38 protein-coding genes (1 of these 38 only partly in view) are annotated in these 57,671 nt (G+C 70.0%); 15 read left to right on the top strand and 23 right to left on the bottom strand.

The annotated features are described in order from the left end of the window. The first annotated feature begins 126 nt into the window (after positions 1–126). Both ACIBFB_RS11140 and ACIBFB_RS11145 read left to right on the top strand, forming a co-directional pair. Positions 127–2,475, top strand: a complete 2,349-nt coding sequence (locus tag ACIBFB_RS11140) for a HelD family protein (RefSeq protein ID WP_397228771.1) — start codon at positions 127–129, stop codon at positions 2,473–2,475. 226 nt (positions 2,476–2,701) lie between these two features. Next, entirely contained in the window at positions 2,702–3,532 is an 831-nt protein-coding gene (locus tag ACIBFB_RS11145; RefSeq protein ID WP_397228773.1) for a hypothetical protein, read from the top strand. A gap of 14 nt (positions 3,533–3,546) precedes the next feature. Here the strand turns inward: ACIBFB_RS11145 and ACIBFB_RS11150 are convergent, their stop codons facing one another. The 10 genes from ACIBFB_RS11150 to ACIBFB_RS11195 form a co-directional block, all read right to left on the bottom strand. After that, positions 3,547–5,052, bottom strand: coding sequence for a DUF4241 domain-containing protein (locus ACIBFB_RS11150; RefSeq protein ID WP_397228775.1), 1,506 nt, complete (start codon positions 5,050–5,052; stop codon positions 3,547–3,549). 149 nt (positions 5,053–5,201) lie between these two features. Beyond that, positions 5,202–6,428 carry an McrC family protein gene (locus tag ACIBFB_RS11155; RefSeq protein ID WP_397228777.1) on the bottom strand — a complete coding sequence of 409 codons (1,227 nt, stop codon included), beginning with the start codon at positions 6,426–6,428 and terminating at the stop codon, positions 5,202–5,204. Beyond that, the gene (locus ACIBFB_RS11160; RefSeq protein ID WP_397228779.1) at positions 6,425–8,677 is read right to left on the bottom strand and encodes an McrB family protein; all 2,253 of its coding nucleotides are present in this window, start codon (positions 8,675–8,677) and stop codon (positions 6,425–6,427) included. The genes ACIBFB_RS11155 and ACIBFB_RS11160 overlap by 4 nt, the downstream gene beginning before the upstream one ends. Before the next feature lie 252 nt (positions 8,678–8,929). Continuing rightward, positions 8,930–11,092 carry a DEAD/DEAH box helicase gene (locus tag ACIBFB_RS11165; RefSeq protein WP_397228781.1) on the bottom strand — a complete coding sequence of 721 codons (2,163 nt, stop codon included), beginning with the start codon at positions 11,090–11,092 and terminating at the stop codon, positions 8,930–8,932. After that, the gene (gene brxD / locus ACIBFB_RS11170) at positions 11,089–12,414 is read right to left on the bottom strand and encodes a BREX system ATP-binding protein BrxD (RefSeq protein WP_397228783.1); all 1,326 of its coding nucleotides are present in this window, start codon (positions 12,412–12,414) and stop codon (positions 11,089–11,091) included. The genes ACIBFB_RS11165 and brxD overlap by 4 nt, the downstream gene beginning before the upstream one ends. 2 nt (positions 12,415–12,416) lie before the next feature. Continuing rightward, positions 12,417–15,353, bottom strand: a complete 2,937-nt coding sequence (gene pglZ / locus ACIBFB_RS11175; RefSeq protein WP_397228785.1) for a BREX-2 system phosphatase PglZ — start codon at positions 15,351–15,353, stop codon at positions 12,417–12,419. Then, positions 15,350–19,147 carry a phage resistance protein gene (locus ACIBFB_RS11180; protein ID WP_397228787.1) on the bottom strand — a complete coding sequence of 1,266 codons (3,798 nt, stop codon included), beginning with the start codon at positions 19,145–19,147 and terminating at the stop codon, positions 15,350–15,352. The genes pglZ and ACIBFB_RS11180 overlap by 4 nt, the downstream gene beginning before the upstream one ends. A gap of 419 nt (positions 19,148–19,566) precedes the next feature. Further along, positions 19,567–23,292, bottom strand: a complete 3,726-nt coding sequence (gene pglX, locus ACIBFB_RS11185) for a BREX-2 system adenine-specific DNA-methyltransferase PglX (RefSeq protein ID WP_397228789.1) — start codon at positions 23,290–23,292, stop codon at positions 19,567–19,569. Positions 23,293–23,464: 172 nt separating this feature from the next. Then, positions 23,465–23,803, bottom strand: a complete 339-nt coding sequence (locus ACIBFB_RS11190; protein ID WP_397228791.1) for a hypothetical protein — start codon at positions 23,801–23,803, stop codon at positions 23,465–23,467. Between the two features lie 130 nt (positions 23,804–23,933). After that, on the bottom strand, positions 23,934–24,497 hold the full coding sequence (locus ACIBFB_RS11195) for an ATP-binding protein (protein WP_397228793.1): 564 nt from the start codon (positions 24,495–24,497) through the stop codon (positions 23,934–23,936). A gap of 234 nt (positions 24,498–24,731) precedes the next feature. On the opposite strand from ACIBFB_RS11195, the gene ACIBFB_RS11200 reads away from it, so the two are divergent. Both ACIBFB_RS11200 and ACIBFB_RS11205 read left to right on the top strand, forming a co-directional pair. Next, positions 24,732–25,598 carry a helix-turn-helix domain-containing protein gene (locus ACIBFB_RS11200; RefSeq protein ID WP_397228795.1) on the top strand — a complete coding sequence of 289 codons (867 nt, stop codon included), beginning with the start codon at positions 24,732–24,734 and terminating at the stop codon, positions 25,596–25,598. Next, positions 25,585–25,842 carry a DUF397 domain-containing protein gene (locus tag ACIBFB_RS11205; protein ID WP_397228797.1) on the top strand — a complete coding sequence of 86 codons (258 nt, stop codon included), beginning with the start codon at positions 25,585–25,587 and terminating at the stop codon, positions 25,840–25,842. Before ACIBFB_RS11200 ends, ACIBFB_RS11205 begins: the two co-directional genes overlap by 14 nt. A gap of 226 nt (positions 25,843–26,068) precedes the next feature. Here ACIBFB_RS11205 and ACIBFB_RS11210 read toward each other — a convergent pair whose 3' ends face one another. The 5 genes from ACIBFB_RS11210 to ACIBFB_RS11230 form a co-directional block, all read right to left on the bottom strand. After that, on the bottom strand, positions 26,069–26,479 hold the full coding sequence (locus ACIBFB_RS11210; protein ID WP_397228798.1) for an NUDIX domain-containing protein: 411 nt from the start codon (positions 26,477–26,479) through the stop codon (positions 26,069–26,071). A 63-nt stretch (positions 26,480–26,542) separates the two neighbouring features. Beyond that, complete coding sequence (locus ACIBFB_RS11215) at positions 26,543–26,878, bottom strand: hypothetical protein (protein ID WP_397228800.1); 336 nt, start codon at positions 26,876–26,878, stop codon at positions 26,543–26,545. Positions 26,879–27,101: 223 nt separating this feature from the next. Further along, on the bottom strand, positions 27,102–27,947 hold the full coding sequence (locus ACIBFB_RS11220) for a helix-turn-helix domain-containing protein (RefSeq protein WP_397228802.1): 846 nt from the start codon (positions 27,945–27,947) through the stop codon (positions 27,102–27,104). Beyond that, positions 27,944–28,471 carry a DUF6879 family protein gene (locus ACIBFB_RS11225; protein WP_397228804.1) on the bottom strand — a complete coding sequence of 176 codons (528 nt, stop codon included), beginning with the start codon at positions 28,469–28,471 and terminating at the stop codon, positions 27,944–27,946. Before ACIBFB_RS11225 ends, ACIBFB_RS11220 begins: the two co-directional genes overlap by 4 nt. A 1-nt stretch (position 28,472) precedes the next feature. After that, positions 28,473–28,673: a hypothetical protein gene (locus ACIBFB_RS11230; RefSeq protein WP_397228806.1), complete on the bottom strand. Its 201-nt coding sequence runs from the start codon at positions 28,671–28,673 to the stop codon at positions 28,473–28,475. Positions 28,674–28,858: 185 nt separating this feature from the next. Here ACIBFB_RS11230 and ACIBFB_RS11235 point away from each other — a divergent pair, with 185 nt between their 5' ends. From ACIBFB_RS11235 to ACIBFB_RS11255, 5 genes are all read left to right on the top strand, one after another. Continuing rightward, positions 28,859–29,968, top strand: a complete 1,110-nt coding sequence (locus ACIBFB_RS11235) for a HesA/MoeB/ThiF family protein (RefSeq protein ID WP_397228808.1) — start codon at positions 28,859–28,861, stop codon at positions 29,966–29,968. Next, on the top strand, positions 29,965–30,453 hold the full coding sequence (locus tag ACIBFB_RS11240; RefSeq protein ID WP_397228810.1) for an HIT family protein: 489 nt from the start codon (positions 29,965–29,967) through the stop codon (positions 30,451–30,453). Before ACIBFB_RS11235 ends, ACIBFB_RS11240 begins: the two co-directional genes overlap by 4 nt. Positions 30,454–30,801: 348 nt before the next feature. Then, on the top strand, positions 30,802–31,839 hold the full coding sequence (locus tag ACIBFB_RS11245) for a protein-L-isoaspartate O-methyltransferase (RefSeq protein ID WP_397228812.1): 1,038 nt from the start codon (positions 30,802–30,804) through the stop codon (positions 31,837–31,839). Positions 31,840–31,953: 114 nt separating this feature from the next. Further along, positions 31,954–32,253: an NIPSNAP family protein gene (locus ACIBFB_RS11250; protein WP_397228814.1), complete on the top strand. Its 300-nt coding sequence runs from the start codon at positions 31,954–31,956 to the stop codon at positions 32,251–32,253. Positions 32,254–32,848: 595 nt separating this feature from the next. Next, positions 32,849–33,346 carry an RDD family protein gene (locus tag ACIBFB_RS11255; protein ID WP_397228816.1) on the top strand — a complete coding sequence of 166 codons (498 nt, stop codon included), beginning with the start codon at positions 32,849–32,851 and terminating at the stop codon, positions 33,344–33,346. 113 nt (positions 33,347–33,459) lie between these two features. Here ACIBFB_RS11255 and ACIBFB_RS11260 read toward each other — a convergent pair whose 3' ends face one another. Both ACIBFB_RS11260 and pglW read right to left on the bottom strand, forming a co-directional pair. After that, positions 33,460–37,851, bottom strand: coding sequence for a hypothetical protein (locus ACIBFB_RS11260; RefSeq protein WP_397228818.1), 4,392 nt, complete (start codon positions 37,849–37,851; stop codon positions 33,460–33,462). Between the two features lie 354 nt (positions 37,852–38,205). Next, on the bottom strand, positions 38,206–42,474 hold the full coding sequence (gene pglW / locus ACIBFB_RS11265; protein WP_397228820.1) for a BREX system serine/threonine kinase PglW: 4,269 nt from the start codon (positions 42,472–42,474) through the stop codon (positions 38,206–38,208). 304 nt (positions 42,475–42,778) lie between these two features. Here pglW and ACIBFB_RS11270 point away from each other — a divergent pair, with 304 nt between their 5' ends. Then, positions 42,779–43,855 carry a hypothetical protein gene (locus ACIBFB_RS11270; protein WP_397228822.1) on the top strand — a complete coding sequence of 359 codons (1,077 nt, stop codon included), beginning with the start codon at positions 42,779–42,781 and terminating at the stop codon, positions 43,853–43,855. On the opposite strand, the gene ACIBFB_RS11275 is transcribed toward ACIBFB_RS11270, so the two are convergent. Then, positions 43,800–44,471: a hypothetical protein gene (locus tag ACIBFB_RS11275; RefSeq protein WP_397228824.1), complete on the bottom strand. Its 672-nt coding sequence runs from the start codon at positions 44,469–44,471 to the stop codon at positions 43,800–43,802. The two genes, ACIBFB_RS11270 and ACIBFB_RS11275, sit on opposite strands and share 56 nt — an antisense overlap. Positions 44,472–44,523: 52 nt before the next feature. On the opposite strand from ACIBFB_RS11275, the gene ACIBFB_RS11280 reads away from it, so the two are divergent. Further along, positions 44,524–46,554 carry a DUF2075 domain-containing protein gene (locus ACIBFB_RS11280; protein WP_397228826.1) on the top strand — a complete coding sequence of 677 codons (2,031 nt, stop codon included), beginning with the start codon at positions 44,524–44,526 and terminating at the stop codon, positions 46,552–46,554. Positions 46,555–46,812: 258 nt separating this feature from the next. Here the strand turns inward: ACIBFB_RS11280 and ACIBFB_RS11285 are convergent, their stop codons facing one another. Next, the gene (locus ACIBFB_RS11285; RefSeq protein WP_397228828.1) at positions 46,813–47,772 is read right to left on the bottom strand and encodes a hypothetical protein; all 960 of its coding nucleotides are present in this window, start codon (positions 47,770–47,772) and stop codon (positions 46,813–46,815) included. Positions 47,773–47,870: 98 nt separating this feature from the next. On the opposite strand from ACIBFB_RS11285, the gene ACIBFB_RS11290 reads away from it, so the two are divergent. Then, the gene (locus ACIBFB_RS11290) at positions 47,871–48,041 is read left to right on the top strand and encodes a hypothetical protein (protein WP_397228830.1); all 171 of its coding nucleotides are present in this window, start codon (positions 47,871–47,873) and stop codon (positions 48,039–48,041) included. A gap of 354 nt (positions 48,042–48,395) precedes the next feature. Here the strand turns inward: ACIBFB_RS11290 and ACIBFB_RS11295 are convergent, their stop codons facing one another. From ACIBFB_RS11295 to ACIBFB_RS11310, 4 genes are all read right to left on the bottom strand, one after another. Beyond that, entirely contained in the window at positions 48,396–49,160 is a 765-nt protein-coding gene (locus ACIBFB_RS11295) for an enoyl-CoA hydratase/isomerase family protein (RefSeq protein ID WP_397228832.1), read from the bottom strand. A gap of 303 nt (positions 49,161–49,463) precedes the next feature. Continuing rightward, positions 49,464–50,423, bottom strand: a complete 960-nt coding sequence (locus ACIBFB_RS11300; RefSeq protein WP_397228834.1) for an SEC-C domain-containing protein — start codon at positions 50,421–50,423, stop codon at positions 49,464–49,466. A 65-nt stretch (positions 50,424–50,488) separates the two neighbouring features. Next, complete coding sequence (locus ACIBFB_RS11305) at positions 50,489–51,217, bottom strand: SWIM zinc finger family protein (RefSeq protein WP_397228836.1); 729 nt, start codon at positions 51,215–51,217, stop codon at positions 50,489–50,491. After that, on the bottom strand, positions 51,217–54,396 hold the full coding sequence (locus ACIBFB_RS11310) for an SNF2-related protein (RefSeq protein WP_397228838.1): 3,180 nt from the start codon (positions 54,394–54,396) through the stop codon (positions 51,217–51,219). Before ACIBFB_RS11310 ends, ACIBFB_RS11305 begins: the two co-directional genes overlap by 1 nt. Positions 54,397–54,525: 129 nt before the next feature. Between ACIBFB_RS11310 and ACIBFB_RS11315 the strand changes: the two genes are divergently transcribed. The 3 genes in view from ACIBFB_RS11315 to ACIBFB_RS11325 are tightly spaced (each overlapping or abutting the next) and all read left to right on the top strand, a layout consistent with a single transcriptional unit that may run on beyond the window. Then, entirely contained in the window at positions 54,526–56,061 is a 1,536-nt protein-coding gene (locus tag ACIBFB_RS11315; RefSeq protein ID WP_397228840.1) for a TIGR02677 family protein, read from the top strand. After that, on the top strand, positions 56,058–57,320 hold the full coding sequence (locus ACIBFB_RS11320; RefSeq protein ID WP_397228842.1) for a TIGR02678 family protein: 1,263 nt from the start codon (positions 56,058–56,060) through the stop codon (positions 57,318–57,320). Before ACIBFB_RS11315 ends, ACIBFB_RS11320 begins: the two co-directional genes overlap by 4 nt. Continuing rightward, a protein-coding gene (locus ACIBFB_RS11325; protein ID WP_397228844.1) for a TIGR02680 family protein crosses the window boundary here: on the top strand, positions 57,317–57,671 show its beginning. 3,965 nt of this gene lie beyond the right edge of the window; the window shows 355 of its 4,320 coding nt (coding positions 1–355); the start codon lies at positions 57,317–57,319; its stop codon lies off the right edge, out of view. The genes ACIBFB_RS11320 and ACIBFB_RS11325 overlap by 4 nt, the downstream gene beginning before the upstream one ends.

Here is a 57,671-nt window from a genome sequence, read left to right on the forward strand (position 1 = left end):
AACCGCTGATGCGGGGATGACGGGGTCAGGAGACACGCCGCGCGAAGGAATGCGTGCTACGATGGGGAATTCGCCATTTCCTCATAAAGCACACAAAAAACCATTTAACTAAAGGATAGCAAGTAGATGGAGCTCCGTCAAGTGGACGCCGCGCCGGACACCACCGACACCCCATCGGAGACCGCCCCCCGCCCCTCCCCCGAGCGCGCCGCACTGGCCGAGGAGCAGACGCGGGTCAGCGCCATGTACGCGCGTCTGGACGCCCTGCGGGACTACACCGACGGCCAGCTCTCCGCCGCCCACCTCCAGGAACGGTCCGGCTACGCGGCGCTCGTCGAGCGCGAGGACCGGTCGTTCGCACAGGCCAGGCGCCGGACGCAGTTGGGGTCGGTCGAGGAGGGGCTGTGCTTCGGCCGGATCGACCTGGCGGCCGAGGGCGCCGCGGACACCGGCGACGGCGGGACCGAGACGCGCTACGTCGGCCGGATCGGGCTGCGCGACGCCGACTACGAGACCATCCTCGTCGACTGGCGGGCCCCCGCCGCCCGCCCCTTCTACGCCGCCACGCCCGGTGACCCGTCCGGCCTCACCCGCCGCCGCCACCTGCGGGTCCGGCGCCGCCGGGTGGTGGGCGTCGACGACGAGGTCTTCGACCCCGACGGCCTCACCGAGACCGACCGCCGCCAGCTGGTCGGCGAGGCGGCGCTGCTCGCCTCGCTGCGTCGTGGCCGGACCGGGCGGATGGGCGACATCGTGGCGACCATCCAGTCCGAACAGGACCGGGTGATCCGTGCGGGCCTGTCCGGGGTCGTCGTCGTCCAGGGCGGGCCCGGCACCGGCAAGACCGTCGCGGCCCTGCACCGGGCCGCCTACCTGCTCTACACGCACCGGCGCGTGCTGGAGCGGCGGGGCGTGCTGGTGGTCGGGCCCAACCCGGCGTTCCTGCGCTACATCGGCGACGTCCTGCCCTCGCTCGGAGAGACGGACGTGGTGATGCGCACGCTCGGCACGCTGGTCCCCGGCGTCGAGGCGCACGGGCACGACGCGCACGCGACCGCGCGCGTCAAGGGCTCCGAGCGGATGGTCGACCTGGTGCGCGGCGCCGTACGCGACCGCCAGCGCACGCCGGCGGAGGCGTTCGGGTCGCCCGGTCTGCGGGTGGAGACCGAGGCGGGCCCGCTCGTCGTTTCCGGCCCCGAGTGCGAGCGCGTCCTGTCCGCCGCGCGGGGCATGCGGCGCGCGCACAACGTGGCCCGGACGTACGTGGTGCGGTCGCTGCTCACCGAGCTGGCGCGGGCCGAGGCGACGCTGCTGTCACGGCCCGCCGACGAGGACGACCTGCCCTTCCACGGCGAACGGCTCTGGCACGAGGACGCGGTGCGCGGGGCGATCGACGCGCTGTGGCCGCCGCTGACGCCGCGGCGGCTGCTGGAGGAGCTGTTCGCGGACCCCGAGGCGCTGGGCCGCGTGGGCGGGCGGGCGGGGCTGGACCCCGACGAGTGCGCCGCCCTGGTCCGCGCCCCGGGATCGGCCTGGACCGTGGAGGACGTGCCGCTCCTGGACGAGGCCGCCGACGTCCTGGGCCGCGACGACAGTGCCGACCGGGCGCGGGCGCGGCGCGAGGCGGCCGAGCGGGCGGAGGAGGAGCGCTACGCCCAGGGCGTGCTGGAGGCCACCGGGCTGTCCGAGGTCAGGGTCTGGGACGGGTCCAAACTCCTGGAGGAGTCCGTGCTGGCGGAGCGGCACCGCGACTCCGGTCCCGGCCTGACCACCGCCGACCGCGCGGGGGCGGACCGGGAGTGGACCTACGGGCACGTGATCGTGGACGAGGCGCAGGAGCTGTCCCCCATGGCCTGGCGCGCGGTGATGCGCCGGGTGCCGACGCGGTCGTTGACCGTGGTGGGGGACGTCGCGCAGACCGGCACCACGATGGGGACCCGGTCGTGGGTCGCCGCTCTGGAGCCCTACGCGCGGGAGAAGGTGCGGGTGGAGCGGTTGCGCGTGAACTACCGGACCCCGGCGCCGATCATGGCGGTGGCGGCGGACGTGCTGCGGGAGGCGGCGCCGGACGAGGAGCCGCCGGAGTCGGTGCGCGAGGAGGGCGACCCGCCGCGCGCGGTGCGGATCGCGGGGGCGTGGTCGGCGGAGCTGCCCGCGCTGGTGGCGGAGGAGGTCGAGGCGATCGGAGAGGGCCGGGTCGCGGTCATCACGGGCGACCGGGACGTGGCGGCCGCGGCGTCGGCCCTGCCGGAGGCGGGGCGCGCCGGGCGCGGCGACGACCGCCCGGTGGTGGTCCTGACCGCGCGGGAGGCCAAGGGGCTGGAGTTCGACGCGGTGGTGGTCGTGGAACCGGACGGCCTGCTGGAGCAGCCGTGCGGGGCCAACGACCTGTACGTGGCGCTCACCCGCGCCACCAAGCGGTTGACGGTCGCCCACACGGGTGGGCTGCCGCGGGTGCTCAAGCGGCTGGAGTGACGGGAGGGATCACGGTTCCGGCCGGGTCGCCGTCGCGCGCCGTGGCGACCCGGACCGTCGGGAGCGCATGATCCGCCAGGAAGAATACGCGGTTATGCGGAATTCATCCAGAAATGGAAACGGAAATGACCGTCCTCCGCCCATGGCCCGGCGGGCGAGCCATTCGTATCCTGGATGAGGGGCCACCTCCAGGCCGTTCCCCAGAACACCCCCAGGGGGAAATGCCATGAGCGAACCCGACACCCCTGCGGACGGACCGCCGGCCGCCGGGACCCCGATCGGCCTGACGGTCGGGTGGCGCTACCCCGCCACGTCCTGGCCGTACCTCATCCACCGGGCCGAGGAGATGACGGAACGTCCCCTGCGGGTGCGGCGCGTCTTCGATCCGAACGTGCCCCGCTCGTTCGACGAGTCGCACCTGCGCCACGACAACGGCGTCCGGACCCAGGTGTGGTCGTTCAAACCGGGCCCGTGGACCACCGTCGGCGCGCTGGTCCGACTGTTCGCGTCCGTCCCGGACCGGTCGAACGTGTGGGTGATCCCCTTCCACGAACCCCAGGACGACATGTCGGCCGGAGAGTACCGCGCGCTCTACCGGACGGCGCACCGGGCGTACACGGAGGTCGGGGGGTTCGCCGGGATCGGCCCGTGCCTGGTGAACTGGGGGATCCGCACCCGGAACGAGCTGGGGTACGCGATCCCGGACCTGGCCGACTTCCTGGCCGTGGACACCTACGTCGACCTGGAGGGCACGCCGGAGGAGTCGGCCGTCGAACACGTGCGGGCCGCGCTGGACTACGCGAACGCGGAGGGTCTGGCCTTCGGCGTCGGCGAGTTCGGGGTGGACCACGCCCGCCGGGAGGTCTCCCCGGAGCGCAAGGCCGCGTGGATGCGGTCGTTCACGGAGGTCGGCGCGCACGCCGAGCACGGGCTGGCGTGGCTGTGCTACTTCCACGCCGACACGGGCGGGAGCTTCCGGCTGGACAACCACCCGGACTACGCGGACGCCTACCGGCACGTGTGGGACGCGTACGCGCCCGGAACCCCGCTTCCGTAGCCCCTGGGCGAAAGCTACGCCTCGCCCGGCCGGTCGACGACGCGGGTGTCGACGGCCAGGGCGGCGACGCGGCCGTCGGCGGATCGCCCCAACCACACCGGGCAGGGGTCGCCGCCGTACCCGGCGGGGAAGGTCACCAGGTTCGCGCCGCTCACCGGTTCGCGCAGGGACCTGGACCACGGGCTGGTGTCGGTGGCCCCTACCGCGGAGTCCGCCGGGGCGGGAAGCCCGGGGTCCTCGGTGTGGACGACCGCGTGCGCCAGACGCAGCAGCACCCGCACGCCCCGCCGGGTGTACGGCTCCCCCGCCATGGAGTCGCCGAGCGCTCCGGCGAAGGCCTGCGCCGTACTCCGTCCCGGAGCGTCCAGGAACGCCCGGGCCGATTCCCGCAGGCTCCGGTCCTGCTCCGCGAAGCGCGCCCGCTCCGCCTCCGTGTAGCCGATGAGGAGGTTGTGGTCGTGGTCGGCGGACCCGAACAGCTCCTGGAGGCGGGGCAGGCACGCCGTGTCGCAGACGCTGACCACACCGCTACCGCCGTCCACCAGCACGCCGAAGAACTGGCCCTCGCCGAGGACCTGGAAGTCCTCGCCCGGCCGCAGGGCCATCTCCCAGGAGGCGACCGGGGTTCCCACCAGCTCGGCGACGTCGATCCGCACCCCCGCCACCAGGGCGAACTCCCTCTCGGGGCCGACCGAACGGAGCACCGAGAGGCGCGCGGGATGCTCCCCCGGCGGCAGGGGGACCGACAGCGCCCGCTCCTCCGTGACCGAGCCCAGTCCGGAGGGGTCGCAGACGAGGACCCGCCCGGTGGGCAGGGCCACCGTCCCGATGTCGTGCACCTCGATCGTGCCCGGGGCCCGCCACTGCGCGTCGCGGTGGTGTCCCCCGGGCTGGAAGAGTCCGTCGACGCCGACCGGCGCGAGCGGCCCCGGCGGACGCCAGGGCGCGGGCGCCGGCGCGGGGTCGGGCTCGGCACCGGCGTCGCCCAGCCGGACGGCCGTGTCGCCCACCCGGGGGTGCAGTGCCAGCAGGCCCTCCCAGCGGCCGAACCCCGGCGCCGGTCGGGTCAGGACGGCCACGAGGTCCTCGTCCGGCCGCCGGTTGACGGTCGTGCGCCCTCCGCCGAGGTAGTCGTGGTGGTGGGCGGCCCACTCCTCGTTCATCACCACCACGGTGGTCATGACGAGGCCGGGGTCCGCGCCGACGGCCTCCGCGGACGGGTCCGGCCACTGTCGGCTGCGGGTCAGCGCGAGTTCGCCGTCCTCCCGGCGCGCGTAGCGGTGGTGGGTCCGCCGCTCGCCGTCGGCGTCGAACAGCCAGACCCCGCAGTGCCCGTGCGACCAGGCGATCTCCAGCAGGACCAGCGGATCGCCCCCGGCCTCGCGGACAAGCACCGCGTACTGGTCACCGGCGGCGTCGCGGGCCCGGGCGGTCTCCGCGCCCAGGATCCCGACGGGGCGCGCGGTCGCGGGGTCCCACCCCTCGCAGTAGACGGACTCGTGGGTGCGGGGCGAGGGCATGCGGGTCTCCGTGTTCGGTGGGGGCGTCCCGGGGAACCTACCGGCCTCCGCCGACACGCGCGCGGGCGGGGCGGGCCCGTTCGCGCCTGAGCGGACCCAGCCGAACCTGGAGCGACACCCTCCGGCACGGGAGTGCGCGGAGTCCGGGGTCAGGGCACCGCGCCGTTCCGGGTCACCGCGTCCGCGACGCGCTCGACGCGTGTGCGCAGTTCGGCGACCGTGCCAGCGGTGTCCAGGACGTGGACGTGGACCGTGATGGGAGCGCCGACCACGCGGTAGGACTCGCGTGCGGCCGTACCCCCCGCGTAGACCAGGTGCCCGTGGGCCAGGCCCAGCGCGGTGCAGTAGGACACGACCTGGTACAGGTCCGCGTTGGGAGGCCCCCCTGACCCGAGGGCCTTGTACTTGGCGTCGACCACACTGTGCGGCCCGCCCGACGCGTGGACGACGATGTCCGGTTCGAGCCGTACCCGACCGGCCGTGTCGAGGCGGTGGTGCGAGTCCCGGGTGGAGCACGCCAAGGCGCGGCGCCGGAGGACTCCGCGCAGGGCTCCGGCGAGGAAGTCCTCGTACACCCGTTCCATGTTGACCACGATCCCGTCCAGGTCGATCCCCGCTCCCGGTGCCCCGGGTTCCGGTACGGACCCCGCCAAGACCGTCTCCGCCAGCTTCAGCACGCGAACGTAGTGCCGGTTGAGGCGGCTGGGGCGCCACCGGGGCAGGTCCGAGCCGGGGGCGAGCCGCGCCACTCCGTCCAGCCCCGCCGCGAGGCGGCGCAGGGCCCGTGCGTCCTCCCTGCGCACGTCCGGCGCCCGCGCGAGCAGGAGAAGCGCGGCGAGCAGGATCCGGTTCTCGGCCACGTCGGCGGAGAAGTCGTCGTGGGTGACGGCCAGGGGCAGCGGCGCCCCGAACCGGCGGCGCATCTGGTCTCCGGCGCGCAGTCGGCCGCGCACGACGGCGAGGTCCTCGTCCACCTCGACATACCCCCGCAGTATGCCCTGGCGCAGGGTCCCCGAGGCCGTCTTCGCCAGGACGGCGGCGAACGCCGGCACGAGTTCGTCGGACGTCCCGACCGGCAGCGGATCCTCATGCCAGTCGACACCCGATCCGGCGAAACCGAGGAGGTACATCAGACGTTCGACGCCGACTTTGGGCCGGATCCGCAGATCCACGGCTCCCTCACCGGAGCCCAGACGGACCGAGGCGACTCTGCGCCGCGCGCGCACGCGCCAGGCGCCCGGAGCCGTGCCCGGTCCCAGTTCGACCAGTCCCGGGTGGGAGAGCAGGGTCGCCAACCGCGTGCTCGACAGCGGCACCTCCGCCCCGGGACCGGTCTCGTCGAGGACGATCCGCTGGGCGACCGGCTCCCGCCTCACCGCCCGCCGTCCCGCTCACCAGGCCACTGGCCGTTGGAGGCCGCGATGCCCGTGCGGAGTGCGGCCAGGCCGAACTCCGCCTCCACCTCCCGAGCGCTGCCGTGTCCCTGGTCCTCCAGCAGCGGCAGGATCTCGGTTCGCCAGACGCGGTCGAGCACGCCGTCGCCGCCGATGCCCTCCACCATCAGGTAGGAGGGTCCGACGGACCGGTCGGGGTCACCGATCCTGCGGTTGAGTTCGCGCAGGAGCCGGTCGGCCTCCTCCGGCAGACCGCGGCTCCTGAGCCAGGAGCCCAGCAGGCCGTCGACCGGCGGCAGGTCCGGCGTCAGCCGCTGGAAGGCGAAGCGCCGTCGCATGGCGGCGTCCACGAGTGCGACCGAGCGGTCGACGGTGTTCATGGTGCCGATGACGAAGAGGTTCTCGGGCAACGAGAAGCCCGTGTCGTCCTCCCTGGCGTATTGGAGCGTGATCTGCTCCTCGCGGTACTCCAACAGGAAGTAGAGCTCCCCGAACACCTTGGGCAGGTTGGCCCGGTTGATCTCGTCGACGACCAGTACATGGGGCTGGGACGGCGCCTTCCTGGCCGCCTCGGCGACGCGCGTGAGCGGCCCCGGAACGAGGTCGAACCCCATCGTTCCGTCCTTGTTCTGCCTGGGCCGGAAGCCCGCGACGAAGTCCTCGTAGGAGTAGGAGGGGTGGAACTGCACCAGCGCCGTGCGGCCCGGGCCCGCCACGTGGTCGGCGATCCTGCGCGCCAGGTACGTCTTGCCGGTCCCCGGCGGGCCGTAGAGGATGATCTGTCGCTTGCGTTGGAGCAGTTCGACGGTCTCCCGCAGCCATTCCCCGGGCATGTGGAGCCGGCGCGCGAAGTCCTCCGTGACCGGGGGGATCTGGATCTCGCCCGTGACGTCCACGGCGAGCACCTCCTCCGAGACCCGGTCCCCCAGACCCGCGATCTCGGCGAACTCGGAGACCACCGGGGTGATCTCGTTGACCGTCCGCAGGCTCCGCAGCGCCCCCTGGGCCTTCTCCGACAGGTGCTCCCTGTGCTGGGTCGGCGTCGCCCACTGCACGCGCCTCCTGCGGGCGCGGTCACGTCCCTCGGAGGGGTCGTCGTAGGCGGCGGACGCCACGGTCCCGACGTGGACCCCGCCGTCGGGGTCCAGGGTGACGACGAGGTCGCCCACGGACATGCGGTTGAGGAACTGGTCGAGCTGGGACCGGATCTGCACCAGCGAGGCCCGGGTGGCGTCGGGATAGGCGGCGGTGAGGATCTCGTCCATCCGCGCCGCCGCGGTTCCCGGCGGGATCTCGTCGGCCTCGTGGAACGACAGAGAGCAGAAGCCCTTCTCCAACCACTGCGGGACCAGGTCCACGCCTCCGACGTTGGCACCCCGAACCAGCCACCCCCGCTGCGTGGGCGCCTCGTCGGAGGACCGCCAGACCTCGGCCCAGGGCTCGTCGTAGAACCACACGTGCGTGTCCGACTCCGCCTGCAGGGACGCCCGGATCGCGCTCAGGTCGCGGTCGAGGTCCCCGCCGTCGTCGTCGACCCGGTCGGCGAAGGCCGCTCGGATGCGCTCCTTGTGCTCCACGCTGGCGATGGCCTCGAAGGTGTCGGGGAAGGCCAACCAGAGCAGGAGGTGGTACTGGGCGCGTGCCCGCTGACCGCCCTTCTCGTCGGGCAGCACCGCCTGGGCGGCACGACGGAAGGCCCACGGGTCGGACAGCAGCCGTTCGCGTTCACTCGGTGCGCGCCCGGCCAGGTCGCGGGCCAGGCGGATGAGGAAGGAGAACTGGGCCCACCTCAGGGTGAGGAACGCGCTGCCGCCCTTCATGAAGCCAGGGAGCGCCGCGTCGTAGTCCTCGGGGAGTCGCACGTCGCGCCGCGCCCACGAGAGCACCTCGCCCAGGATCTGCCGCTTGCGCGCGACGCCGATCGTCGCCCCGGACAGCGGCAGCATGTTCAGGTACAGCAGCTCCGCCGCCAGGACCACCGCCTCGTCGGAGGCGTCCCGCAACTGCCTGCGGAGCTTGGTCATGAAGTCGTCGCCCGAGTCGTCGGGGCGTTCGACGAACCCGGTGACCAGTTCCTCCACCGCCCGCGGCGTCCAGGACTCCAGCTCCGGCGCGAAGGCCGACCGCCCGGTCAGCGCGGCCCCGTGGATGATCCGTTTCGCCGCCTCCTCGCAGCGCGCCCGAGGGGTTCGGGGGCCGGTGTCGATGTCGCCGTCCGCTGCCACGATCACCCGTCCTCATCGTCGTCCGATACCGAGGTGCCAGTGGGTCACAATGCCACATTTCGCCCGAGGCACGGGGTGGAACGCGAAGAATGGCCGGAATGCGCCGACGGCTGGTCTGGCTGACTGCGCAACGACCACGTCCAGGACGTCCGGAGTCCCCCGGCGCTCCCCGCCCCTCCACGAACCGGACCGGCGACGGGGTCCGTGCGCCCGTGAGGCGGGGATGGAGTCACCCCGGACGCACGCCCTTCCCGCCGCTCACCGGCGGACGAACCGCGCGGGTTCGTCCAACAGCGTTCTGGCCCCGTCCACGTCGGCGAGGCGGGCGGACAGCGTGCGTTCGGCCAGGTGCCCGGGCAGGGCGTCGCTGAACTTGAGCCCGTCCAGGGCGCGCGCGGCCACCGTGGGCAGGGTGACGCTCTCCCGAGCGGCCTGTTTGGCCGCCGCCCAGGTGCGCGGGTCCAGGTCGGGGTTGAGCCGCAGGCAGGCGTCGTTGGGCTGCTGCTTGGGGTCGGAGGCGCTCCCGAGGCTGGCGATCAGGGTGAGGTTGGCCCGGGCGCCGGCCCAGGTCCACCAGCGCAGGTCGCCCCCTTCGGACCGCACGATCACCGATCCCCCGGGGTGCACGAGGTCGATGTGTTCCTCACGCGCCTCGGCCAGGGCGTTGGCCGCCCTGCGGGTGAGCAGTACCCGCGGATCGGTTCCCAGGAGCACCTCGCGCACGGCGCGGGTGAGGTGGAAGAAGGAGCCCAGGTGCCCGCCCGAGTCCCACCTGGCCTTGCCTCCGCCGCCCTCGACGGGTTCGACGAAGCACCGCTGCCTGCGCCAGTCCACCCATGTGACGACCCAGGTGCGCCCGGCCAACAACAGCCGACGCGGTCCGGTCCGCTCCTCGTCGGACGCCAGCAGGGCGGGGTCCACCCGACCGATCTCGGTGCGCCCGTTCAGCGCGGTGAACTGCGGCGGTGCGGTGAAGACACTGGTCAGCCCCATGAAGTGGCGGCGGCCGAAACGCTTCTCGGCCTCGGGGCCGATCATCATCAGCCCGCCGTCCAGGTCGATGAACCCCTCACGGATCAGGTGGGCGGCGATCGGCTCGCCCTGGTGGAAGGGTTCGAGGCCGCCCCACCACTCCGGCCAGAGCCGCGCGCCCACCTCGGGCTCCTGCAGGCACAGGGCCAGGAGCTGCTGGGCGACGATGTGCCGTGGTTCGGGGGGCGGGACGACGGGCTCCACCCAGTGCCGTCCCCACAGGTGCAGGAGACCGGCGGCGTCCAGGAGTCCGGCCTTGTCGACCGCCAGGAACAGGCAGTTGCGGATGCTGCCCCGACGCCGCCCGGTGCGGCCGATGCGCTGGAGGAAGGAGGCGACGGCGCCGGGGGCGTTGATCTGGACGACCCGGTCCAGGTCGCCGACGTCGATCCCCAGTTCCAGGGTGCTGGTGGCGACGATGACGCAGTCCCGGGCCTCGCCGAAGGCCTGTTCGGCGCGGCGGCGCTCGTCCAGGGACAGGGAGGCGTGGGACAGGAAGGCGGTCACACCCAACCGCCTCAGGGCGTGGCCGAGTTCCTCCACGTACTGGCGCGAGTCGCAGAACACCAGGCGCTTCTCCCCCCGGTGGAGGGAGGCGACGACCTTGGCGGCGTTGGTCAGGGAGCCGACGTAGTCGAGTTCGACGTCCCCGGGCGGCGGCTCGTCGGGCACGTGGCCCGGCCTGTGCGGGTTCACCCCGGGCGCGACCACCCTTCCCGGTCTCTCCCCCGCCGCCGAACCCTGGAGCCAGGTGAGCAGGTCGTCGGGGTTGCCGACCGTGGCGGACAGTCCCACCCGCTGAATGGGACGCCCGGCCACCCGGCCGAGCCGCTCCAGGACGGCCAGCAGGTGCCATCCGCGGTCGTCACCGGCGAAGGCGTGCACCTCGTCCACGACGATGGCGTGCAGGTTCGCGAAGAACGCCCGGTGGTCGACCTTGACGCTCACCAGCATGGACTCGAGGGACTCCGGCGTGGTGAGCAGGATGTCGGGACGCCCCCGGAGGATGCGCTGGCGTCCGGCCGAGGTGACGTCCCCGTGCCAGAGCTCGGCGGTGCGCCCCATCCACCCGGCGTAGGCCTGGACCCGGGGCAGCAGGTTGTTGAGCAGCGCCTTGATGGGGCACACGTACAGCAGCGACAGCCCGTCCCCCGACCGTCCGGCCATGGCCGTGAGCAGGGGGAACAGGGCCGCCTCGGTCTTGCCTCCGGCGGTGGGCGCGAGCAGGACGGCGTCGTCGCCGTCGATCAGCGGGGCCAGGGCCTCGCGTTGCAGCGGACGCAGCCCGGGCCAGCCGAGGGTGTTGACGACGTGGTGGGCCAGGGTGGGGTGGAGCAGGTCGAGGCTGCTCGGCCCCGGCCCGCCGGGGTCCTCGGGGGCGTCGCTCACAGGTCCAGTTCCACCTCGTCGGCGCTGGCTGCGCGCTGCACGTGGGACCCGCGTTCGACCTCGGTGAGTTCGTGCCCGCCGACGGTCAGGCGGTAGTGCGCGCGGGGGTCGAAGTCGGGGTTCTGGTCGACCCGGTCCATCACGTCCACGAGTTTGCGCAGGAACAGTCGGGGCGCGATGCCGACCCGGCCGCCCAGCTCCCCGGCGACGGCTTCGGCGAAGGCGAGCAGGTAGCCGTCGTCGACCTTCTCTCGCACCCGCTGGGGGGCGTCGGCGCCGTCGGCGTAGAGTTCCCGGACGGCCGCGCCCAGCTCGTGCAGCTTGGCCAGGTCGAAGCCGGTGAGGCGGACCTGGCTGGCGTAGAGGTTGTCGTGGGACGGGTCGGGCAGGAAGTCGGTGTGCAGGCGCTGGGCCAGGGGCGCCAGGCGCTGGACCCCCTGGGGGCCGTCGAAGAAGGCGGGGGTGCCGGTGATGACGAGGTACAGGCCGGGGAACTGCCGGTCAGCGATCTCGTCCAGGAGCTGGCGCAGCGCGTTGAGCCCCTTCTCCCGGGTGTCGGTGCGGGCGCGCTGGAGGGTCTCCAGCTCGTCCAGGACCACGAGGAGCCCGGGGTGGCCGCAGTCGCGCAGCAGCACGAGCAGCCCCTTGAGCGCGGCCAAGGCCCCGAAGTGGTCGAGGTCGCCCTTGATCCCGGCGTAGCGTTTGGCGGCGGACGCGACGTTGGGCTGCCCGCCGAGCCAGGCGATGAGCGCCTCGGCGATGGCGGGTTCGCCCTCGGACTGGGCCCGGTGGTAGCCGCGCAGGGCGGCGGCGAACCCGGGGTTGGCGGCGGCGACCTCGGACAGCCGCCGCTCCAGCAGCTCCAGGACGGCCGCGTCGAGCGCCTCCTCGTCGTCCTCGGCCACCTCGCCGGTGGCCAGGACGTCCTCCTCCAGGGCGTAGACCCAGTTGTCCACGATCTCGCGCAGGGCGCTGGGCGGCTGGGTGGCGGTGGTGAGGCGCTCGGTCAGCCGCCGGTAGACGGTCTCCAGCCGGTGCAGCGGGGTCTCGGTCTCGGAGATCTGGATCTCGGTGACGGCGAAGTTGGCGCGTTTGGCCCGCTCCCCCAGCCAGCGGACGAAGAAGGTCTTGCCGGACCCGTACTCGCCCCGGACCGCCTTGAACTCGGCGCCCCCGCCGCTGACCGAGCCCAGTTCCCGGTCCAGGGCGTGGGTGAAGCGGTCCAGGCCCACGGCGAACAGGTCGAGGCCGCTGTGCGGGACGGTGCCGCGGCGCAGGGCCCCGACGACGTCGTCGCGGCGGGCGGCGCTGACGGTGGTCACGATCAGCTCCCTTCGCTGAGGAACTGCTGGTGGAGCAGGGACGTGTTGAGTTCCGCGCCGCGGTCGCCGTCGGTCAGTGTCAGGACCGGGTAGGACTCGACGTTGAGGACCTTGCTCACCATCTTGAGGAAGCGCACGGCCCGGTGCGGGGCCTCGGACTTGCCTGCGGCGCGGGCGGCGGCGCCGACCGGCAGGCGCGGGTGTGTGCCGCCCGCGGCGACGAGGGCGTCGATGACCGCGCCGATCTCCCGCGCGGACGGCGCCTTCGCCACGCGCGCCAGGCTGGCCTCGAACACGGCCGTCGCGGTCACCCTGGCGCCGAGGCTGTCAGGGGTCAGGTCCTCGTTCCCGAAGAGCGCGGGGGTCTGGTCCGGGACGCTCTTCGGGCGCGGTCGTGCGGCGCCCGTGTCCCTCTGCCGCCCGCCCGCGGCGCCCCGGTCGGGCGCGGACGTCCCCGCCGCGGTCCGTCCCTTGCGCACGGCGGCGGACTCCGCGCCGGGCTCGGCTGCGGGAGCGGCGGTGCCCTCCAGCGGCTGGGACCACCACGCGGGTTCGAACTCGGCGGACGAGAGCAGGGACCACCCCTGGGGCGCCCGGTCGAGCACGGGGATGAACGCCAACACGGGGATGACCATCTCGGCGGCCGAGAACCCGCCGTGGTAGCCCTCCTTGCGGTCGGTGTAGCGGATGTCCTCGCGGTAGGGCACCACGAGGCTCCCGTCACCGACGAGCACCCGGTCGCCGGTGGCGAGGACCTCGCCGTCCCCGGGCTGCCCGGTGCGGTACCGGGCGGACTCCCCGGCCTGGGTCTTGCGCGCCTCCCGGCGGTCCCACACGTGGCCGTGGTCGGAGGTGAGCAGGACGGGCCGCCCGACCCGGGCGGCGGCGTCGAGGAGGGAGGCGAGCGCGCCGACCTGCTCCGGCCGCCAGGTGGGGTCGTTGCCCTCCCGGCCCTTGGCCAGGGCGTCGTCGATGGTGTTGAGCACGACCCCGACCACGGTGCCGGTGTCCTCCAGGTGCGCCTGGACCCGCGTGGGCAGGTGCTGTCCGGCCCCGGCCTCCAGGTCGCGCTGGTGGTAGAGCACGGCGTCGCGGCGGCCGAACTCCGCACTCGCCCACAGGTCGCGGAACCCCTTGCGTTCGGTGTCCTGCTTACCGGTGGTGAGGGTGCCCGTGAGCAGTGAGGCCCGGGAGCAGGTGGTCGTGGACGGGACGGTGGCCAGCGCGCCCGCCCGGGCCGGCGCGCCCTCCGCGTCCTGGCGGCCGATCTCGACGAGGCGACCGCGCGCGTTGACGTGTTCGGCGAGCTGCACCGCCACCTCGGCGCTCATCCCGTCCAGGACGATGACCAGGGGGGCGTTCCCGGTGGCGAGGGGACGGGCGAAGTGGGCGAGCAGGTTCTCCGAGCGCGGCTGTTCGTCGGTGGGCGAGTGTCCGCCGTTCCACCGGTTGACGACGGCGGCGAACTCGGCGTCGACGAGGGCCCGCCACGCGCGGACGCGGTGGTAGAGGGCGGCCAGGGCCTGGTCGAGGACGGGCACCTCGGTGTGGTGGTGCCAGATGAGGGATGCGGCCCGGTCCACCCACCCGGTGTCGCGCACGTGGGCGTGGACCCAGCCGCGTGTGGTGGTGGGCGCGGACGTCCCCAGGGGGTGGGCGGCGGTGCCGGCGGCCAGGCGGCGCAGGAGTCGGACCGCGTTGACGGCGACCAGCCCGGAGCGGCTGTCGGGGGCGTGGCGGCGGTGTTCGGACAGCCTGGTCAGCGCCTCCTCCACCTCGCGCAGGTCCTGCGGGAGCGGCAGGGACTCGCCGACGGGCCCGTCTCCGTCGCCGAGGGCGACCCCGACGGCGCGGCCCAGGTCGGCCATGCGGCTGTGCAGTCCGGCGTCGAGCAGGCCGCTGGCCTCGGCGACGGAGCCGGCGTCCAGCTGGTGGAGGAGTTCCTCGGAGCGGCGGACGGTCCCGTCGGCGTGGGCGGGGTCGGACAGGTCGAGCTGGCGCAGGAGCGCCGCGACGCACGCCTTGCCGAACTCGTCCAGGTCCCGGGGGGCGGGCTGGCTCAGTCCGAAGTAGCGCTCCTGAGCCCGGATGAGGGCGTTGTTGGCGACCCCGCGTCGCTGTTCCTCACCGGGCCGGTCGTCGCGCGCCGCCCGGGCCAGCTCGCCCAGGGCCAGCCCGACGGGGATGGCGTCCAGGGCGTGGCCGCGGTCCAGGAGGGTGAACAGCACCCGGGGGACGGCGCCCAGGGCCTCGACCGCGGCGGCGCGCAGCTCGTCGCGTTCGTCCTCGCCCAGGCGGGTGAACGCGGCGACGGCGTGGGGGTCGCGGGTCCACTCCAGGAGGGCGGCGCTGTCGACCTGCTCGCCGGGCTCGCGGCCGAAGCGCACCGAGACGGCGATGGACAGGGCCTGTTCGAGCTTGAGCACGCCGGTGCCCAGGCGCAGCTGTCGGGTGGCGCGGATGCCGCGCAGGGTGTGGGCGAGCCAGCTCCACCGGCCCGAGTACAGACGCGGGTCGATCCCGGTGACCTTGAGGTCGGTGGCGAGCAGCTCCCAGTCGCCCAGGCGGGTGACGTCCTCACCGAGGAACCTGCCCAGCAGCGCCTCGCCGAAGTCGGCGGGGTCGATCGGGGTGAGCACGACGAGGTGGTCGACGTCTTCACCGAGCAGGCTGAGTGCGCGCACGATGGCCAGAACGCTGTCCGCGCCCGCGACGCGCACGGTCAGGTCCGTGTCGCCGTGGCGGACGGCGAGGGTGTCGGGGCCCTCCCAGCGGGGGTCTGCGGACAGGGCGAGGGCGCGGGCGGCGGAGGGCCGGTGGCCCTTGTCGACCCGGCGCTGTTCGGCCTCCAGGGCACGCTGGAGGGCGCTGGTGACGGCCTCCGCGTTCACCCGTCCGAGCGCGGTGGGGGCGTGGGCGGCGCCTCGGGCGGCGGTCACTCGGCCTCCCGGATGGTGATCTGGATCGGCCTGTCCTCGGGGATGCCGAGGTCGCGGCGGAGCTTGGCGACGACGGTGGCCACGTCGTCGTGGGAGTCGACGCGCGCCCAGGCGGTGGCGTCCTGTGGCCGGGGCCCTGGGCCGGTGCCGTTGTTCCCACGTGTCCCGGTCCCACCGCCGGACCCCTCGCCCTCGGTGCCCTTGGAGGGCTTGCGCACGAGCAGGGCGACGGCCTCGCTGTTGGCGGCGCTGAGCGCGGTGGCCAGACGCTTGCTGCTCTCGTTGTGGCGCGCGGTCTCCTGGAGCCGGTCGAGGATTCCGGCGGCCTGGTCGGACTGCTCGCCGCCTTCGCGGGCCAGGGGTTCGAGGGCCTCCAGCAGCTCCCACTGTGCGGCGTCCAGAGCGCTGGCCAGATTTCCGGCACCGGTCATGGCCATCTTGTACACCCCGGCCTCCTCGGGCAGGTCGGCCTGTCCGAGTGCGCTGACGAGTTCGGTGTCGTCGGCCAGTCCGCACAGGCGGCCGAGGAGGTCGTCGCACGCACGGGCGGTGCGCAGACGGGGCGCGTCGTCGTCCAGTCCGAGCACCTGAGCGTGGCGGGTGAGCTGCCCCACCAGGTGTTCGCTGCCCGACTGGAGGCGGCGGGCCTGCTCCTTGAGCTGCTCGGCCAGTCGCTGGACGGCGCGGGCGCTGCGCAGCGGCTGGCGGGTGAGACCGAAGATCCGCTCGGCGCGTTCGTTGGCCCGGTCGAAGTCCTCCTCGGAGGGCAGCTCCTGGCGGCGCAGCACGATGTCACCGGCGATCTGGCCGAAGGTCGCTCCGGTGTAGCGCTTGCCGCCCCGGATCCAGGCGCGGTCGCTCTGGACGGCGTAGACCTGCACGATGAGGTCGACGACGTCCTCGGGCAGGCCCTGGCCGTCCTCGCGGGTGCGGATCCACTCCTTGAGCTTGCCGACGTTGACGTCGGTGGTGGTGGCCTGGTCGATGCTGGCGTAGCGGTCGATCCTGCGCGCCCAGTCGTCGCGGAGCACGAACACCTCGGTGACGGTGGCGATGTGCAGGGGGTTGGCGATGCGCCGCAGCACGGGCAGGTCGGTCTTGGGCGGCTCGTACCGGTTGAGCCTGTCGGCCTTGGCGGCCTCCACGGCGGCGAGCACGGTGCTGAGCTCGCTGCGGCGCACCGCGGCCCTGCCGGTGGGGCTGGACAGGTCCGGGTGCTCCGGGTACAGGTGGTCCAGCAGCTTGAAGGTGACGCGCTCCAGGGCCGCGGGGAACTGGCTGCCCGCCTCCAGCGGGATGGACAGCGACGACGGGAGCGGCTCGATGTGCGGGTCGGCCTGGGCGCCGTAGTCGCCGCTGTTCGGGGTGGCCTCGACGAGGCCGTACGCGCCGCGCAGCAGGGACCGGATCTGGTTGGTGAGCTGGTTGCGCTGGTTGTCGAGCTGGGCGCGGGCCTCGCGGCGGTCGTCGCTGCTCCAGTCGGGCGCCTTCTCCTCCACGATGCCGGGCTGGAGGAGGTACTCCATCATGAGGATCCTGCGGGCGTCCTCGATGCGGTTCGGGGACAGGAAGGTGGGCAGCCACACCAGCCCGGCGACCGGTTCGGTGAACTCCTGGCGCAGCGTCTGCACCCGTCGCCGGTCCTCGGTGGGGTTGTGGTCGCCCTCGTCGAAGGGGTAGTCGACGACGACCCGCACGGCGTTGGCGACCAGCGGCTGGAAGTCCTCGCGGTCCATGTCCTCGGGCGAGCGCACGTTGCCGAAGGCGATCTCGACCGTGCGCTGGGTGCCGCGCCACACGACCGCGGTGCGTCCGGCGCCCTCGTCCAGCCCCAGCTCCTCCCAGAGCAGGCGCTTGAACAGGTGGCGCAGGGCGGGGTCGTTGGCGGCCGGGTAGGCGCTGCGCATGAGGGACTCGGTGTCCACGCGCAGCAGGTTGAGCGAGACGGTGGGATTGGCGGACTGGGCGCCGACGCGCACCTCGCCGAACTGGGCGGCCATGTCCTTGAAGAACTGGGTGACGGCGGCGACGTCCTGGCCGGTGCGGCGGGCCTTGACGATGCCCTGGTTGAGGGCGATGGCGCGCGCGGCGGTCAGGTCCTTCAGCGCGGGCACGTTGGGGGTGAGCGCGCTCAGCAGCAGGGTCTTGACGAGCAGGTCGTCGCGGCGGAACGGGGAGCGCACGTCCAGCCCGGCCGTGTCGGCCCCGGTGAGCCGGTGCTTCTCCAACAGCCAGGGGCGCACCCGGTTGCGGTAGAAGGTGCTGATCTTGGCGTACTCGGCGCTGAGCTGGTCCTTGAAGGGGCGGGACTCCCCCTCGATGAGGACGTCGAAGACCGCGCCGAGCGGCACCATCTGTCCGACCGGCAGGGTCGTGCGGTGGTTGACCAGCAGTTGCAGGAGGAGCTTGAGCGCGCTGCGCTGGCGTTGCAGCGCCCCGGACAGGTCCACCATGACGTGCAGCAGGGCGGGGCTGAACGGGTAGAGGTTGCGGAAGTCCTCCCAGGTGCTGGTGTCGGCGCCGCCGTCGCTGTCCAGGAGGGTGTCGCGCACCTCGGCGCGGGTGCTGCGCATCCGCTCGAAGGCGGCGTCGATCTCGGCCGCCGCCGCGGCGTCGCGCGGCCTGATGAGGCGGTGGCGCACCACCTCGGTGAGGTTGGCGTCGGCGAGCTTGATGTGACCGAAGCGGCCGTCCCAGTAGCTGATGGTCTGGGAGATGCCCTCGGTGCCGCCGCCGAGGCCGACCAGGTCGCGCAGGTCGCGCTGGCGGGGCACGAGGCTGATGATGGGGGCGGGCCGGTGGCTGTGGGAGGACTCGACGAGCTTGGCGATCTTCTGGATCTCGCCGTTGATGCGCGCCTCGTCGCCGATGAAGGCGGTGAAACGCAGGATCAGCTCGTCCAGGAGCAGGACGACGGCGTCACAGCCCAGGTGCTCCCTGGCGTGGCGGCTGATGACCGACAGGCCCTCGTCGATGCTGAGGTAGGCGTCCCCCGAGTCGCCGACGCTGGCGGCGTAGCGCTTGAACGGGCCGCCGAGCAGGGCGCTGACCAGTTCCTCGCGCAGGGTGCGCTCGGCCGGGTCGGTGCTCTCGGGGTGGACGGCGAACGCCTGGTCGAGGGTGTCGGCGGTCCAGGCGGCGGGGCCGCCGAAGGCGCCCCACACGTCGGCGCCGCCGCTGCCCTGGCCGTCGTCGGACGTGGAGCCCCGGGCGGGGAGCTGGGCGACGAAGGCGTCGTCCCCGAGGTTGGCGCGCAGCTCGCGCGCGTCCGCCAGCAGCCCGTCGGCGCGGTAGACGGCCGGGACGGGGGCGTTCGGGTGGTCGGCGCGGACCTGGCGCACGTACCCGCCGAGGATGTTGGCCTCGATGGACACGGTCTCCTCGACCAGGTGGGCCTTGACCTCGATGAACTTCCTGTCGGCGAGCCAGGTGTCGTGCTTGGCGAGGATGTCGGCCAGGCCGGGCTTGCCGCGCGCGTCGGGGTGGTGGTCGAGGATCGCGGAGAGCACGGCGAGGAAGTGGCTCTTACCGGCGCCGAAGGAGCCGTGCAGGTAGGCGGCCTGGGACTTGCCGTCGGCGACGGAGGAGCGGATGGTCTCCAGCGCCTGGTCGAAGCACTCGGCGAGCTGGGGGGTGACCACGTACTCGGCTATGGCCTGGGCCTGGCGGGTGGTGGTGCTCTCGGTGAGCTTGACGACCAGGTCGCCGTCCTGGACGGCCTCGGGGATGTCGATCAGGTCGCTGATGACGCGGCCGTTGCCGGTGCCGCCCGGACCGGGGGGAGGGGTCGTCATCGCCAGAGTGCGCCTTTCTGCCATCGGGTCGGGCCGGGGATCAGGGTGCGGTGCGCGGGAATGCCGGGAAAGGAAGCCGCGGGGCCGGACTCCGGGACGCCCTGTGCGGTGGGGGCGTCGGGAGGATCGTGGTACGCGGTTCCCATGTGTTCTATCAGGGGTTTCCAGCCTATGCCCAGGCTGTGGGGGTTCCACACCGACGAAGGTCCCGGGTCGGACATGCGGGGTGCGGAAAGAGGGGTGTTCCGGTGGCAGGGAACGCCCATGTCAGGCGGGTGGCGTGCGGTGTCGGTACGGCCACCGGCCGGAGGTCGGGACGTCCCGGGTGCTGTCGGGGGTGTCCGAGGGAAGGTGGCCGAGTGTGGCCGGATGTGGCCCCGGGCCGGAGCCGTCGTCCAGCCCGGGGTGAGGAGTGGGGGTCAGGACTTCTTGCGCCGACCCCGGGCAGGGGCCGGAGGCCGCCAGTCGGTCATCTCCGAATCGGTGACGCCGGTGGCGTTGCGCAGGTCGGTGAGGTCCTCCCGGACGTGGTCGGCGGGGGTGTCGCCGTACTCGTCGGTCTCGGTGTGCCACTGCTCGACCCAGGGCAGCAGTTCGAGCAGTCCGGCCAGAAGGGGCACCATCCTGTCGCGGGTGTCCTCACTACCCCAACCCAGTTCGTCGCGGCGTTCGTGGGCGAGGGTGGCCAGGGCGTCGGCCTGCTGGGCGTGGTCCCATCCGGCCCAGCCGAGCAGGAGGGTGGGGTCGGTGTCGGTCTCGGCACCCGGGTAGGAGACGAACCGCTCCTTGGGGACGTCGAGCTTGCCCCGGTTGGACCAGTACTCGCTCCTACGGAAGTCCGCGGACGTGTACTTGGGCGGGACGGGGATGTCGAGACGCTTCTCCTGCTCGCCCTCGGCGAGGTCGGCGTTGAGCTTGTCCTCTTGGCGCTGGAGGTCCCACACGTGTTCCCAGTCGGTGCGCTTGCGCATGCCGGTTTCCTTGTAGCGCAGGGCCGCGAGGTAGGGGACGTGTTCGGTCTTGGTGATCTCCTCGATGACCTGCCCGAAGTCCTTGTCGGAGTCGTAGAGCGCGGCGACCTCGGCGGCCTCGGGGAACAGGTCGCGGACCCGGTTGGCCAGCGCACGGACGGAGAGCGGGCGGGTGCGCTCGTCGCCGTGGTCGTCGGTAGTGAACCAGAGGCGGCGGTCCTCGCACTTGTCGAGCAGCCAGGACTTGAGTGCGGCCTTCTGCTTCTTCTCCCAGGGTTCAGACTGCCAGCGGCGCTTGTACTCGGGACGTTCGAGGATGTTGATGTTCTTGTCGGACTCGATGAGTTCGATGCGCTTGGCGACGACCTGCTGGTAGGCGTCAGGCCAGTGGGAGGGGATTTCCGTAATGGGTGTAGAGGCGTGATGAGAGAACCATTTTGTGTTCTCCTCACCGGCAGCCAGCTTGCGCGCGAGCACGATCTCGAAGGCCCGCTCCCCCAGGTTGATCTTGGGAACGTCGGCGGTGTCGGGGATCGTCAGCTCAGCGAGTTGGGCGTCGGAGATGAGATTGTAGCGATGGTAAACGTCCCAGTCGAGTTCCTCCTGGAGAGCGATCATCCGCTGGCGAGTGGCGATGTACTCGGCGTTCGCTTCCTTGAGGAGTTCTGTGGTTGGTACAGCCGACTCCACGACGGCGGAGGGTTCGAGGGCGGAGAGCTTCTGCGCGAGCGCGTCAAGCTCCTTGGAACGGACAAGGGGAAGCTTCTGGGGAAGCGGGAAGTTCTGGAGCTTGGTTCCAGTGAACTCGTATCGCTCGATCCAAGGTTCAGGTGCCCACCGGTTGCCACCTCCACTTGAGTTGTCTGCACCTCCCTTGGGCTGACTCACCTGTTTGAGCCAGAAGCACGCCGCCGACGAGTTCAGCACCCCCAACAACTCAAGGTGCTGATTCTCCGTAGCCCCCTCCGGCAACTTGACCACCGGAGCCGATTGCTTGAAGACCCTCCCACCCCGGTCAAGCACGAAGTGGTTATGCGTAGCCACAAAGGACATTCCGATCCCGAGAGCCACACGAAACCGCTCGGGGTGCCACCTGCTCCACTCATACCAGGTCAAACCCACTTCTTCATGACTTCCACCCAACTCCTGGCGCGAGCGCAGATCTTGACGAAGCACCCATAGCATACGGCCAACCGATGGATCCTCAAGTGAAGCCCTCAGGTCATCCCCATAGGGGAATAGAGCTTCAGTTCGATGATCGATAACCCAATCACGAACTGCATCACCTTCAACGAGGGGCTTAACTCCACCGCATCCAACAGAAAATCTCTGCCATGTCCCCACAGGCGCAAAGTAGGACTCATCGCTCCCAGTGTGCGCACTCCTACCAATCAGGGCGACAACCTCACGAATCTTTCGACTTCCACTTAGAGCGGAAAAGAGTTCGCCAGCCCCACCACCAGAGAGACTCCATGGATGACTCTTCAGCGAAGACCACGAAAGATCCACCGAACTCATCCACTCGGACTCACTTCCAGCGTGATCTACCTGATTAACCAACGCGTTCCACACAAGACCTTCAGACGCAATTGAAGGCTGAGAAGGCTCACCACGCACCCCCAGAAGCACGCGCACAATCGCCTTGTGGCTATTAGTGGTATTACGCCCAACGAGAATTACCGTCGGCGTACCATGCCCCGGAATATAAGCACCGGACGAGTCGAGAATGTGAGTGAGCCTCACGTCATCTCTGAAGAACCTTTCGATGAGCTTCTTGCCAAACTCGCGTTTCATGAAGGAGTTTGCGGTAATCTGCCCAACGAATCCAGGGCCGTGTTCATTCGCACCCGCACGCCTAGCGAGATTGAAGAACCTCTCCGCGAACGGGACAGAAAGAGCATAAGCCCCTGAGCATGAAGGATAGCTCTCCTTATAGTTCCCCTTCTCCTTTTTATCCTTCACTGTAATGTATGGCGGATTTCCAACCACCGCATGGTAACTTCGAGCTCCAAGGAGATCATGATCTTTCGAAAATTCGTAAAAGTCCTCGGTCGAATAGCGGTGCACCCCACCCAGCCCAGGAATGTGATCCTTAGCCCCAGGAACGTCGCGACCGTGAATCAGGGAGTCACCAGTGGCCACAACGATGGGCCAATCAGGGTTGCTCGCGCCCAGGGAGGTGATTCCACCTTCCTTCATCGCGGAGATGAGCAGACGAAATCGCGCGATCGCTACCGCGTACGAGTTCTTGTCGACGCCATGAACACTGCGCAGGCTGCGGCTAATTAGTTCCCAGTCAGATGCGCCAGGCTCGGCCTCGCGCCACTTGTTCAGTAGACGGTGGAAAGCACCCAGCAGGAAGTGCCCTGACCCACAGGTCGGGTCGATCAGGCGGAATCCCTTGTTGTCTTCCTGGTAGATGCGGTTGCCATCGAGTCCGAACTCCTCAATCGCGGGTTCCAGCGTGTAGTCGAGGATGAACTCCTCAACGAACTCCGGGGTCTGGAGGAGCGCGTAGGTCTTCCGAGCCGCCTCGGACAGGTCCTGGTACAGGTCACCGAGGAAGCGGGTGTTCCACTCGGGATCAGTGAAGTCATGGACGAGGTGACCATCCTCCCCCACCTCACGCCAGAACTCGATGAGCGCCCTGGCCGCCTGGTGGGACGGGGTGATCGACCACATCGGGTTGTGCTTCTTGTCAAACAGCCCGGCCATGACCGAGGACACGCTCATCTGCGCGAAGGCGTGCTCCAACCAGTCCCGGTCGGTGCGTTCGGGAGCATCGGGGTTGTCACTCCGCCCCTGGAGAATCCAGGCTTCCTTCAACTCCTGGGCAACGCTGTACCGGTCGCGTTCGTCCTTCGGCCCCGTGATGAAAGGCTGCTCCAGGAGTCCGTTGTCCTCACAGAAGCGAAGGAACACCGTGGACAGCACCCATGCCACCGCGGCCTGGGTGATCTGGCCCTCACGCCACTCACCCTCGGTGGTCGCGGTCCGCTCAGCGTCTCGGGCTCGCTGGTACTCGTGCTTCAGGTAGGCGTCGAAGGTCTCCGGTTGCCCGTTCGGCCCGATGCCCTTGATCGCGGTGGGGTCCTCGCCGCGCTCCCGAAGATCTGTCTCCAGCAGACGCACCTGCTTCTGCAAGTCCTTCAGTAGCTGCGCATGATCGACCACGAGGGCTCCCAACACGACGAGAGGGACAGGGTTCCTTCATTGTCCCGTCTGGAGGATGCTGCTCGCACTTCGATTCCTCAACCTCTACCGCCAATCCGGGCACCGAGCCGCAGCGAAGGGCACCGGGTGGTGGTCACACTCGAACATGACCACCACCCGGCCCGACAGCCATTCAGGCACCGACCTGTACGAGGCCGACCAGGAGTAGGAGGGCTCCGAGGTTCGGGGCCTCGGTGAGTCCGTCCGGCCCGGCCACCCAGTAGGACAGCGTGGACTCCCCGAACCACACGGCCAGATGGGGGTAGCGCGACTGAACGGAGGCCGCGCGCAGGTGCTCGCGAGCGAACTCCGCGCGGTGCCCGCCAAGGCGGGGCAGGCGTGCGGCGCGACCGCGTCGGCAGGAGGGGTGCGCGCAGGACGCGCAGAAGGGACCCGGGACCGTGCCGGGCCGTGCGGCGGAGTCGGAGAAAACGTCGACGGGTGGGCGGGGTGCGGGGATAGGATGCGTCACTGATCCTGCTTTCTCACCTTGGCCGGTTTGGATGTCGGGATCGGTGGGCCCGGAAGAGCGCGGCATCGCTCTTTCGGGCCCGTGTCAGTTCTGTCGTGTTGACTGGTGGCCGGGGAGCCGGAGTGGCCTGCTAACGCGGGTCGTTCCAGCGGCTTCCGGTCAGGTCGTAGGCGAGGAAGAACCACACCTGGCGGTGGCCGGTGAAGCCGTTGTCGCCCCAGTCGGTGGCCAGGGCGTCGACCAGGGCCAGGCCGCGACCGGATTCGGCGTCGAGGTCGAGACCGGCGGGGTCTGCGGTCAGGTAGTGGCTGTCCGTCTTCCCCCGGGTATGGGTGCGCTTGGCTCCCTCGTCACGGCAGGTGAGGTGGAGGCCGTCACGGCGGCGCACGCACCGCAGGGTGTAGAACCCGAACCGCTCCCCCGACTTCGAGTGGTGCACCGCGTTGTTCGCGAGCTCCGACCCGAGCAGGGTGAACACGAAACGGTAGTCCTCGTCCTGTCCGGCGGCGCAGGCGTTGAGGAACGCGCGGACGAGCGGCATGTACTGGGGCGAGGAGCCGAAGTCGTAGCGGCGGGTGCGGTAGTGGGGGCGACCGGACCGGTGGTTGAAGTAGTGGCGGCAGCGGGGCGGGACGAGCTCGCTGAGGGAGACGGTGATCTCCGGCAGCACGGGCATGGGGGCGCTTGCGGGCATGACGAACAGACTCCTTGCGTGCGTGGAGCGGACGGGGGTTCGGTGTGCCCGCAGGGGTGAGACCTTCGCGTTTCCCGGACAGCGGGAAGGGGCACGGCGTAGCCTGACCAGCAGGAACGCTGTCGACGCTCAGTGATGCGCCGATCACTGACTACACCTCCATCATCATCCCCGATATTCGAGATGTCAACGAAGAACTCGATATTCGAAGCAACTTCTGCGTAGACTCCCCATATGAACCACCCCATCAGCCCCACTGTGCGGCGTCGTAGGCTCGCTCGGGAGCTCCGTCGCCTGCGTGAAGCACATGGACTCAAGCTCTCCGTCGCGGCCAAGCAGGCGTCTGTCCCTCAGTCCACACTGAGCAACATCGAGTCAGCCGAGGCACGCCGCATCAAGCCCAGGGACATCGATGCTCTGGCGGATCTCTACGAAGCACCTGCCGACGTCCGCGCCGCCCTTCAAGAGCTTGCCCAAGAGTCCAAGGAGCGGGGCTGGTGGTCCAGCTACAAAGATGTCTTTGGCGGCAATGCGCTACCGGACTTCGAGGTCGAAGCCTCGATGATCCGCATGTACCAGTGCCAGGTCATCCCTGGCCTGCTTCAAACCCCGGCCTACGCCGAAGCAGTCTTCCGAGGCGGTGGCGCGTACACCGACGAAAAGGTCACCCGCAACGTGGATGCCCGCATCCATCGACAGCATGTCCTGTCCAGACACAACCCCGTGCACCTGTGGGCCGTGATCGACGAAGCAGCATTCCATCGTTACGCGGGTGGCCCAGAGGTCATGGATGAGCAGCTACAGCACCTGCTACACATGGCCATGCGCCACAACGTAAACATCCAAGTGCTCCCCTTCGAGGCAGGCATGCACGCGGCCATGTCCGGATCGTTCTTCATACTGGACTTCCCGAGTCAGCTGGACCCGAGCATCGTCTACACGGAGACCTCGACAGATAGCCTCTTCGTTCAGGAGAGCGCATCCGTGCAGCGCTATGTGACGGTGTTCTCCCACCTGAACGCTGCCGCTCTCCGTACCGAGGAGAGCGTCCGGTTCCTACGGCAGATCTTGGAGTCCAGCGAACAGCATGACCAGAAATGACGGACTGACCTTCTTCAAGTCCAGCTACAGTGGTGACCGCGCTGAATGTGTGGAGGTCGCGCACATCCCCACGGCCTTCCGCAAGAGCAGCTACAGCGCGCAAGACCAAGACTGCGTCGAGGTCGCTGACCTCCCCTGCGGAGCGGCCGTCCGGGACTCGAAGAACCCCTCCCGTGGCCACCTGCCCTTCCCCAGCACCGAGTGGGACGCCTTCCTCAACGCCACCCGTTCCGACCGCCCGTAGGCCCTCTACTCATCCGGTCGACGCCCCGCCCCGAACACGCGGGGCCGGGGCGTCGAGTCAAGAGGCAGCCATCCGTCGGCGCTCTCCCCCTCGATCTTCGGCCGCCTCGTCCCTGGAAAAGGGCGGCGACGCCGACGTGCCTCGGTGAGGAGACCCGTGTGGGTCACCGGGACGGCCGAGACCACTGAGTTTCTCGTCCTCAGGCAGAAGTCAGCCTGAGCGGATCTCACCCAAGGTACGGTGCACTGCCGTGGAGGGCGTGTTCCACCCTCAGGTGCTGGGTGTGGTGCATCGGAACACCTTCCAGCTCCTTGGGAGGAAGCCAGCGCACCTCGGGGGACTCGTCGCTCACCGCAAGCACGCCGCCGATGAGGCGAGCACGAGAGCACACGTTGAACTGGCGGCGCACCTCACCATCGCTGCAGGCGATGATGTGCCGGGCGTCGGTGCAGGTGTCCACCAGCCCGGCGACCTCCACGTCGTGGCCAGTCCCTTCCCGAACCTCGCGAACCGCGGTCTCGGGCAGGCTCTCGGCCACGTCCATCGCCCTGCCGAACATCACCCAGAGCCCGTTGTCCACCCGCCGCTGCAACAACAGGCGCCCCACCTCGCCGAGAACAGCGGCGCCGGCTGCCACCACCAGACTGTTCGGCGTGGGCGCGGCCGGATCGTCGTAGTACTCGGTACAGGCCGTACCCGGCTACTCCTTGAGAGACTGGGAGGTCCGCCATACGGCGTCCGCACTGGGGGCGTAGGCGTCGAACAGGCCGCCGTCGCCATGACGCCGCAGGTGGAACAGGGGATTGCCGTAGGCGTCGGCCCCGTTGAGGTGGGTGTCGACGTACATGTCGTCGTCGGCCCGGTACCCCGAGCCGTACAGCGTGGTGGAGTGCTGCGCCACAGGGATACCCGCTGTCCGGAGTAGCGCCTGGTCGTGCAGTTGTGCCAGACGGCAGCGTGATTCGATCCCATGGCCGAACCGCTCCTCCTGGCCCCGCATGCGGAGCGCGTCGCAGTCGGGATCACCGATCAGCACTCGAATGCGTACACACCGTGCGGCCCGTGCTCGAAAGCAGGTCGTTCCAGACAGGAATCTGTTCGTGGCGGAACGGAGCCGCGTAGACCGTGATGTCGATCGATTCCTCCGCGTCGGCGAACATGGCGTATCGGGCGATGGTCGCTGATCGAACGGTCAGACGGCAGGACCGGTGAGGACTGTCAACCTGCCGTTCGGCATAGATGCGTCATCGCGGCAATCACTAGCCGGAGAAGCGCCCCAGGTCACGACGGATTCCCTCCACCAGTCGGGCGGCTGCGGGGCCCCGCACCGCTGAGCGCGTCAACTCCGCGAACACCCGCTGGTAAGGGGCGACCGCGTCGTCATCGGTCAGGCACAGCTCGGCACCGATCGTTTCCACCAGGACCTGGTCGTCGTCGAAGATCCAGAAGCCGTGGGAAGGAACCACGTCCATGCCGGTGTGCAACGGGATCACTCCGATCTCCGCCCGTCCCCGCATGATTTCCGCGATGACACGGGTCAACTGGTCGGCCATCACGTCCTCCGAACCCAGCCGAAGGCGCAGGGCGGGCTCCCAGAGCAGGATGTGGAAGGTCTTGTCCGGTAGGTCGAGGATCCCCTGGCGGCCCATCCTCGCGCGTACCGCCTCGCCACCGTCGTCGAGTGTGCGGTGCAGGCGCACCCCTCTACGGAACATGAACCGGGCGTAGTCGGCGGTCTGGAGAAGGCCGGGAACGCACGCCGACTCGAAGATCCGAAAACGGCGCGTGCGCTCGTCGAGTTCACCGTAAGCCCACTGACGCGGCCCGTGCCCGGCCGCCAGTTGACGGCGCCAGCTCGCGTAGTGGGTCTCCAGAGAACGCCGCTGCGCCACCAGTCCCTCGGCGGCTTCCGCACGCCCGCACACCCGCGCCCACGAGCGCAGATCCTCCACGCTCGCGGTCTGCTTTCCGTGCTCCAGCCTCGACACCTTCGAGGGGTGCCAGCCCAGGCGCGCGGAGAGTTCGCGACCGGACAGCCCGCCCTCGGAACGGAGTTCGCGCAGGCGGACACCGAGCGAGACACGGGCGGTCTGGTAATCGGTCATACGGCCTTGGACGCCATGTACTCGGTGAAGGTCAGCGCGTGGTGCCAGGCCGCGTCCCGGGCCCGGAGCGCCGCCAGGACCTGGCCGGGGTCCTCAGTGAGCCGCACCCCGAGAAACCGGTCGCCGTCGAACTCCAGGCGGGCCAGAGTGGTGCTGTCGAAGACCCAGAAGTCGAAGTCGGGCAGCTCCGCGACGATCGGGTGCTCGCGCGGCAGATAGCGGATGTCCTCCCCCACGCCCAGGTTGTAGGGGGTACCCCACAGTTCCCAGCGCAGGTAGTCCGAGGGCGGGTCGTCGATGAGCCGGACCCGCTCCATGCGCTTGCCGGTGGTCGACTCCTCGCGCACCATACGCAGCCAGGGGGTGAACCAGTCCAGGCCCGGATCCTTACCCGCGAGCCAGTCCTGGAAGGGGCGGTCCTCGTCGAGCTTGCCGTAGTAGGAGCGGGTCTCCAGCCGCCACGCGGTGTGGCGGTATCGGCGGAAGAGGTCGTCGAAGGCCTCTCCGCTGATGATCTCGCTCATCTCACTCCTTGGGGGCGAAGCGTGTCAACAGAGCGCGGGGAACGACGACGAACTCCTCGCCCTCAAGCACATCCGTCAACTGTTCCAGAGCCTCGGGGTCGGTCAGCCGGTCACCCTGCACCACGATGTCACCGGTGTCGGTCTCGTACAGCGTGGGACAACCACCGTTCTGAGACGTGGTCCCTATCTTGTGCAACCTCATGGGGGCATCCTCTCCGAGGGAACGGGGAGGTCCAGTCTCCCCGGCATCGCAGGACAGGCGCCAGGCCTTCCCACAGGCCGCGCGAGCAATTCCGAGCAACCTGCGGGTTCGGCGGAAGTGCCGGTCCTAGGGTCGAAGGAATCCCGCCCCGGCCATCACGTCCCTCGTCGAAAGGCGGCTCATCCGTGCACCCTTGCGCCCACCGCTCCGAGACCCCGCGTGTCCTGGCCCCCTACGTACGGATCGGCGTCCAGGCGCAGACCCTGTTCCTGGGCTTCGGATCGATCCGTCAGGCCATCAACGACCGTCGGCTCTGGAAACCGCTCGTTCAACTCGCCCATCACCACATGACTCCGCGCACACGTTCGGAGGCACTGGCGTTCCTCACCCAGTCGTGCGGCGTGGACGGGTCGTTGGCCGACGCGGTGATGCTGACGTTGGAACGCGACTCCTATCTGATCTCCGCGCACTCCTACGACCCCGCGGACCGTTACAGTCGGCACGCCCTGTTCTACGAGCTGTCCGGCGCTCAAGCCGATCAGGTACAGCAACGGCTGTCCCAGGCCCGTGTACTCCTGCTCGGCTGCGGCGGGATCGGCAACCTGGTGGCCGCCGCGCTCGCCACCGCCGGCGTTGGAGAACTGACCCTGGTGGACTCCGACCGCGTCGAACTGAGCAACCTCACCCGCCAGTTCCTGTTCGCCGAGGCCGATATCGACCTGCCCAAGGCCGAGGTGCTGGCCCGGGAGCTGCGGCGGCGCGATTCGACATGCCGTATTCGTTCCATCACCGGGGAAGTCACCGACGAGGAAAGTCTCGATGCCCTGCCCGAAGCCGACCTGGTCCTGGTCTCGGCCGATTCCCCCGGCCTCACCGACCTGGTCAACGCGCACTGCGTCACGTCCGGACGGGTCTGGCTGAACACCTGCTACGTCAACGACATCGCGGTGTGGGGACCGCTCGTGATCCCCGGAGTCACGGGCTGTTGGGACTGTCGTACGCTCACCGCCCGGCCACCCACCGACGAGCCAGAGCTGCGCGAGCTGATCACACGCGTCAACGGTCGCTACCAGGCGCCGTCCAACGGCCCGGTCGACATGCTCGCCTCGTCTCTGGCGGCACTGGACGTTCTACGACACCTGGGCGGGTTCGGTGAACCCGCGTCCCTGAACCGGCGTATGGGCGTGTGGACACATGAGCTGGCCCTTGATGAGCAACCCGTCGAACGCTCCCCCGACTGCACCGCCTGCGCCGGCGTCCGACCCGCCGTGCACCGACTTCGAGGAGCCCGTTGAACACCGCACCTTCCACCCCTGCCTGTGTCTTCTGCCGCATCGTGAGCGGGAACGCGCCCGCGCACCGGATCTGGGAGGACCCCTCACACGTGGCCTTCCTGTCGATCTTCCCCAACACGGAGGGGTTCTCCGTGGTCATCCCCAAGGCCCACCGCACCAGCTACGTGGTGGATCTGGAACCCCAGGAATACGCGGCCCTGCACCTGGCTGCCCGCGAAGTCGCCCGCCTCCTGGACGCCACCTTTCCCGACGTGGCGCGCACCGGGATCATGTACGAGGGCTACGGGGTCGACCACGCCCACGCCAAGCTCTTCCCCATGCACGGAACCGCCGGCAACGCGGGTGAGGACTGGCGGGAGGTGGTCTCGCCCGTCGACGGCTACTTCGACCGCTACCAGGGCTACCTGTCCTCCCACGACCACGAGCGCGCCGACGACACCTGGCTGGCGGGTCTCGCGGAGCGCATCAGAAACGCGGACCGCTGACACCCCCGGGGACACATACGCCGCAGGGGTGGTGCGGACGAACTTCGTCCGCACCACCCCGTGTCATGTCGGTCCTCGGCGTCGTCAGTTGTTGCCGTCGTCGTTCATCTCGGCCTCCTCACGTCGAAGGTGGTCGTGTGCGCGAAGACCATGAGCGGACCCGGGGTGCTCCATGGCCTCGAAACTCATCAAAGCCCTTCGCCGGACCCCTGCCAACGGCATTGCTCGACGTTGCTTCCGACGCCGTGCGGCCGACGCCCACCCGAGCCTTCGGGGGTATCGGGGCCGACAGAGCCCTGGCTCCCCATGTCGAAGAGAAGAACACTACGACCAGGGATGAGGAAACCGATGGCCACAAACCGTATCCAGAACGCCCTGGCCTCCGTGCCGGAGGAGTACTACACCAACCGTGAGGACGGCGGCCTCGTCCGGCAGAGCAGTTCGGCCGAGGCGATCACCGCCGGGCTGGAGCGCCTGGACGTGCGCCCGGGGATGCGGGTGCTGGAGATCGGCACCGGGTCCGGTTTCTCCGGGGCCCTGCTGGGCGAGCTCGTGGGTGAGGGCGGCTCGGTGGTCTCCGTGGACGTGGTGGACGACCTGGTCGTCCGGGCACGCGACCTGCACGCACGGCGGGGCGCCGACAACATCCGTGTCGTCACCGGTGACGGGGCCGAGGGCGCACCCGCCCACGCCCCCTACGACCGGATCGTGGCCTGGGCCAGCAGCGACCTGCTGCACCGGGCCTGGACCGACCAGTGCGTGCCGGGCGCGGCGCTGGTCGTCCCGGTCACGATCGCCCCGCTTCCCCGGGCCACCGCGATCGTGCGCGCCCACCGCGCACGCGACGGACGGTTGACGGCCGAGCGGCTGTGGCCGGGAGGGTACGTGGAGATGCACCCCGAGGAACTCACCCAGTGGCTGGTGCCGCCGCGCGGCGTGCACGCACAGACCGCCGATGAGGAAGGGAACCCGTGGTGGATCAGCGGCACATGGATCACCGGGGAGGACGCCGCCGCGAGGGCGCGGTCACTGGTGGACGCCTTGGCCGTCGGCGCTCGATTGGAGGAGGGGGCGCCGCTCGGCCCGGAGGAACCGGTCGCCGACTTCCACGCCTACCTGTACGCGACCGCCCCCGAAGGGCTGAGCATGTTCGGCCTGGGCACACGCGGCTGGGCCCCGGGGCACGCCTCCGCGGGAGGCGCCGCCGCGATGCTGGGTGACGGTCGGCTGCTCAGCACCGGGGACACCACCTCCGGGCAGGAGGTACGGCGGTGGGTCCACCAGTGGCGACAGGCCGATCGGCCCAGCGCCGGCGCGCTGTCCCCGGTCCTGGAAGAGGCACGCGACGGCTGGCTCGTGCGCGCCCGTGTAGGCACTCGCCGCTAAGGCGAACAGAGCCACATCCAACACGCGCTTCGCGCTCTTGGCCGTCCCTCACATCCTTGACGGGAACACTCAGGACGGCCGAAGCCGCACCGACCACCCCGGAAAGGCAGCACCGTGCCCGCCACCACACAGGTACGCACCTACACCGTCCGCGAGGGCCTGCTCGACGAGTGGGTCCGACGCTGGAAGGAGGAGATCGTCCCCCTGCGCCTGAAGTTCGGCTTCTCCCTCGGCGGTGCCTGGATCGACCGCGAACGCCGCCACTTCATCTGGGAGATCTCCTACGACGGCCCCGAGACGTTCGCCGAGCGCAACCGCCGGTACTGGGACTCCCCCGAACGCGAGGCCATGGACCTGGACCCGAAGGACTACCTGGTCTCCACCGACGTCCGCGAGGTCACCCGGGTCTACTGACCGGGCCCTCTTCCTCACCGACCGCGAGCAGGGGCACGCGGCACCAGTCGGCCGGGCTGCGGAGCGGGAGGAACAGGGTAAGGCGAGGCGGAAGCCCCAGGTCGCCTCGGTCGCCGTGGCCGCGATAGGCCACGACCGCACCGGGCTCCTCTACCACCGGTGCGGCTCAGCGATCATGAACCGGTTCCGCGAAAAGGGTTGCGGGCCGGATGACGTGGCGGTCTTCGCGGCAAACGGTTTCCCTGGCAACCCGTGCCACTACACCCTCACAAGAGACTTCGTTGCACTTTTAACATTAAAAGGAGCAGAATCACATATATCGAGCCTTGAGCTACGGGGGTGTCCGACATGCCGCTGCGGAGGGACATGCCGGTGGACACAACAATGCAGGTCTTCCTCAGTGATGAGGAGGCCCCGGCCCAGCGCCTGGACGAGCTAGCGGGCCGCCTGAGGCGCGAGCTGCTCCTGCTCGACGTGCACGACGTCGTCCCTCTCCCGACGGGGAATGCTCCACCGGGAGCGCGCGGAGTCGGCATGGCCGAGATCGGCGCGCTGCTGGTGAGCCTCGGCCAGTCCACGACCGCCGGTTCCACAGGTGCCGCCGACGGCACCCTCCGCCGCACCGCCCTCGTCCCCGTCCGTCAACCTGCGGGGGCGGTTCGCCGCCAGGGCCGTCGACTACGTGTTGGTGTTCCTCTTCGCGCTAGGAGCCGTCTGCTGTGCCGCGGCGGTGGCGTCATTCGTCCCTGAGTCGAACCGCGCCACGGACATCATTGCCGGAACGGTCGTCGCCTTCCTCTTCCTCTGGTGGGGCCTGCTCCTGTTCCTCTACGACTGGGTGTTCCTCCGGTGCTGGGGCGCGACCTTCGGCAAGATGCTCGTGGGCATCAAGGTCGTGGACGCACGCGGCCATGGCCCGCTCTCGAACAGGAAGGCGGCGGGCAGGACGGCCTTCTTCGGGCTGCCGCAGACGATCCCGCTGCTGGGGAATCTCGCTGCCCTCCTGGAATCACTCGCCGCGCGAACGGATCCGCGCGGCCAGGCCCTGCACGATCAGAGCGCGGGAACCCTGGTGGTGCGTGCGCGGAAGTGAACCCGACCCCCTGCTTCCCCACACCGCGATGGCGCCCACGTGGTCCAGTTCGAGCCGACTCTTTCCCGAAGAACACGGTTCGGCTTCGGGCCGTCCACGCCGAGGACGACCAGTCACGACCTCTCCAGCTTGACCGCCCACGCCTCGGGACCGTCGTATCGGAAGGCGATCAGGGCAGAAACGGGCCAGTTCTCGTGCGTTCCACGGATCAGCCCCGCACGGTTCGGCACGGTGAAGGCCTGGATACCCCGGCCGAAGTCGATGGTCCCCGATGCCCGGCTCGTGATCTGGGAGACACGGCCCCTGAGGCGGGTGAGGTAGGGGGGCGGCGGATCACCCTCACGACGGTTCCAGTCCCACAGGTCCCGGTGGGCGACCAGTCGTCCCAACTCGTACCCTTCACGTAGCCACTCATAGGCTGTGGAGTGACGGTTGGGGAAGCCCGACGTACGCTCGCGGCAGTGTTTCAGTTTCTCCTCGTACTCCCGTATGGCCGAGTCCTGGCCCTCGAGTACACGTAGACACGCGAGGACGTAGTCATAGAAGAGTGACTCCCTCGTGCGTTCCATCCGCGCCCAGTTGCTGACATGGTCCGCGGCCCTGTCCAGGGAAGCAGGGAGAAACCGTGCCACCTGTAGCCACTCGCGCAGACTTCTGAAATCGCGGGGATCGTCCGTCAGGTTCTCGTTGAGAAGATCAACCACCTGGCGGATGTCACGTTGCGACGCTGATTTCCAGGAACTGTTGTTCCGCTGACGGTAGGCGCGCACGAGACGACGACGGACCGAGGGCTTGTGGGTGTCGGGCCGGTCCAGAAGGTTCCGCCACCCCTGCAACAGCACCTGGAAGTCGTCGTAGAGCCGGCGGAGTTCCAGCATGGTCTCCTCGGCCATGCGCGAGAGTCGGTCGGACCCACGGATCTCCAGAACCGCGTCAAGAGCGTCCTCGGCATCCTCCAACAGCGCACGGTACGTTCCCGAGTTCGACCGTTGTAGAAACTCGGAACAGGTCTTGGCTTTGGATTGCTTGAAGCCGAACTCGATGACCCTGATGCACATCTGGGCCAGGGCGATGTGACCGTACTCACTGGACTCATCCAGATTGGACGATTTCTCGAACGACTCACGAGCGGATTCAGCGAGTTCGAGAATCCTCTTTTCTCGGATCGTCGCTTCTTGCTGGTAGGAGATCCGATTCTCACTGACGGAGCTGATCTCGTTGCGGTACACCATTCCACGCATGTGATGCAGACGAGGATCGTTCGGTCCCAGGGAAAGGGCCTTGTCCACAGCCTTCAGAGCACTGTTGAAATCCCGCGAGTCGTAGGACAGAAGACGACCGTAGTGCCCCCAGTAGTGGGACTCGTTCGGGAACGCCACGACGAGGGTACTCATCAACTCCTTGCGTCCCGGCGCCGACATCTGCCCGAGGAGTTCGGTGTACGTTCCGACCTGACGAAGGTCCACGCGCTCCGGGGCGTCCCGCATGATGAAGAGACGGTCCAGGAGCGTCTTCATGTCGTCGGGGAGTTGGTCCGGGAAGACGGTGCCCGCGTGCGTGATGAGCTTCGCGCACCAGGTGGGGAGTGCTGCCTTCCAGTCCTCGGGGCCCGTCGCCGCACCCGACACCAACAGTTGCCGAAGCACCTCCTCGGCGATCAGGCTGTGGGACAGGCGCCACATGCCCTCCTCTTCCTCGATGAGTAGTGGCAGCAGCCTGTCATCGACGTGTTTGCGCAGTTCGACAGTGTCGGATGGGGCCACCCCGAGCAGGTCGGCGAAGAGGTCGGCCGGTACCGCTACCCCACTGAAACGGTGGGCCAGTGCGAGCAGTACACAGATCTCTCGGTCGACATCAGAGATCCGGTCCAGGAACTGGGCCACGTACTCGGGCAACCCCTCGAAGTCCTTGTTGAAGGCCGTGAGGGCGAAGAAGAAGGGAACGTTGTACCCCGTCTCGCGGGTCGCCAGTTCGAAAAGGGCCTCCTCCCGGTCCGGAACGAGTTCGGCGAAGTGCCGCGCCATCTCGATACGTTCGCTCTGCTTCATCCTCCCGATCCTCAGGCTCCGCTGGGACGGGGACTGCGGCGCGCCTCCGGCAGCGGCGCCGGTCACCGGTTCGGCGCGTCGTGTGGTGATCAGCATGACGACTGGAACACTGGTCGCACGCAGCGACTCGTACAGCCTCTGCTGGGACGACTCCGGAAAGAGTTCGAGAACGAGCAGAACCGGGCTGCCGGTCGCGGAGGCCAGGTCAGAGACCAACTGCGTGATGACGGCGTCATCCTTGCTGCCCCGGACCACGGCTGCGGGGAACTCGTCCTTGAGCGTCCACGCCACCCGACGGGCGACGGTCGTCCCCCCGGCACCGGGTGCGTGGCCGAGCATCATGCGCAGCGTGTCACGCTGTTCCAGGGCACCGCGCACCTTTCCGATGAACTCCTCGGTGGCCGGGCGCGGTAGGTCCAGTTGGAGATCCAACTCGAACCAGGTGATGGGACGCCCACGGTAGAAGGCCCCCACTTCGAAATCACCGGTTTCCGACTCCATCCCCACACCGGAGTGCAACAGGACGGCCGTGTCCTCAAAGCGGGACAGCAGGTCGCCGGGGACTTCCATGGTCCCCTTCTCCGTGGGAATCCGGGGGCTACGGCTCTCCTGCCCGGCGGCGGAAGGCGTTGGCAGGGCGCCAACGAGATCAGAGGGCGCGCAGGTGAGGGGTTCGGCCTCGTACTCATCAAGGCTGCCCGCGCCGTCCATGGAGACCGAGATGATCCGCACCCGGTCTCCGAGGGAGTCGATGCAGGCCTCCACCAGACTGCGTTCGGCGCTGCGGCCCTCACCGAAACAGACGACCGTCGCGGGCCGTCCGGAGTGGCGATCGAGTGCGGCAAGCGACTCGCGTACGAACGGCAGGTAGGTCGAGCGCCAACGTCGGAGCTCCTTGGCCGGCGAGATCGGGTTCACGTCCCGGATTCCGGCAGCCGCAATCCACGTTGTGCTGTTGCGACCGAACATCTTGTCCTGGTCGGGCAACAGAAGGCGGTGGATCCGGCCGTCCCCGGCAGAGGTCGCGACCTTCCAGCCACCGTCGACGTCGGTGTTCGGGTTGAGTTCGACGACCAGGTTCCATCCGAGCTCGGCGAACTTCCGACAGGTGTCCTCGGAGAAGGAGGCCGAGTTGACCACCGCGATGGTCGTCCGACGGGAGCTCCAACGGTCGCACGCCTCGACCATACGGTCCACGGCGGCCGAGACCTCGGGCGTGGTCTCGGCCGTCTGTGCCAAATGGCAGCGAGGCGCGGGCACGTCGGGCGAACGCAGATCGTGCCGGGCGAGGAACCGGCCCAAGGCGCTGCAGGACAGCCTGTAGTACCACGCCCGCTCCCTCGCCTCGACCGTGGTGTAGCGGAGAGCGAAGAGCAGGGCGTTCCCCGAGATCGACAACAGGTACTGGTCCTGCCAGTCATCGAGCATCGACAGCCGTTCGGCGTACTCCTCTCCAGCTTCGGCGATGTCGTTGGCGAGGTTGAGCAGCCCCTGGACCTGCAGTCCCGCCTCGGGGCGCGCGTCGGGATCGACCAGGAACTCGGCCAACGCGTCGCGCTGATTGTCCGTCAGTTCCGGGAGTTCCCTGAGGATGAGGGACAGGGTCAGGTGTGCGGGATCCCGGGAGAGCGGTGCTTCACGCTCGTACCCCGAAAGGTCGATCAGCTTGTACTGCGTGGCTTCGACGGCTGTTCCCACCGGTACCAGGATGTTGTCGGCGTGGAGATCCCCGTGGGCCCGACCGAGGATCGCCATCACATGGCCGTTGGTGAGCCCCCGCCAGTCGGAGAGGTCAAGCCATGCCGCGATGTTGGGGACGACCTCCTCTTCTCGCGCGAAGGTGATCCAGAGCGGCATCCGCCCACCCGACGGCTCGAACACCAACTGGCCAGTCAGTGCTCGAATAGGCCCGTTCTCCCCCAAGCGTGTGCCGAGATGGCTCCTGAGGAAGTCCCTGGGCGTCATACGTCGAAAGTCCGCAGGAGCGGGATTCCATTCGCCAAGGACCGAACCCGCCACGAGGCCGACACACTCCGGTAGTTCACGGCCGCGATGGGTGGAGAGCGGACGGACGTTGCGGATGCTTCCCCCGGCGACCTCCTGGAACATCACCTTTCCGCCACCTGGCACGTTGACGGGACCGACGGGTTGTTTGACCAGATGCCGCTCCGCGAACTCGGGGGTGTCGTCGAGAGCTTTGTTGTGCCTGGTCGGCTCACCACCGCTGAGAGCCCCCGGAGGGCACACCTTCATGACGACCTTGCCCTTGAAGACAGGTCCGTACAGAGCGACGAGAGCCAACGCCGCACCGCTGTTTCCGGAGGTCAGCCAACGGTCGAAGGTGATCTGTGTCCTGTCGCTCTCCTGCCACTCCTGGAGAGCGGTCACCACACCATCGCCGACCCCCGACTGCCTCAGCTGATCAGCGAGCGCGGATTCCTCTGTCGCTTTCGCCATGCACCTGACCTTCCAGCACGCATCAACGCGGACATTAGACTCCCTTTCTGGATATCTTGCAATAATGCGTGACCACATCGATACGATCACCGGACATATGAGACATAAGAGTATTTAAATCAGCAAAGCCTCTCTGCATGACTTTTCACATGAATACCACAAGGACGAACAAGAGAGGCGTCCCATGAGCGCCGGCGTACACTCGCCCACCACGACGAGCAACACGATGACGACCACCAGTAACTTCTAGCGGTCAGGAAGAACGCCTTCCCCGTAAGCGCAGCACTCGCGGAGGGGTGCGGGTCGGTGGTGCGTCACCCGACTCCGAAGCCCCCTCCCTGGGAAGAGCCGCCCTCAGACCAACGCCGCATCGGGCGCGGAGAACCCCCTGGGCAGCAGCACCTGCTCGGACTCGCCGATGATGCCCGCGGAGCGTCCGTCCAGGGCGGCGACGGCCTGCGGTCCGCGCATCGGGCACAGCAGCCACAGTCCGTACGGGCTGCGGTTCGCCTCGCGGGCCTCCTGGACCAGGGCGCCCAGCAGGGCGCGGCCCGGCTCGTAGCGCGCCAGCGGGGTCGCCCGGTACAGCAGCACCACGCCGTCTCCGGAGGGCGCGTCGGCCCCCGCCGCCCGCACCCGGTCGCCCAGGCGGCGGAACACCTCGGCGAGCATCCGGTTGAACGGTTCGGGGCGGCTGTTGTCGGCCTCGCTCAGGATGTCCCAGTTCAGGGCGCTGCCCATGCCGTCCATGACCTCGTCGACGACGTGGACGAACTCGGCGGAGACGTCGAAGGGCACCACACCGGGCATCCGCCCCAGCGCGTGGGCCGCCCGCTCGGTGTCGGGCATCCACGTCTTGACCGCCCGGTAACCGCCCCTCGCCACGGCCCGCGCCAGGCGGTTCCACGTCTCGACGGATGCGGCGTCGACCAGGTCCGGCTCGTGCTGCCCGGTGTGCGTGGAGGGCTGGTAGGTGGTGACCTCCGGCTCCAGGTACCAGCACACGGTGCCGCCGACCCGGGTCTCCTGGAGTTTGGGGTGCCGCCGCCTGAGCAGCGCCCGCAACCGCTTCTCGCCGGGCCTGGGCAGCGCCGGGAACCGCGACAGGACCCGGTCCTGGATCTGTTCCGGAGTGATTCCGGGCTTGCCCAGGTAGCCGACGGCCTGGGTGATCCTCAGAGCACGCTCCAGGTCGAGGTCGGCCGGGTAGAGCTCCAGACGCGGAGTCGCCTCGGCGTTGCCGGACGCCGCCGCCGCGATCTGCACCAGAGCGGTGTCGGTGAACGGCTCCATGCCCTCGGGAGCGTCGACTCCGCGCAGCGCCTCCCTGACCGCGGTGGGGCTGGGCAGGAGGTCGGCGTCGCCGAGGGAGACGAGTTCGTCGGCGCGCAGCCCGAGGAGTTCGGCGTAGTCGAACAGGTCGCCCTCGACCGGCACCCGGGGGTCATCGTCGATCACCTGGGCGGCCAACACCCTGCGGTCGTACCGGCGGACCACGAACCGCTGCTCGACGCGCTGTTCCTCGTACTCGGTGACCACACGCACGGCGGCCAGGGCGTAGACCGAGCGTTCGTCGCCCTCCAGGGACGAGCCGCGCAGGCTGAGGAGTTCGGCGGCGATCTGTCCGACCTCGCGGACCCGGCTGTTGCGGGCCAGGATGTCCACGACGTCGTCGCGCACCGAGCCCAGCAGGGAGGCGTTCTTACTCCAGTAGGTGTGCGCCTGTCGCAGGCTCTCGTCCACCAGGGAGCGAGGGATGCCCAGCGTGCGGGCGACCTCGCGTCGGGTGGGCCACCAGTGCTTGCGGCCCTTGCGCCCCTCCGGGATGCCGACCAGCTCCCGCACCACGCGCACCCACTGCCGGTTGGCGTCGGTGGTGGTCGGGAGGAACTGGCGGATCACCTGGTCCAGGACGGCGTTGCGCTTGACGTCGTCCCCGGCGCCGGTCGGCAGCTTGGCCCGGGTCGCGACCGCGTACTCGGCCACGTCCAGGCGCCTGCGCCACTCGGAGGCCCTCTTGCGCAGCTCGTTGCGGACGGCCAGGGGGACACCGCGCATGTGGGTGATCTCCCGGACCGGTTTGCTGAGCAGGTCTCCGACCTTGTCGCAACGCAGGAGGCGCTGTGCCGCGTCCAGCGCCAACGGTGTGAGGCCAGCCAGGTGCAGGGGCGTGTCCAGCGTGGCGGCCCCGGCGTTGCGCAGCCGGGTCTCCTCGCTCTCCTCGACCTGGTCGGTGACCGATCCGGAGAGGAAGGCGGACTCCCAGGCGTCGCGCATGTCGGCCAGCGTGCCGAAGCGCTGCCGGTGGTCCCGGTGCAGGGCCCGGTGGAAGAACGCCACCAGGGCGGAGCGGCTCTGCTTGGGCAGGGCCTCCTCGGCCAGACGGGGGACCACGACGTCGTCGCCGAGGAACTCCGGGCCCACACCGTCGTCGTCCCAGACCGGGAGCTCCCCGGTGGCCATCTCGTGCAGGGTCACGGCGACCGCGTAGCGCTCGGCCGCGTCGTCGTAGGGGCGGTCCCGCCCCAGGAAGGGGTCGAGGTAGCCGCGGGTGCCCGCGCTGACGCTCTCCACGGACGCCTGGGACAGGGAGAAGTCGAACAGCACCAGGGCCCGGCCCTGTTTACGGGTCTCCCGGACACCGAGGTTGGCGGGTTTGATGTCGCGGTGGAAGACCTCGTGCTCCTCCAGGTGCTCGACCGCGTCGAACAGGTGCCGCCCGAAGCCCAGCAGCTCGCCGGGGCCCAGGGCTCCCTGGCGGGACAGGTAGTCGGCGAGAGTGCTCTCCCCCGCGCGCTCCAGCGGCAGGATGGTGCGCTCACCGATCTCCAGGACGCCGGACGCGCTCTCGTCGCCCGTGGCGGCCAGCGTCACGATCCTGGTGCTCCCGGCGACGGTGCGCAGGGTCTCTGCCTCGGCGCGCAGGGCCTTGGCCGCGGACTCCTGGTTGAGGGCGACCTTGTAGACGACCTCCTCCGGGCGGCCGTCGCGCCCCATGAGCAGGGCGCGGGCGGTCGCCCCCTTGCCCAGGACCTCACGGACCTTCCAGCCCTGGACGACCTCGTCCCCGCGACGGGCGTCGAGGGGGTCGGTGATGGTCTCGGGAAGGGTCAGGTACTCCTCGACCTGGTCGAGCATGCGCAGGAAGGCCTGCACGTTGGCCAACCGGTCGCTGGGGGAGCGCCGGGTGGACTCGCGGACGAGGGTGTCGAGCTGGGGCACGACGTCGTCGCTGATCGCCGCCGGGGTCAGGCAGCCGTGCTCCTGGATCCGCTGACTCAGCTCGCTCCGGTCGCGGCCCGGCGGTCGGCCGGTGAAGACCAGGTAGGTCAGCGCCCCGAGGCCGAAGATGTCCTGGGGGGCGGCGCGGCCCGTGTAGTCGGGGAACTCCGGGGCGAGGTAGGCCTCGGCGGCCTTCTCGACGTGCGCGGCGAACGCGCGCCCGCCCAGCACCTCCTCCAGGTGGGAGGTGCCCGCGCTCGAGGAGGTGTGTCGGGTGTGCACGCCGCCGCGCAGCCGCAGGCTCTCCCGGGAGGCGACCTGCCAGTCGGCGATGTACAGGCGCGGGTAGGCGCCGTCCATCTCCACCCACACGCTGCGGGCGGCCAGGGCGCGGTGGTAGAGGCGGTTGCGGTGGGCGTGGTTGACCGCCTCGGCGAGCTGGCGGACCATCTCCATCCGCGTGTCCACGTCGAGGCCGTCCCCGTGCTCGGCCATGAAGTGGTCCAGGCGCTGCCAGGAGGAGTGGTGCCGGAAGACGACCGCGGGGCCGAGGTCCTTGCTCGACTCCTCGATGACCCCGAAGTACTCGGCCTTGACGATGCCCTCGTGCGAGATGCCCTCCAGGGACATGTACTCGCGTTTGGCGGCGCGCTCGACCGACCGGCGTTCGTCTTCGCTGTCGGTCTCGCCGTAGTGGTAGAGGCGCACCCGGCTGGTGCCGCCCAACCGCTGGTGCCTGGCCTCGTAGTCGGTCCAGGTGGGCCCGCTGTCGAAGGACCGCTTCTCCAGGGTGTACTCCCCCAGGGTCAGCGCCCGGTCCATGGGCATGACCCCGATCGTCTCCATGAGTCGGGAGACGTTCTTGAGGAAGCCGGGGTCGACCTGGCTCTGCGGGGCGCCGAGGAGCCCGCTCCAGATGCCCGGCAGGGAAGTCTGGTGCTCCAGCCCCTCGCGGCCGTAGACCTTGGCCTTCTGCACCTCGTCGAAGTCGCAGCGCAGGCCCTCGTCGGAGAGGAACACACCGGCCTCGATGAAGGGGACCCTCACTCCGCGCAGGCCGAGTTTGTCGACCGCCCACTGCAGGCGGCTCTTGAGCTCCTTGGCCTTCAGGTCGGTCAGATGCAGCGGGTTGGTGATGGTCCTGCGGTGCCCGTTGGTGAAGATCCACTCGCTGCCGTGGTTGGCGGCCCGGCCCTGGTGGCTCTTGATCTCGACGAGGAAGACCCCTCGGGGGGTGACGGCGAACAGGTCGCACTCGCGGATGCGCTGGTTGCGGGCGGTGAAGGTGAACCCGGCCCAGGCCCGGTAGGGCTCCCGGTCGGGGAAGTGCGCGCGGACGTGTTCGAGGGCGGACTGCTCCCAGGGGAACTCCGAGGGCCTGCCCCACCATCGGTTCGCCATCCGGCTCCGCCTTCCCGGTTCCGTGCTGTACAGCGTCCCCAGCATAGAGCCGTCCCCCGACACGCATGGGGGTCATCGGTCCCGAATCCGGCCGCATCGCGCGGCGCGACGAGGGAGTCGAATCTGGCCGAATGTGGACACTCATGCTCCGTTCCGCGCCCGTCAGGGAACGCTACGCACAGTTCCCCGCGCGGACACATGAGGTGAAGCGGTGCCCCCACCCCCTGGGCAGACCCCGTCTCCGACCCCCGACAACGCACCCACCGACCCGCTGGCCCCGGTTCGGGGCCGGATACTCCTCCACGTGAAGGACACCAAGCACTCCCCCTTGGGTCGTGTCTCCGCGGCGGCCAGCGGTGTCGTCTTCTCCGGCAGGAAGGCGGCGTCCCGGCTGTCCGATTTCCGCCGCATCCACGGACACGACTGTCCCACCGTCCTCGACCCCACGAGGTACGAGGACCACATCGCCACACCCGACGCCCCCTTCACGTTGGACGGCCTGGGTGTCCTCGGTGAACCGAGCCTCGAGGAGGCCTTGGCCCTGCTCACGTGCAGTCCCGCCACACTGGTCCTGACACCGTCCGGGTTCTTCCGGGCCGATGCCGACGGTGAGACCGCCATCAAGGAGGCGGCCCGGCGTATCGATGACCTGGACACGGGAAACGTGGTCCTGGCCCTTCCGTTGGAAGCGGCGTGGCTGGCCGGGGATCCGACGCCGTTGGTCGAGATCCTCCGGCGGACGCGGACGCCCAAGGCCCTCATCCTCGGAGGGAAGGGCAACCCCGTCAGCTCGGTCGCGAAGGCGGAGGCCCTGCGGACGATCGTGTCCCACTGCCCTGACACAGCGCTTCTGCGCTCCGACCTCGCGGGCGTGGACGCCATGGTGCACGGGGCGTCGTTCTCCTCCATCGGCGACACCTCCTCCACCCGCTACACCCCGCTGCCATGGGGCAGGCCATGGAGTCCGAAGCCGAAGGACAGCAGCCCGAACGTCCTGAACCCGCATCTGTTGGACTGGATGAGAGGATCAGGGCTCGCGGAGTACGCGGACCACGAACTCCTGTGGTGCGCGTGCGCGTTCTGTACCGGATGGGCGGCCGACCGGAACCGTCAGCCGCCGGTACGGTCCCTGGGCGAGTTGCACGACCCCGCGGACGAGCCCGATGCCCGCGCGCACAACATGGCGGTCTGGTCGGAGCTGTGGGCCTACCTGGCGCACGACGGATCTCGGACCGGGGCCCGGAACAGATGGACGCGGCTGTGCTCTGATGCGGTGGACCGCCACAGGGAGTACGACGGGCGACTCGGCACGCGCTTCACACGGTTCAGGGCACCCTCAGTGCTTCGCCACTGGGCTGGGCGGTCGACGAAACGCAGGTGAGCTCCCGCTCGCGCAGGGCCATGTACACGTGCTCGGCGAGCCTCCACCGCAGGGCGGCCACCGCATCGGAAGACCGTGGCGGCGGCTCGACGAGGGTGCGCGGGCGGCTCCCGTCCACGACGGCCAGGCCGACACCGTGGTAGTCGGCTTCCAGTAGCGCCGGGACAGGATCGCCCGGCGCAGAGTCGCAGACAGCCATCCGCCGCGCGGCGGGACCGAGGTGGCGAGCGCGGTCGAGCGCGTCCTGCCAGTTCTCGCCGGGGACGACGACCAACTCCAGATCGACGGGGACGTCAGCGAGCCTCAGGACGTGACGGTTCCTCCGCCGAAGAGCCCATCGCGGCACCGCCGGCAGGATCGCCCTCTCCCTCGCCGTGAGGGAGTCGACGGGAATCCACGCACCGAGCGGCAGTGTCTGGAGGACCTCGAAGACGCCGAGACGGCTCACCAGGCTCCGGTCTTGAGCGGCTCTCAGCCTCCGCTGCTCGTCATCCGGCTGGCAGACGGCCACAGCATCGATCCCCCGGAAGCGGAAGCCGACGGTCTCCCGCTCTCTTCCCGGACGATCCGGCGCTCCGTACGCGAGGCCGAGGATGTGCTGTCGGTCGAGTGCCATGCGCAGCAGTGTGTCAGAGACCTGACCGCCGTGTTCCCGCCGGGATGAATCTGTGGAATCTGCCCAGACCCATTCGTGCGATGACCTGGTCATCCCTTCTCGCACTCACGGTCGTTTCGCCTCTGAGGTCACGTATGAGCAGATTCTTCCAGTAAACCTGGACATAATCAGTCATATACCGACGTTCACTCCGGGAAGGGACGAGTCAGTGGGTCTGAATCCCCTCTACCGCGGGACGGCCATCGAGGTCAGAGACACCCTCGAGGGCGGACGGCTCATCCCTGAAATGGCGAAGGAGCTGTACAGACTGACGGGGAGGTCGCCGAGCCCCGGTGAGGCCAGATCCTGGGAGAACAGCATTCTCCATGTCTCCGAACTCCTCGCCGAGGCCGGACTCGGCGATGTCCAGATGCTCCTGGAACTCAAGCTCCCCATCACGGACGCCCGTATGGACGTGGCCCTCGTCGGCTCATATCCGGGCACCGGGGACATGGCCGTCGTCATCGTCGAGAACAAGCAATGGTCCCGGGTGGGACTCGAGCCGGGATCCGAGCTCGTGCGCGTCGACTACACCGAACACGCGCAGGTCCACCCGGCCAACCAGGCGTGGGGGTACCGGCAGATGATGGTCGGCTTCGTCCCACTGCTGCGGATAGCTTCGGTGAGGTGTGTCGCCAACCTGCACAAGGCGGACAAGGAGACGCTGGAGAGCATCTCCATCGCGGAGCTTCCCCACGCGGAACCGGACCCCCGATACACACGGATGTACGGTGCCGACGATCGGGAACGCTTCATTCGGGAACTACGCTCCGTCCTGTCCCCGGAGAAATCCGAATCCCATGCGAAGGAGCTGCTCGCCGCGACAGTGCGGTCGACCGAGCCGCTGATGGCCTCCGTCGCCAGAGGTCTGGGGCGGCGCTCCGTCTTCCCCCTCGTGGACGAACAACGCGAAGCCTACGACTACGTCCGAGCCCAGGTCGAGCGGGCCCGTTCGGAACAGCACAAGGAAGTCATCGTCGTGGAGGGCGGCCCCGGCACGGGCAAGAGCGTGATCGCGCTCGAGCTGATGCGTGCGTTCAACGCACAAGGCGTGGACGCCGTCCACGCCACCGGCAGCAGATCGTTCACGAGAACGCTCAGAAAGAACATCGCACAAGGCCGGAATGCCGACAGCAGGAAGTTCGCCTACTTCAACAACTTCTCCCAGGTCAACAGCAACCACATCAATGTCATCATCGCGGACGAAGCTCACCGGCTCAGGGCACAATCCGCGAAGAACTCGAAGAGACCCCAGGTCAGGGAGTTGATCGAGGCCGCGCGCGTTCCGGTCTTCCTCCTGGACGAACGACAGGTCGTACGCTCCTCGGAGGTGGGATCGGTCGAGCTCATCCGTCAGGCCGCCGCCGACCTGGGTCTGGGTTTCCACAGGATCAACCTCCGCCACCAGTTCCGCTGCGGAGGCGCGCCCGAGTACATCGACTGGATCGACCGGCTCCTCGGCTTGGACCCGGAGGACGGACCCCAGCCGTGGACTCCCCTGGAGAACTTCGAACTGCGCGTCGCACCCACCCCCTCGAGCATGGAGGACTTCCTTCTGCGAAGGACGCGGGAGGGCGCGGGGGCCAGGATCGCGGCCGGATTCTGCTGGCCGTGGAGCGCCCCCCGGCACCACCGCCTGGTGGACGATGTCGTCATCGGTGACTGGCGCAGGCCGTGGAACGCCAAATCAGACTCTCCACTGGGAAGGATTCCCCCTTCGGACCTCTGGGCGACCGACCCCGGCGGTTTCGGACAGATCGGCTGTATCTACACCGCCCAGGGGTTCGAGTACGACTACGCGGGTGTCATCTTCGGCGGCGACCTCGTCTGGCGTGGGCAGGGATGGGCATCCGACCCCAGAGCCAACAAGGACTCCCAGGTCAAATCCGAAAGGAACTTCGACGAGCTCGTGCGCAAGATCTACCGGGTCCTGGCCACGAGAGGCCTGAAGGGCGCGGTTCTGTACTCCACGGACCCCGAGACGAACGCCTTCTTCGCCCGGCTCGGCGTCCCGCGCCTGGACGCGAACGGAGGCCGGCTGTAAGCGTGCACCGCCGACACGGATTCCCGCGAAGACATGCATACGGCTGGTAGTCGGGTTCGGTGTGCTCCGAGACCTTGCCCGGGACATCTCCACCGGATAGCCCTCGGAATCAACGCCGGCAACGTCGGCCTTCTCCCGCGGGACGCGCTCCAGATCCACGCGCAGGGCATCTGCCGGGCACAGGAGGCAGGAGAAGGCCTCGGCGAGGTCATGGCGGACCTCGTCGGACGTTGAGGGCCCGCCATGGCCTGGGGCGGCTCAGCGCCCTTTCACGTTGGCGATGTTCTCGCGGTGCCAGGCGAAGTACGGGGCACTGGCGTCGCTGTAGGCCAAGCATCGCGTTCCGACCCGGCCGACGGCGGTCGACAGGTCCGCGGAGGCCCGGACCGCGTCCGACGGACGGATCGATCCGTCGGAGGCCACGTACACGTATCCGTGTTCGAAGAGGGAATCGCAGCCGAGCACACAGGCGAACATGACGTTGTTCAGATCCCTGCGCTCGTGGTGGAGGCTCCTGCTGCGGCGCTTGATGTGGGCCGTGTGCACCAGCCGTTTGGGGAGCAGCAACTGGCACAGGTCGCAGGGGACCTCCGTCCTCCCGTCGAGTTTCCTCGCCCGCACGATCTTCTGTTCCCGTCGGGCGAGCGTGTAGGAGGGAACGTCCAGAGCGGAGGGTAGGTCGAGGTTCGCGCTGTCCTCGGGGTCCTCCTCGTCGAGCGGTTCGCCGCCGTACTCCTCGAGCACCTCCTCCAGCACCCGCTCCATGACGGACTCCCTGCTCCCGGGAAGCTCGGGCGTCCCGTTCCTGATGGCGGACATGCGCAGGGCCTCGATGCCCTCGGGGCCGATGTCGTCGCTGGTGACGTCGTACCGGGTCTCCTCGATCTCCAGGGGCACCCGGTAGGGGTAGGAGGTCTTTCCGTCCTCGTCGTCCCACACCTTCTCCGCGTCCTGGTAGAGGCCGCCGGTGAGGCGGGCGACCACCAGTGTGGGCACCGTCCTGCTCTGCGCCTCCGAGGCCTGGATACGGCCGAGCCCGAGGTGTCCCAGGCACAGCCGGTCTCCCTCCTTGAGGGACTGGAGCACCGGGTGGTAATCCGTCCCCACGATGACGTCCGGTTTCCAACCCCACACCGATTTCCGGATACCGGTGTCCAGGTTGCGGCTGCCTTTGACCCCCACGTACACGTAGGCGGTGGTCACAGCGGTCACCTCCACGAATGCGCTCCTGACGCCACGAGGCGGATCAGGAGGAAAGGCACACCAATGCCTTGAGCGAGAAACGTCACCAAGGGCACTCATGCTACAAAGCGCGTGTGACACCCGGTACCGCCAACCGGGTCACCCACCTGAGCGGTGAGGGCGAGATCCCGCGAGCAGGGCACGGACAGGTCGAGCAGGTGGGTTCCTCGCTCGATGGGCTTCCCGCGCCGAAGGGCGCCTTCCACCCGCACCACCTCGGCAACCGTGCCAGGAGTGGGTCCTGACGGCTTTTCGCCGGTCCGACGCGCTCCTGTCCTCCTTCTCCCCGGCGCTCTGCTCGGCACAGTCGAAGAGCATCTGAGAAGCCGGGGAACGCATGGCTTCGAGCGGCCCCCGGACCGGATCCTCGACGTCGCCAGCCGCGGCCGCCGCGACCTGTGCTTCGCCATCCTGGACGTGTTCAGCATCGCCGACGGCACCCGCAGACCGCGCTGCTGGCGGAGGCTACGGCGGCTCACCGTCCAGAGCAGCGGGCCGGTCGAGAGCGTCTCCGGGTCCTGGCTGCCCAGGCTCGGACCCCTGGAAGTGGGGCGGGGGATGGAGGAGGACGGTGCGGCCGCCCCCACCGGCGGGAACCCTCACCGGCCGGTGAACACCGGTGTACTGCGCTCCAGCGAGGCGGCGACCCCGGTCCCGTGGTCCTCGGTGGCCATCAGGCGGGTCTGTTCGACGATCTCGCGCTCCAGCGCGGCGGGCAGCGCGGCCAGCAGGTCGGCGCGCATGGTGGCCTTCATCGACCGCACCGCGAGCGGAGCGCGGGCGGCGATCTGACGCGCCCACTCCAGTGCGTCCTCCCGCACCCGTCCGTCCTCGACCAGGTGGTCGGCCAGACCGATCGCGTGCGCGTCGTCGCCCGGGACCCGGCGGGCGGTGTAGAGCATCTCGGCGGCCTTCTGCCCGCCCACGATGCGGGGCAGGGAGACGCTCAGCCCGAACCCCTGGTGCAGGCCGAGCAGCCCGAAGTTGGCGTGGAAACGCGTGGCGGGCGAGGCCACCCGGAAGTCCGCGGCGCAGGCCAGACCGAGTCCGCCGCCCACCGCGGCGCCCTGGACCGCCGCGATCACCGGGACCGGCAGTGAGTACAGGCGCAGCCCCTGGCCGTAGAGGGCACTGAGCGTGTGGACCGGGCTCCGGCCGACCCCGTCCGCCGCGAAGTCCATCCCCGCGCAGAAGTTCTTGCCCTCCGAGCACCAGACGAGAGCGCGGCACCCCTCGGCGACCAGTTTCTCCGAGGCGTCGGCGAGCCCGGTGAGCACGTCGAGGGAGAAGTGGTTGTTGGGCGGGCGGTGGATCTCCAGAACGCCGACGTGACCGTCGACGCGCACGGACAGCTCCTCCGACATGGGAGCCTCTCTCCTTCGGTGCGGGATGGGGCGAACGGCACCGAGGCTACCGGGATCGCCGATCCGGGGCGGCACCCGGGGGAAGCGGGGAAGGGCGGGAACCCGGGGTTCCGGTTTCGGCATCAGGCACGGGCCGCCGCGCTCGGGCCGAGGGTGTTCCCGCTGTGTGAGCAGGGGCTACCGTGGCGGGTTCAGGCACAGCCATGCGGACACCGGCCTTCTGGCGGATGGCCCGGACGGCCCGGACGGCGCGGACGGCGCGGACGGCGCGCCGGAAGTCGCCCTTCCCGCGGTGGTGAACCGTCAGCGACGGGCCGCCGATCCGCAGCACTTCTTGTACTTGCGGCCCGATCCGCACCAGCACGGCCGGTTGCGCTCGGGCGGCCAGGGGATCAGCCTCGGGTCGTCGGGGGTGACGTCCGTGCGCGCCCAGGCCAGGCGGGTCTCTCGGTCGGCCGGGTCCAGGCCCCGGCGTTCGGCGAACGCCGTGATCTCGTCGACGCCGTGCAGGACCACCCGCCTCGGCGTGCCCGGGTGTTCGCGCGTCCCCTCCCGCATCACCCCTTCGGCGGCGCGGTAGTAGGCGTCGATCCCGTGCTCGGCGCTCTCTCCCGTGAGCAGCCCCCGGGCGCGGGCCTCGTCGAGGACGTCACGGGAGTAGAGCACCTCCACACCCCCGTCGGGTTCGTCCTCCTCCCACTCCGGCTTCTCCTCCAGCATCTCCCTGGCCGCTTCGAGCGCCACCCGGTCGTGGTCGTCGAGGGGGAATCCGGACTCCAGACGCGCGTTGGCGCGGGCGATCAGGGGTTGGAGCGTGAACGCGTCGAGTTCCTCCAGGTCCTCGACCGTTCGGGCGAGGTAGCCGCGCGCGGCGATGTTGAGACAACGCAGCGCCTCCGCCAACCTCCCCCAGCTATGAAGGTCCTCGGCGAACAGGCCCGCGGGTCCCTCCTCCAGATGCCCGGGCCGGAGCAGGTCGGTGGTGATCCGGTCGGCCTCGGCCGCCTCCCGCTCATCCCCGCTCTCCCGCAACCGGTGCACCAGTTCGATCGAGGCGTACTGGCCGTCCTCCGGGGTGGGCGGGTGTTCGCGTAGCGCCTCCAGCAGGCGGCGGACCTGCTCGTCCCGTCCGCGGGAGGACAGTCCCACCACGGCCTCCCGAAGGATCTCCCCGGTCTCCTCCGGATACTCCTCCAGGTCGCGCAGAACGCCGTCGGGCAGGTCCAGGGAACGCACGGCACTCATCAGGGCGTCGTCAGCCATGGACACCACGCTAGCCCTGGGGGTCGGCCGTGGCCCGGTGTTCGCCGGAACTCACCCGTATCGCGTCAACACCGGTCAGCGCCGCCGAGCCGCTCGTAGATGGGGGTCAGGCGGGACGCCACACCCGGGGTGGCTCCCTCCCAGTGCGCGAGCGGGTCGAAGGGGCGCGGCGGCGCCAGTCGCGCGGGGGCGCTCTCCGCCCAGAAGTCGGCCACGCGCTCGGACAGCGGGATGACCTCCACGGACAGCTCCCCCACCGGTCCGGCCCCGGCTCCCTCCAGCGCGTCGACGATCTCCTCCTCGGTGCGGCCGAGCCAGGCCAGGAGCAGGAGCGGATCCTCGTCGAGCAGGGACGCGAACGCGAACAGGACGGCGGCCACGTGTTTGCAGGGGTAGCCCCAGTCCGGACACGTGCAGCGGAGCTCGAGGTCGTCGACGGAGTCGGGGAAGAGTCGCACCCCATGGCGGGCGAACAGCTCCTCGATCCGGTCGGGCATCTCCCCGGCCAGGAGGTCGGCGGCGGCGTCCGGGTCCCCGGACAGGTCGTCCAGGATCCGCTCCCAGCGGTGGTCCTCGACTGTCTGGTAGACGAGGGAGACCCGGTAGGGGCGCGCACGCGACCCCCGGACGTCGGCGCTGACCGTGGCCCGGTCCGCGTCGACGGTGACCTCGGCGACCGCTCCCTGCCGCATGTAGACGCGGCCCCGGTTCAACCGGCCCGGATCGCCGTCGGCCACGCCGTCGAGGAAGCGGCACGCCCACCAGCTCTCGCAGACAGGGACCCGGCCGCCCATCAGGCCACCGCCTCGGGCGCCAGGCGCACGACCTCGCGCAGCTCGGCCACGCTCATGTCGCCCAGCCAGTCCTCACCGGTGCCCACGACCGCCTCGGCCAGGCCCTTCTTGTGTTCGATCAGCTCGTCGACGCGTTCCTCCAGGGTGCCCACGCAGACCATCTTGCGGACCTGCACGTTGCGTTTCTGTCCGATGCGGAAGGCGCGGTCGGTGGCCTGTTCCTCCACGGCCGGGTTCCACCAGCGGTCGAAGTGGACGACCTGGTTGGCGGCGGTCAGGTTCAGTCCGGTGCCCGCCGCCTTCAGGGAGAGCAGGAAGACCATGGGTTCGTCGTCGCTCTGGAACCGCTCGACCATCGCCTCGCGCTTCGTGCGGGGGGTGCCGCCGTGCAGCCACAGGACGGGCATGTCCAGTTTGCCTTCGAGATAGGGGGCGAGGCGGGAGCCGAACTCGGTGTACTGGGTGAAGCACAGCGCCTTGTCGCCCTCGGCGGCCATCTCGGCGAGCAGCTGCTCCAGCTGGGCGAGTTTGCCCGAGCGTCCCGACAGGCGCGAGCCGTCCCCGAGCAGGTGCGCGGGGTGGTTGCACACCTGCTTGAGCTTGGTCATGGTGGCCAGGACCAGGCCCTTGCGCCGGATACCGGTGGCCTCGTCGACGAGCGCGGTCATCTCGTCGACGGTGGCCTTGTACAGCGAGGCCTGCTCGGGGGTGAGCGTGCACCAGGTCCGCATCTCCTGTTTGGCGGGCAGATCGGAGATGATGGAGGCGTCGGTCTTGAGCCTGCGCAGGACGAACGGGGCGGTGACCCTGCGCAGCGAGGACGCCGCGGTCGTCCCCGAGCCGGTGGCGAGTTCGCGCCCGATGTCGGCCGCGACGCCCTTCTCGAAGGCCTCGCGCGACCCGAGCAGCCCGGGGTTGGCGAAGTCCAGGATCGACCACAGTTCGCCCAGGTGGTTCTCCACCGGGGTTCCGGTGAGGGCGATCCGGGCGGGGGCGGGGATCGTGCGCGCCGCCCGGGCCTGCTTGGTGCGGGAGTTCTTGATCTGCTGGGCCTCGTCGCAGACCACCCGCGCCCAGGTCAGGGCCGAGAGCTCCTCGGCGTCGCGCAGCATCACGCCGTAGGTGGTCACGACAAGGTCCGCCTCGTCCGCCACCCGCGCCAGCTCATCCCCTCGGGGACGGCCGGTGCCGTGGTGCACGTGCACCCGTAGTTTCGGGGTGAACCGGGCCGCCTCCTTGCGCCAGTTGCCGACCACCGAGGTCGGGCAGACCAGCAGCGTGGGCGCCGGTCGCGGATCACGGGCGCCGTCGCCCGTGTCCGAACGCTCGTCGGCCAGGAGAGCGAGCAGCTGCACGGTCTTGCCCAGGCCCATGTCGTCGGCCAGGACCGCGCCCAGTCCGAGACGGTCGAGGTAGCGCAGCCACGCGGCGCCGCGCCGCTGGTACGGGCGCAGCTCGGCGTCCAGGCCCGGTGGTTCGGTCATGGGGGTGAAGACCTGTTCGGCCCGTCCGGCCAACAGGGCGCCCAGATCCCCGTCGGCGTCGACACCGACCAGGTCGGGGGCGCCGGGTTCCGGCACCAGGGCCATGCGCAGGGCCTCACCCACCCGGACGGACCCGGACGCCTTCCCCGACAGGTAGGCGGCGGCGCGGCGCAGGCGCTCCGGGTCCAGACGGGCCCACTCTCCGCGCAGGCGGACGAGCGGCCGTTTGAGGCGGGCCAGCTCGGTGAGTTCGGCGGGGCTCAGGTCGACGTCGCCGACGGCGGCGCGGTAGTCGAAGTCCACCAGGGTCTGACCGATCCCGGTGCCGTTCTCCGAGCGGTGCCGACCGTGTTCGGAGAGGGTGAGTCTGGTGCCGACCCCGACGTCGCCGACCCAGGGCGGCAGGAGCACGCCGAACCCGGCCTCGCCGAGGGCGGTGGCATGCCGCGCCAGAACGTCGCAGGCTTCGCCCGGGGTCAGTTCCAGGGAGCCCGGGAGGTCGTCGGACAGGGCTCGGAGCAGCGGCGGACAGGCCCGCACCGCCTGGGTCAGGGCCCGGGCGACGGGCTCCGCGGGATCGCGGGGCAGCCAGTCGGCGCCCTCGCCCTCCCGGAGGCGGTCGAGCGGCACCATGAGGGAGGGCTCCTCGACGGACTGGACCCAGATCTGCATCCGCCAGGGCCGGTCGGTGGGGACGTACAGCCCGACTGCGATCTCCGCCCCCGCCTCCTCGTGCGCGGACCCGTCCGTGTCCGCGTCGGGGTCCTCCTCCACCTCGACGACGGGTTCGGGGGCGGGTTCGACGAGGCGGAAGGTGAGCCGGATCGCCCCGGCGAAACGATGGGCGGCGGCGAACCACTCCCCCAGGTCGTCGACGAGCTGGACGGCCTCACGCCCCGGCAGCGGCCCGGCGTGGCGCAGTTCGCCGTCCTCGGCGGTGAGCGCGTCGAGCCACCGGTGCTGGATACGAGGAAGGCCCGGCGAGTCGACAGTGTGGTGGGCCAGGCGTTCGCGGGCGACCAGGTCGACGAGGGCGCACAGGGCCGCCAGAGTGTCGGCCATCGCGTCGGCGCCCGCCTCGGCCGGTCCCAGGTCGGGGACGTGGTGGGCGCGCGCCGGAGGCGGCAGCGCCTGGACGTGGGCGCGCAGCCAGGCCGTGGCCGCCGGATCCAGCAGGGGCCGCCAACGGGCACGGGGCGCCACCATGGAGAACGCGCCGTCGCTGGAGATGACCGTCTCCTCCACCAGCCCCGGAATGATCCGACGGGCGTCGACCAGGGCCTCGGCGGCCGCCAGCAGCACCGCCAGGTGGGGCAGCGACCTGCTCGCTCGGTGCGCGTCGGCACGGCGCAGCAGGGCCAGGGCGTCGGGTCCGGCCAGGTCGAGGGTGGACACGAGCCAGGGACGGATCCCGACCTGGTCGGGCCGGTGGCGCGGTACCCCGCCCATGGCCGGGAACTCCGGCGGCGGTAGCGGGTGCCGGGGAATCCCGGGAAGGCGCAGGACCGCCGTGTCCGGTTCGGGGGGCACGGAGCCCGGCGGAACGGGACCGACCACCTCGGTGAGCTCCGCGTGGCCCAGGGCGTAGGGGTGGGGCCGGACGCGCTTGCGTGAGGTGGTCGTGGCGGACAGTTCGGAGTCCACACCCCACACCCTGAGCCGGTTCGCTTCCCAGAAGGCCTCGATGACACGCACTCCCCCATTGTCCCGATCCGCGGAGGGTGGCGTGGCCTCATTCGGCCGATCCGTGAGGGGAAAGGTTCCTAACCCGGCGCCGGTACGGTGGTTACCGGCGTGGTCCGTCGATGCTGAGAGGGGTGCCGGGTGCACGGTTTCGAGCGGCTCCCCGCCCGGATCTTCGACTTCACCGCCGGCGGCCGCCGCGATCTGTACTTCGCGATCCTGCACGTGTTCAACGACGCCAACGAGCGCCTGGAGACCGCGCTGCTGGTGGAGGAGGTGCACGCCCGCCTGCCCGGCACCGGTTTCACCGAGCCGGTGGAGGAGGGCGAGGTGGAGTCGGCGCTGCGCCACCTGGAGGGGCTGGATCTGCTGGAGGCCTCCCAGAGCTACACGGCGGCCTACGCCACGGCGGCGGAGTTCGAGCGCAAGAACGTCCAGTACACGCTCACCGTGCGCGGCGAGGCCGAGTTCGCCGGGGTACGCGTGGTGCTCGCGCGGCTGAAGGAGAGCGGCGCCCTCCAGACGGCTGTACTGGACGCGGTCGCCGACCGGCTCGACGCGCTCGACGCGCTGATGAAGGACGACGACCCGGGCGAGGACAGCCGGGTCTTCACCACCCTCCAGGAGCTGGAAGGGCATCTGGACTCGCTGCGCGACAACACCAAGCGGTTCAACAACGAACTCCAGCGGCTGCTGCGCGCCGACGGCGCCGACATGGAGACCTTCCACGAGGTCAAGAAGGCCACGGTCGGCTACCTCGACGCGTTCGTCGACCACCTGGAGGAGCGCGCCCGCACCATCGCCGACGCGCTGGCCCGGGTGGAGGAGCGCGGGGTGCCCCGATTGCTGGAACGGGCCCTGACTGGGGCGAACCTGCCGCCGAGCGCGACCGATCAGGTGCGGGCCGACTGGTGGGAGAGCAGGCGCGCCCGGTGGTCGGGGCTGCGGTTGTGGTTCGCCCCCTCCGACGAGGGACAGGAGGGCGTGCGGAGGCTGCACGAGGTGGCCCGGCGGGCGATCGGCGCCCTCCTGGAGGCGCTGGAGCGGATCACCGAGTCGCGGCGGCGTGCCTCCAGCACGGCGGAGGACCTGCGCACAGCGGCGCGCTGGTGCGCCGGGGCCGCCCGGGAGGAGGATCTGCCGCGTCTGTGGTCGGCCCTGACCGGGCTGTCGCCCGCCCGGCACGCGGTCCTGGGTCACGCGGACGGCGAACTGGTCGCGCCGGGCAGCCCGTGGGCGGAGGCCGGGTCGGTGCCGGTCTCGCCGACCCTGCGGTCGTCGGGCAGGTCCGGGCGCGTCGCGCGCACGGCGAGGGTCCGCGACGTGGCCGCCACCGCCCGGCGCAGGCGGGAGCGGGCCCTGGCGCAGCGGGCGGAGGCCGAACGGGCGCGGCGGCTGCTGGCCACGGACGGCCCGACACGGCTGTCCGCGTTCGGGGAACTGGAGCACGGGCTCTTCGAGCACCTGTTGTCGCTGCTCGGTCAGGCGCTGTCCGAACCCGTCCTGGCCGACGGCACGCGCAGGGCCCTGACCTCGGACGGACGCGTGGAGATCGTCCTGTCGCCCCCGCCCGACGGGCGCACGGCACGGCTGCGCACGCCGCGCGGGGTGTTCACCGGACCCGACCACGTCGTGTCGATCGGCGCGCCGGGGAGCACCGGGGAGCGGTACGCGTGAGGGGTCCGGCCAGGCACGCCAACCGCAGGGTGACGCAGGCCAGGGACGAGATGGCCCTGGGCATCCGCACCATGCTCGCCCATCCCCTGCTGACGCGCGAGATGGACGAGGCGGCGTTCACCGTGGTCCGTCGCAGGCGCACCGAACTGACGTCCTGGTTCGACTACTTCTGCGGCTGGGCGCTGACCGTGGAACCGCGGCACGGATACGCACGGCTGGCCAAGGTGCGGGAGGACGGCGGCCACCTGGCGGCGCCCCGCCCGGCGCTGCGCGCGCGTGGCTCGGGCGCCCCGTTCGACCGGCGTCGGTACACACTGTTCTTCCTGGCCGCCGCGGAGCTGACGGTCCTCAACCGGACCACCGTCGGCCTGCTCGCCCAACGGGTGGCGCACACGTGCGCCGCCGAGGAGTACATCGCCGACTTCGACTCCTCCCGCCGCGCCGAGCGTGCCGCCCTGGTGGACGCTCTGCTGCTTCTGGAGCGGTACGGGGCGATCACGGCGGTGGACGGCGCCACCGAGTCCTACCTGGCGGGGTCCGACGCGCTGGTGCTCTACCGGGCCGACACCGCGCGGCTGGCCCGGCTGCTCAGCGCGCCGGTACCGCCGTCGCGACTGGGCGGTGCGCGCCCCGACCTGTCGGCGCTGCTGGCGGAGGAGCGCTACGGGCCCTCGGAGGACGGGGAGCCGACCGGTTCCGGGGACGGCTCGGGACCCACCCACAACCAGCGTCTGCTCAGGGCCAGGCACGGGCTGATGCGCCGTCTGCTCGACGACCCGGTCGTCCACACGGCGGACCTGAGCCCGGCCGAGGCCGAGTACGCGGCGACGCTGACGGGGAGGGGTCTGCTGCGCCGCGCGGCCGAGGAGGCGGGGTTCCGGCTGGAGGAGAGGGCGGAGGGCTACCTGCTGGTCGACGCCGACGCGATCGCCACCGACGACCGCTTCCCCGGCGAGGGGCACGTGAAGCAGACGGCCCTGCTGCTGCTCGACGTCCTGCTCGCCGCGGCCGGGCCGGTGCCCCTGACCGGGCTGGCCCACGAGGTGGAGGGATTGCTGGAGCGCAACCCGTCCTGGGCGCGGAGTTTCCGTTCCGAGGGCGGTGCCGCGCGTCTGGCCGAGTCCGCCGTGGAGGTGTTGGTCGGCCACGGGCTGGCCCGCGCCGAACCCCCTGAACCGTCCGGCGCGGTGTCCTACCGCCCGCTTCCCGCCGCCCATCGCTACGCCGTCGACCGCGACGCCTTCGGAAGGAGAGCATGACCGTATCCCTCACCGAGCACGGGGCGGGCCGTTGGCGGCCCAGCCGTGCGGGCATCCTCAACGTGTGGCGGTACTACCGTGAGACGCTGGCCTTCCACCGCGGGAGGTTGTTGCTGCGCGGACGCAACGGCACCGGGAAGTCCAAAGCGCTGGAACTGCTCCTGCCGTTCCTGTTGGACGCGAGCCTGCGCCCGAACCGGCTTTCGACCTTCGGCGGCAGTGAACGGGTCATGCACTGGAACATGATCGGGCACGGCTACCCGGGCGCGACCCGGGTGGGGTACGTGTGGCTGGAGTTCGAACGCCCCGGACCCGACGGGACCGGCCACCTGACCCTGGGCGCGCGTCTGC

It is taken from the genome of Nocardiopsis sp. NPDC050513 (genome assembly GCF_044457925.1).
Classification (GTDB): Bacteria; Actinomycetota; Actinomycetes; order Streptosporangiales; family Streptosporangiaceae; genus Nocardiopsis.

Coding starts and splice junctions, on each gene's coding strand:
- ACIBFB_RS11305 (WP_397228836.1), bottom strand. CDS start 51,217: ATGGGCGGCCGGGTCCCTGTCTGCGAGAGCTGGTGGGCGTGCCGCTTC.
- ACIBFB_RS11200 (WP_397228795.1), top strand. CDS start 24,732: ATGAACCACCCCATCAGCCCCACTGTGCGGCGTCGTAGGCTCGCTCGG.
- ACIBFB_RS11150 (WP_397228775.1), bottom strand. CDS start 5,052: ATGCCCTCGCCCCGCACCCACGAGTCCGTCTACTGCGAGGGGTGGGAC.
- ACIBFB_RS11245 (WP_397228812.1), top strand. CDS start 30,802: ATGGCCACAAACCGTATCCAGAACGCCCTGGCCTCCGTGCCGGAGGAG.
- ACIBFB_RS11230 (WP_397228806.1), bottom strand. CDS start 28,673: ATGAGGTTGCACAAGATAGGGACCACGTCTCAGAACGGTGGTTGTCCC.
- ACIBFB_RS11195 (WP_397228793.1), bottom strand. CDS start 24,497: ATGCCCGCAAGCGCCCCCATGCCCGTGCTGCCGGAGATCACCGTCTCC.
- pglW (WP_397228820.1), bottom strand. CDS start 42,474: ATGGCGAACCGATGGTGGGGCAGGCCCTCGGAGTTCCCCTGGGAGCAG.
- ACIBFB_RS11260 (WP_397228818.1), bottom strand. CDS start 37,851: ATGGCGAAAGCGACAGAGGAATCCGCGCTCGCTGATCAGCTGAGGCAG.
- ACIBFB_RS11225 (WP_397228804.1), bottom strand. CDS start 28,471: ATGAGCGAGATCATCAGCGGAGAGGCCTTCGACGACCTCTTCCGCCGA.
- ACIBFB_RS11275 (WP_397228824.1), bottom strand. CDS start 44,471: ATGGCACTCGACCGACAGCACATCCTCGGCCTCGCGTACGGAGCGCCG.
- ACIBFB_RS11180 (WP_397228787.1), bottom strand. CDS start 19,147: ATGACGACCCCTCCCCCCGGTCCGGGCGGCACCGGCAACGGCCGCGTC.
- ACIBFB_RS11220 (WP_397228802.1), bottom strand. CDS start 27,947: ATGACCGATTACCAGACCGCCCGTGTCTCGCTCGGTGTCCGCCTGCGC.
- ACIBFB_RS11140 (WP_397228771.1), top strand. CDS start 127: ATGGAGCTCCGTCAAGTGGACGCCGCGCCGGACACCACCGACACCCCA.
- ACIBFB_RS11205 (WP_397228797.1), top strand. CDS start 25,585: ATGACCAGAAATGACGGACTGACCTTCTTCAAGTCCAGCTACAGTGGT.
- ACIBFB_RS11145 (WP_397228773.1), top strand. CDS start 2,702: ATGAGCGAACCCGACACCCCTGCGGACGGACCGCCGGCCGCCGGGACC.
- ACIBFB_RS11300 (WP_397228834.1), bottom strand. CDS start 50,423: ATGGCTGACGACGCCCTGATGAGTGCCGTGCGTTCCCTGGACCTGCCC.
- ACIBFB_RS11295 (WP_397228832.1), bottom strand. CDS start 49,160: ATGTCGGAGGAGCTGTCCGTGCGCGTCGACGGTCACGTCGGCGTTCTG.